Source organism: Streptomyces sp. NPDC002537 (assembly GCF_053594975.1).
Map to the genome: position 1 here is coordinate 1 of NZ_JBSFWT010000057.1, position 47,221 is coordinate 47,221.

The following is a 47,221-nucleotide window of genomic DNA, read 5'->3' on the forward strand; positions in this document are numbered from 1 at the left end:
GGCTGATTTTGCTGGCGTAGTCCGCAACCTGCGGTCCGCAAGCCTGCGGGCCGCAGGACAAAGAACCACGGTCCGCACATCCAGCCCGTCCGGCGTTTGAGGACAACGCGGCGAAGCCGTGTTGCGGGGCCCGGGGCGCAGCCCCGCAGCCAGGGGATCGGGGAAACACGGGTCCGGGGCGAGAGTCACCGGACCCGCTCGTACGCGGTGACCCGCCGCCCGTTCCGCACGCTGTCCGACACCACCGCGAAGTGGTTCCGCAACACCCGCCGCTTCGTCACCTCCCGCACCGGCCCCTCCCGTGCGGTCAGCGCTCCCGAGTCGCCGACCACCACGATCCGTGCCATGGCGAGCATCGCCGCGCGGATCTCGTCCGGCGTGCCCTCGTATCCCTTCAACGTGCCCGACGGGGCCGGGAGTTCGACGAGGGCGATGTCCTTCAGGCCGGTGAACGCGGCCGGTGAGACCAGGGCCGTGTCGCGCCGTGCCGCCGGTATGAACAGCACCGCGTCGCCCGGCCGGGCGACCGCCGCGACGCGGTCGGCCGCAGAGAGGACGTCGTCGATCCGGCTGTGCGGGCCGCGCAGGTGGAGCTCGGCGGGGAGGAGCGCGGCGAAGGCGGCCGCCGTGGCGGCGGCGAGCAGGACCGAGGGCCGTACGGGCCACCGGGCGGCGGCCGTCCGGACGGCCCACCCGGCCACCGGGCCGACGAGGAGGGCCAGCCCGGTCTGGGTGTAGAGGACGTAGCGCGCGAGATAGACGGGTTGGATCAGCGACGCCAGGACGAGGGCGAGCTGCGGGACGGCCAGCAGGGGCAGCGCCACCGAGGCGAGCGGCACGCGCCCCGTGCGCCGGTGCGGAACCTTGGCGCACAGCCAGCCCACGGCGACGACGAGGCCGATGCCCAGGACCGTCGGCCAGGTGAGCGGACGTATCCACGAGACCTGGAAGGACTGGGCCCGGCTGGCCGCGATCAGTGGCGCCGCCCCGCCGACGGCCGCCGCCGCGGCCACGGCCCACCGCCGCAGCGGCACCCGGCCGGGCCGGGCCAGCGCGACGGACACGGCGTGGGCGGGCAGGACCAGCAGCGAGAACCAGTTGAGCAGCGCGGCGACGAGCAGGGTGAGGGCGTACGCGGCCCACCGCCACCCGGGGCCGGGGCGCTCCAGCGCGGTGACCAGGAGCCAGGTGGCGGCCGCGATCCCGGCCGTGACCAGTGCGTACGCCCGGCCCTCCTGCGCGTACTGCTGCACCAGGGGGGAGAGCGCGAAGGCGAGGCCCGCGCCCAGGCCGGCCCAGGGGCCGGCGAGCCGCGCGCCGAGCGCGGCCGTGAACGCGGCGGCCGCGGCCATCGCCAGTACGGACGGCAGCCGCAGCGTGTACAGGCTGTCCCCGAAGACGGCGAAGAGGCCGTGCACGATCACGTAGTAGAGGCCGTGGACGACATCGACCTCGTCCAGCAGGTGCCCTATGTCGGCGAGCGAACGGTGGGCGACCTGCCAGGTCGCGGCCTCGTCGCGCCACATGCTGCGCTGCCGGGTGATCCCCCACAGCCCGAGTGCGGTCAGTACGGCCGCCGGAATGCCGGGTACGAGCCATCGCCGCAGGTCATGGGCGGTCCGCCGGGGGACGGGCGGGGCCGCGGGCCGGGCGTGGCGGGTGGCGGGCAGCCGGGGTGGAGCCAGGGTGTCCAAGGCGTCCGGGCCTCCCTCCATCATGCTTTCACTAAGTGATTAGTGAAAGCATGATGGAGGAGGGGTGCCGCCGCGGTCAACTGAAGATCCACATGCGGAAGCCCCGGCACGGACGGATCCGTGCCGGGGCTCGTGGGCCCTCGTGGAGGGTGGTGCGGAGGACGGTGAGACGGTGAGGGGTCAGCCGGGCTTGCGGTCGACGTATTCGAAGACCAGCCCGTCGGGGTGCCGGGCCACCAGATTGCGTCCGATCGGCGTGGGCACCGGCCCCGCGATGATCTCCGCGCCCACCGCCCGGAGGTCTTCGAGCGACTCGTCGACGTCCGAGACGGCGATGGTGGCCGTGATCTTCCGCAGGATCGACAGCTCCCGCTCCGGGCCGCTCATCAGGAAGAAGCAGCCGACCGCCGCGACCGTGACCCCACCGCGCTGGAAGCGCAGCGCCTCCGCGCCGGTCAGCCGTTCGTAGACGGCGACGGCGGATTCCAGATCGTTGACGCACACCCTTAGCGAAGTCCCCAGAATGTTCATGGGAACAAGGCTAGTTGGCCCCGCAACCGCACGCCGTGCCCTCGCAGGGAAGCCCTCCGCTTCGTCCCCGGGTGTCAGCCCGCGAAGTCCTGGGCCCACCAGTAGTTGCCGTTGACGACGGTGAGACCCACACCGGTGTACTTGAAGTCGCCGAGGATGTTCTGGCGGTGACCCGGCTCGTCGATCCAGGCCTGGACGACCGAACGGGCGTCCTTCCAGAAGCCGGGCGCGCCCGCGGCGTTCTCGGCGACGCCGCCGGCGGGGTGGGTGTAGCCGTACGCCTTCAGCGAGTCGTAGATCTTGCCGAAGGTCCAGTGGCCCTGCTGGCCGCGGCGGGCCTGCTCGTCGGCCTCGTCCTGGGCGGTGTGCGCGAGGGCGGCGTCGTACTGGAGCGCGGGCTTGCCGTTCTGCACGCGGTAGTTGTTGACCAGGTCGAACACCTCGCGCTGGAACTTGCCGGCCTCCTCGACCGGGGGCTGCGTGGAGCCGCCGCCCGAGGGGCGCGTCCACTTCTGGGAGTCGGTGTAGTTACAGGTGTAGATCTGCACCTGGGTGCCGTTGGACGCGTTGCCGCCCGGCACGTCGAGGCACTTGCCCGACTGCGGGTTCACCAGGACGTCGCCCTGGTAGTAGACCCACTTCTGGGCGCCGGAGTCGTTGCAGTCCCACAGCTGGACGGGGGTCCGGTCGGCGGTCCCGCTGGAGGCCACGTCCAGGCACTTGCCGAGCGCCTTCATCGTGCCGCCGACGGTGCCCGGGTTGTCGTTGAACGTCCACTGCTGCGCGCCGGAGCCGTTGCAGTCGTAGATCTGCACGGCGCTGCCGTTGGCCGAGTTCGACGCGCGGACGTCGAGGCACTTGCCGCCGAGGCCGCGGACCGCGCCGGGGCCGCTCTCGGCGGCGCTCGCCGAGGTCGCGGGGAGCACGGCGAGGGCGGCGGCGGCCAGGGCGGCGGCGCCGGATATGCGCAGGGCGTTCTTCATGGTTCTCGTCCTCATCGGTTCAGGGGGCGGTTCAGGGGTGTCCGGTTGGGGGACCGGCTGAAGCCCTCGACGAGGCTAGGAGCGTCCGATCGACAAATCATGAGTGGCCGATGGACGATCCATCACCGGCCATTGACGGCCGTCACCGACCGGCGAGGCCCGATGCGACCGCCCGCCCGCGCGGTCACACCCGGCAGCGGAGCTCCCCGTTCAGGACCGCGAACCACCCGTCCTCGTGGGCGCCCCACTCCCGCCAGGCGGCCGCGATCCGCCGCAGGTCCGCCTCGTCCGCGTGGCCGCCCGCCACCGCGAGCCGCGCGTACGACGACGCGACCGTGCGGTCCGCCCACAGCCCGCTCCACCACGCGCGCTCCTCGGGGGTGGCGTAGCACCAGGCGGACGCGGAGGCGGTGAGCCCGGTCAGTCCCGCCCGGCGCGCCCAGGACAGCAGCCGGCGGCCCGCGTCGGGCTCGCCGCCGCCCGCGCGGGCGACCCGCTGGTAGAGGTCCTGCCAGTCGTCCAGGCCCGGCACCCGCGGGAACCAGGTCATGGCCGCGTAGTCCGCGTCGCGCACCGCGACGACCCCGCCGGGCCTGCAGACGCGGCGCATCTCGCGCAGCGCGCCCACCGGGTCGCCGAGGTGCTGGAGCACCTGATGCGCGTGGACGACGTCGAACGAATCGTCGGGGAAGTCCAGGGCCCGCACGTCGCCGACCGTGAAGTGGACGTTCTCCAGGCCGCGTTCACGGGTGACGGCGCGCGCCCGGCCCAGCACCTCCGCCGCGGTGTCGAGACCCGTGACCCGGCCCCACGGCACGAGCGCGGCGAGGTCCGCGGTGATGGTGCCGGGCCCGCAGCCGATGTCGAGGATCTCCAGATCCGGCGTCAGCTCCGGGAGCAGATAGGCGGCGGAGTTGGCGGCGGTGCGCCAGGCGTGTGAGCGCAGCACGGACTCGTGGTGACCGTGGGTGTAGACGGCGGCGGACCGGTCCGGCATGGGGACTCCCTCGGCGGGCGCCCGCTTCGGGCACGGGCGAGTCCCTCCACCGTACGCAGCTCTCTCGTATGGTGAGAACCCCGTCTCACCATCCGGTCGCCTCGTGTGAAGTGGGCGACCGGGCGGGCCGGTTGACCGGCCCGCCCGGCGCGCGTCAGCGGACCGTCACCGGGACCTCGGGGAGGTCCGGCCGGTGGTGGCGGCTGATGTTCTTCTCCAGCAGGGCCAGGCACTCCGCGACGCCGACGCTGTCCGCCGTGAACTCCGGCAGCCTGCCCTCGGCCTCCTTCAGGCCGGTCAGCGCCCGGTCCATCGCCGTCTGCGCGGCGAACAGGCACGGGGTGCTGTAGATCGCCACGTCCACACCGAGCCCGCCGAGTTCCGGCAGCGACAGCCGAGGCGACTTGCCGCCCGCGATCTGGTTGAACAGCAGCGGTTTGTCCCCGATGACCTCGCGGACCTTGCGTATCCAGTCGACGCTGCGCACGCCGTCGACGAGGACGACGTCCGCGTCCGTCGCCGCGAGGGCCTTCGCGCGGCGCAGGATCTCCGCCTCCTCCGTGGCATCGGTGCGGGCGACGACGACGAGGTCGCGGCGGGATGCGAGGACCATGTCGAGCTTGTCCAGGTACTCCTCCAGAGGCAGCACCTGTTTGCCGTCCACGTGTCCGCAGCGGCGCGGCCGTTTCTGGTCCTCCAGGATCACCCCGGAGGCGCCGATGGCCTCCAGGTGCTGGACGACGTGGCAGGCCGTCTCCGGGTCGACGTAGCCGTCGTCGATGTCCACGAGCAGGTGCTGGGCGGGGAAGGCCAGCCGCAGCCGCTGGACGAAGCCGACGAGGTCCGGCCAGGCGATGAAGCCGATGTCCGGCAGGCCGTAGTGGGACGCGGCGAAACCGAAGCCGGAGACGAACATGCCGTCGTAGTGCTGGGCCGCCGCCGAGGCGGAGAACATGTCGAAGACACCGATCAGCGGCGTCGTTCCGTCTTCCGCGATGGCCGCACGTAGCCGATTGGGGTGGTTCACGGTACCCTCCGAACGTTGGGTTGCGTCGACGCGTCGCCCCGGCGAATGCCTGCTGAAGCCGTAGCCGGGACCAACGCGTCACGGGACACATCTGGGATGCACAGCAAGGACAGGGCCGGGACTCACGCTGGCGGGCGTGGTGTCCCGGCCTTTGTCCGTGCGCGATTCGTGTGCGATTCGTGTGCGGGGCTGGGGTGTTCGGGCGGTGCGTCTGTCTTCCGGCGCCTTCTGGACGTTAGTCAAGGAATGGTCATGCGGCAATGTTGGCAAAGTAAAAAAGAGTTTGCCGCGATGCTTTTGAGACGCCCACCGCAACTCCCTGGATTCTCCCTCGCGTTCACCGGCGAACGGCCGTGCCGCCCGCCAGCTCGCGGCATTCCGCACCACGGGTAAGGCTGCCCTCAGTGGTCACCTGCGGAGGCGCCGTCCACAATGGCGCGTTCCCCCCACCTCGCCGCCACCCGGGTCCGCGCCGACAATGGGTTGCATGACCCCCCGTACGCTGCTCACCCGGCACGGCGAGGCCCTCGACCTGTTCAGCGACCGCGTGCACGCCGTCCGACCCCGCCAGTGGGACGCGCCCACGCCCTGCACCGAGTGGACCGTCCGGGACCTCGTGAACCACCTCACCGCCGAACAGCTGTGGGTGCCCGCGCTGCTGGACGGGGCGACCGTCAAGGACGTCGGCGACTCCTTCGACGGGGACGTCCTCGGCGACGACCCGGCCGCCGCCTGGGACGCCGCCGCCACCGCGGCCCGCGAGGCGTTCGCCGCGCCCGGCGCCCTGAAACGGACCGTGCACCTCTCCTACGGCCCCACCTCCGCCGACGCCTATGCCGCGCAGATGACGGCGGACGCCGTCGTGCACGCCTGGGACCTGTCCCGCGCGATCGGCGCCGACGAACACCTCCCCAAAGCACTCGTGGACTTCACCCGCCGCGAGGTGGAGCCCTACGCCGGATCCCTCTCCGGAACCGGCCTGTTCGCCGCCCCCGTCGAGCCGCCCCCCGGAGCCGACGCCTGCACCAGGCTGCTGTCCCTGCTCGGACGTCAGGTCTGAGACGGCAGGTCTGAGGCACCAGATCTGACGCTCGATCAACTCTCGTCCTCGCGCGCCGACTTGCCGTGCTGCCGCTTCGGTCCGCCCGGCAGGAAGTCCTGCACCTTCGCCTTGAGGCCCTGCCGCACCATCCCCGCCCGGTCCGCGTCGCCCTTGAGCACCGCCGCCGCCGTGCCCTCCAGCTGGGCCCAGTCCGCGTGCGGTGGGATCGGCGGCACCGCCGGGTCGGTCAGGAACTCCACCACCGCCGGCCCCTCCGCCGCCAGCGCCTGCCGCCACGCCCCCTCGACGTGCTCGGGCTTCTCCACCCGGATGCCGGTCAGTCCGATCGAGCGCCCGAACCCCGCGTACGACACATCGGGCAACTGCTGCGACGGCAGGAACTGCGGGGAACCGCTCATCGCCCGCATCTCCCAGGTCACCTGATTGAGGTCGTGGTTGTTCCACACCCCGATGACCAGCCGCGGATCGTCCCACTGCGCGTGGTACTTGGCGGCCGTGATCAGCTCGGCCATGCCGTTCATCTGCATCGCGCCGTCCCCGACCAGCGCCACCACCGGCCGGTTGGGGTGCGCGAACTTCGCGCCGATCGCGTACGGCACCCCGCAGCCCATCGTGGCGAGCGTCCCCGACAGCGACCCCCGCATCGTGCCCCGCATCCTGATGTGCCGCGCGTACCAGTTGGCGACCGAACCGGAGTCGGAGGTGAGGATCGCGTTGTCCGGCAGCAGCGGCGACAGTGCCCGCGCCACGTACTCCGGGTTCACCGGCTCCGCCGGGACCCCGGCGCGCCGCGCCATCACCTCGTCCCAGCGCCGCACCCCGGCGGCCACCTCCTCCTGCCAGTCGCGCGCCTCCTTGCGGCGCAGCAGCGGCAGCAGCCGCTGGAGGGTCAGGCGCGCGTCGCCGATCAGATTGACCTCGTACGGATAACGCATGCCGATCATGTGCGGGTCGATGTCGATCTGCACCGCGCGGGCCTGCCCGTACTCCGGCAGGAACTGCGCGTACGGGAAGCTGGAGCCGATCGTCAGCAGGGTGTCGCAGTCCCGCATCAACTCGTACGAGGGCCGGGTGCCCAGCAGCCCCACCGCCCCCGTCACATACGGGAGTTCATCGCTCAGCGCGTCCTTGCCCAGCAGCGCCTTGGCCACCCCGGCGCCGAGCACGTCGGCGACTTCCTCCGTCTCGGACCGGGCGCCCGCCGCGCCCTGCCCGACCAGGATCGCCACCTTCTCGCCGGAGTTGAGCACCTCCGCCGCCCGGTGCAGCGACTCCTCCGACGGCACCGCCTGCCAGCCGCTGCGGTCCAGGCTGGACGGCACCATCTTGAAGGCGTGCGTCGGCGGCGCGTAGTCGAGGTCCTGGACGTCGCCGGGGATGATGACGGCCGTCGGCGCGCGGCGCGCGTAGGCGATGCGGATGGCCCGGTCGAGGACGTTCGGCAGCTGCTCGGGGACGTTCACCGTCTCCAGGTAGTCGGACGCCACGTCCTTGAACAGCGAGTGCAGGTCCACCTCCTGCTGGTACGAGCCGCCCATCGCCGACCGGTGGGTCTGCCCGACGATGGCCACCACCGGCACATGGTCGAGCTTCGCGTCGTAGAGCCCGTTGAGCAGATGGATCGCGCCCGGCCCGGACGTCGCCGCGCACACCCCCAGCCGGCCGCTGAACTTCGCGTAACCGACCGCCTCCAGGGCCGACATCTCCTCGTGCCGCGACTGGATGAAGCGGGGCTGGTTGTCCGCCCGCTCCCAGGCGGCCAGCAGCCCGTTGATCCCGTCGCCCGGATAGCCGAAGACCTGCTCCACGTCCCACGCGCGCAACCTCGTCAGAATGAAGTCGGCCACTTTCTGACTCATGGGGTTCCCACCTGGATTCTCGGGTGCGGGGCGTCCGCCGGTGCCGGACGGGTAACCGGCCCGCGCCCCGCCGAAACCCCGGCCGCCCCGCCGTGCCCGTACGGCCCACCGCCCGCCCGGAAGGCCCCCCTCACCCCGTCGCAGCACGTGTCGGCCCGCCGTAGCCCCCGCGATCTGCCAAGGTAAGCGGCAAAGCACCGGACGACGCGGAGGTCACGGATGCAGGCGAGCCTTCCGGCGCTCCCGGCCGTCACCGCACCGGAGCGCGGACTGCCCGTACTGCCGGAGCTCGCCGCCCACCTCGCGGCGGCCGCCGCGCGCAGCGCCCCGGAACCCGTCGGCGGCAGCCCCGAGCTGCGCGCCGCCGCCTGCGGCTACTGGGCGCGGCGCGGCCTGCCGACCGGGCCGGAGCAGGTCGTCGCCGCCCCCGGCGGCCCCCCGCTGCTGCTCGCCCTGCTCGCCGCGGCGGGCGGCGACGTCCTGCTCACCCGCCCCTGCGCCGCCTGGTATGCGCCGCTCGCCCGGCTCGCCGGGCGCCCCGCCTTCCATGTGCCCGTGCCCGCCGAGTGCGGCGGCGTCCCCGACCCGTTCGCCCTGCTGGAGACCGTGCGCCGGATCCGCGCCGAGGGCGGCAGGCCGCGGGTGCTGGTGCTGTCCGCGGCCGACGACCCGACCGGCACCCTCGCGCCGCCCGAGCTGCTGCACGAGGTCTGCGAGGCCGCGGTCGCCGAACGGATGACGGTCATCAGCGACGAGACCTGGCGCGACACCCGCCACCACTCCGGCGGCACCGTGTTCCTCGGGCCCGCCGAGATGTGGCCCGAGCACGTCGTCGTCCTCACCGACCTGGCCGGGGCGCTCACCCCCGCCGCGTGGCCCGCCGCCGTCGCCCGCTTTCCCGTCGGCGGCCGCGGCCCCGTCCTGCGGGCCCGGGTCGCCTCCGCGCTCGCCGCCGTCCGCGCCGAACTCCCGCCCCCCGTCGCCGCGGCCGCCGTCCACGCCCTCGCCGAGCCCGAGCCGGTACGCGCCAGAATCGCCGCCGCCGCACGGCTCTACGGCACCCTCGCCGCCGCCGCCCGGGAACGGCTCGCCGCCGCCGGGGTGCTCAGCAGGCCCCCGCAGACCGGCCCCTATCTCTACGCCGACCTCGGCGAGCTCCGCACCGCCCTCGCCGCCCGCGCCATCACCGACTCCGTCGAACTGGAGGCCCACCTCAGTACCGCGCTGGGCCGCCCCGTCCCCGGCGGGCACCGCTTCGGCGACGCCCCCGACGAGCTCCGCGTCCGGCTGTCCACCCCGCCGCTGCTCGGCGCCACCGACGCCGAGCGGCAGCGCGCCCTCGACGCGGCCGACCCCCTCGCCGTGCCCGGTGTCCGCGCCGCACTGACCGAATTCGGCTCGGTCTTCGGCGCGCTCGCCGACGGCTGACCTACCGTCGATGCCGACCGTGCGCACCGTGGCCGCGCCGGGCTCCGCGTCCGGGCCCCGGCCGTACGCCCCCGGCGGCCCCGGCACCCGGGCCGTCGCCGCCCACCCGCAGCCCGATCTCCCCGCAGGCCCCGGCAAGGCCACGCGCACCACCCAGGTTCCCCACCGAATGGAGCCCTCTCGATGACCGAACAGACCGAGCGCTCCCTCGCAGAGCCCGTCGCCCCCCTCGACCGGACCCGCGCGCTCCCGCGGCCCCGCCCGCTCGGCGAGCACCGCCTGTGGCCCCGGTCGTTCGCCGACCGCCTCACCGCGCCGCTGCCCGGCGTCCGCGCCCTCGCCCGGCTTGCCCGCGAGGGCAGCCTCCGGCCGGCCGCCGCCGCGCTCCGGGAGGTCCCCGCCCTGCCCGTCGAGCTCGGTCCGCTGCCCGCCGTCGCCGCCACGGCCACCGCCGTCACCTGGGCCGGGCACGCCAGCTGGGTGCTGAACATCGGCGGCCTCACGGTGCTCACCGACCCCGTCTGGTCCCGGAAGATCCTCGGCACGCCCGCCCGGCTCACCCCGGTCGGCGTCCGCTGGGAGGACCTCCCGCCCGTCGACGCGGTCCTCATCAGCCACAACCACTACGACCACCTCGACGCGCCCACCCTCAAGCGGCTGCCCCGCGGCACCCCGCTGCTCCTCCCCGCGGGGCTGGCCCGCTGGGCGCGCCGCCGCCGCTTCACCGCGGTCACCGAGCTCGACTGGTGGGAGGCGGTGGAACTGCCCGGCCCGGCGGGCCCCGTCCGCTGCGACTTCGTCCCCGCCCACCACTGGAGCAAGCGCGGCGTCACCGACACCTGCCGCTCCCTGTGGGGCGGCTGGGTGCTCACCGCGCCCGGCGGGCAGCGCGTCTACTTCGCCGGGGACACGGGCTACGGCCACTGGTTCGAGGCCATCGGCCGCCGCTACGACGGCATCGACCTCGCGCTGCTGCCCATCGGCGCGTACGACCCGCGCTGGATGCTGGGCCCGGTCCACACGGACCCGGAGGAGGCGGTGCGCGCCTGCGGCGACCTCGGCGCGCGGGTGATGGCCCCGATGCACTGGTCGACGTTCGTCCTCTCCGCGGAGCCGCCCCTCGAACCGCTGCACCGCGTCCGCGCGGCCTGGGAGGCGACGGGCAGACGCCGCGAGGACCTGTGGGACCTGCCGATCGGCGGCAGCAGAGTGCTGTCGTCCGGCACCGGCTGACGGAGGACGGGCCCCGCGCCCCGTAAGAAGGGGCGCGGGAAGCGCCGATCCGCGGCTCCGCCGCGTGGGCGCGACCAGCCGCCGACGGCCCGCAGCCGGAGGACCGCACTTCCGGCGGAGCGCTCAGGGCCGGGCCTCCAGGACGTGGACGCACAGGGGCAGCCCGTGCGCCGGATCGACCGTCTCGCGCTCCCGTCGCATCCCCAGCTTCCGCATGATCTGTTCGGGGGCGTCGTGGCCGACCCGGTGCACGCCCACCACCCGGGCCAGCCCCCGGTCGCGCAGCGCGAAGTGCAGCACGGACCGCGCCGCCTCGGTCGCGAGGCCCCGGTCCCAGAAGGGCCGCCCCAGCCGCCAGCAGAGCTCCACGGCGGGCAGCACCTCGGGCAGCTGGCGCGCCATGGTCAGCCCCGCGAAGCCGGCGAGCCGTCCCGTCTCCCGCACCTCGACCGCGAACAGCCCCAGTCCCCGTTCCTCCCACTCCCGCTCCCACGTGGCGATCTCCGCCGCCGTCTGCTCCCGGTCCCGCACGGAGCCGTCCGCGACCCAGCGCATCACCTCCGGATCGGCGTGGAAGGCCGCCATCGGCTCCAGGTCGTCCTCGCGCCAGCGGCGCAGCGTCAGTCGGGGCGTACGAAGGGAGGTCATGGCGGCATCCTGCCCAGCGGCCGGGGCCCGGATGCCGGATGCGGCGGTGGGTGGACGAATCACGGTGCGGGGGGCCCGCCGCAGCACCTTTTGCGGTCCGCGGGGCCGCCCTGCGGGACAAAAATCGCGGATTTTGCGGAGGTCGGCGGTGCGGTCACCATGTGCTGTCGCACAGATCCGCGACCTGCCCGCAGGACGAGAGGCGCACCACCTCATGCACGACACCGACGGCACGAACAACCGCCGTTTCGGCCTACCAACCGCTGTCGCCCTGGTGATGGGAAACATCATCGGCGGCGGTATCTTCCTGCTGCCCGCGTCGGTCGCACCGTTCGGCACGGTCAGCCTGCTCGCGTTCGGCGTCCTCACGATCGGCGCGATCGCCCTGGCCCTGGTCTTCGGGCGGCTCGCCGAGCGCCATCCGCGCACCGGCGGACCGTATGTCTACGCGCGTGCGGCCTTCGGTGACTTCGCCGGGTTCCTGTCCGCGTGGTCGTACTGGACGATGACCTGGGTCAGCAACGCCGCCCTGGCCGTCGCCGGTGTCGGCTACTTCCACGTGCTCACCGGAGGCACCTCCTCCAAGGGCACGGACCTGGCCGTGGCCCTGGCCGCGCTCTGGCTCCCGGCGCTGGCGAACCTCGCCGGCACGCGCTGGGTGGGCGCGATCCAGCTGGTCTCCACCGTGCTGAAGTTCGTCCCGATGCTGTTCGTCGCGGTCGTGGGCCTCTTCTACTTCGACCCTGCGAACCTCGGTGCCTTCACCGAGGGCGGCGGCGACTGGGTGGGCGGCCTGACCGCGTCGGCCGCGATCCTGCTCTACAGCTACGTGGGCGTGGAGTCCGCCGCCATGAGCGCGGGCGAGGTCCGCGACCCGGAGCGCAACGTCGGCCGCGCGAGCGTGCTCGGCACCATCGGCGCGGCCGTGGTCTACCTCCTGGGCACGCTGTCCGTGTTCGGCACAGTCCCGCACGACAAGCTCGTGAAGTCCACCGCGCCCTTCTCGGACGCCGTGAACGCGATGTTCGGCGGCACCTGGGGCGGCACGCTGATCGCGGCCGCCGCGGTGATCTCGATCATGGGTGCGCTCAACGGCTGGACGCTGATGAGCGCGCAGGCCCCGTACGCGGCGGCGAAGGACGGCCTCTTCCCGGCGGCCTTCGGCAGGAAGCGGCGCGGGGTGCCCACGGTGGGCGTGCTGGCCGCCGCCGTGCTGGCCTCGCTGCTGACCCTCGTCAACTACACCCTCGGCGAGGGCGGAGTCTTCGAGATCCTGGTCCTGATCACCACCTTCTCCGCGACCGTGCCGTATCTGCTGGCCGCGGCCGCGCAGGTGTACTTCCTGCTGACGGGGCAGCGGGACAAGGTCCGCACGGGCCGGCTGGCGCGCGACATGGTGCTCGCCCTCGGCGCGTTCGCCTTCTCCTTCTGGCTGGTGGCCGGCGCCGGTTACGCGGCGATCTACCAGGGCGTGCTGTTCCTGTTCGCGGGCATCCTCGCCTACGTGTGGATCGCGGCCCGCCGCCCCGCCTCCGGTGCCGCGCCGGAAGCCGCCGAGCCGGTCCCCGCGCCGGTCGCGGAGGCCGTCAGGCCGTGACACCGCCGTCGAGGACGAGGCCGGCACCCACGGTGAAGCCGGCCTCGTCCGAGGCGAGATGGAGAACCGCGGCCGCGATCCCCTCCGGGTGGCCCGCGCGGCCCGCCGGGACCTCGCGCCGCATTCGCTCCGCCTCCCGTCGGCGGTGACCGCGAGGGCCCGGCCCGGCCGTCGCAGGCGGCCCCCTCGGCGAAGCGCCGCACCACCGCCCGCCCGCCCGGCGGGCAACCCGCGGCAGTTCCTCCGCGATGCGCGACCGCTCCGCTCCCCGTAGCGCTCCAGGGCCGACTGCACGGTCGGTCAAGGACGGCCGAGCGGTACGCTGGTGCTCCCCGGTCGGCATGGAGGCTTCGGCACGGAGGATCGAACAGTGGGCGACCCCAGGTACCGCACCCCGATCGCCGCTCCGGAGCGGCTCCGTGACCGGGTGGCCCACGCCCTGCGCGCCGCGCTGATCTCGGGCGAACTCCGGCCCGGAACCGTCCACTCCGCGCCTTCCCTCGCCGCGGACTTCGGCACCTCCGCCACCCCCGTCCGCGAGGCGATGCTCGACCTCGCACGGGAGGGCCTGGTGGAGCCCGTACGGAACAAGGGCTTCCGGATAACCGGGGTGAGCGAGCGCGACCTCGACCAGTACGCCGGGATACGCGCCCTGATCGAGGTGCCCACGGTCGGCCTGGTCGCCCGCACGGCCACCCGCGAACAGCTCGAAGCGCTGCGGCCGGTGGCGGAGGAGATCGTCGCGGCCGCCGTCGCGCACGACCTGACCGGCTACCTGGACGCGGACCGGCGCTTCCACCTCGGGCTCCTCGGCCTCTCCGGCAACGAGCGCCTCGTCGAGGTCGTCGGCGACCTGCGCAAGAGGTCCCGGCTGTACGGGCTGACGCGGCTGGACGAGCGCGGGGAACTGCTGCCGTCGGCGCGGGAACACCTCGAACTGCTCGACCTCGCGGTGGCGGGCGACGCCGCGGGCGCGGAGGCGTGCACGGCCCGCCACCTCGCCAAGGTCCGCTCCCTGTGGGCGCGCCGGGAGGGCCCCGCCACGGGCTAGCCGCTCCCCGCGGCCGCCGCCGTACGGGGGGCGGTCAGCCCAGGTCCAGCGCGTTGGGCAGACCCAGGGCCAGCCGCAGTTCGTCCTTCGCCCGGAAGGGCGCCAGCTCCGGCGCCCGGTACAGGGAGAGCACCGTGCACCGCTCCGCCCCCGAACCCGCCTCGTCCAGCAGGGCGTTCACCGCCAGCCGGGCCGAGGTGTTCGCGCCCTCCATGGTCGCCAGGTCGATGTCGTTGGCCACGTAGTCCCCGCACAGGAAGAGGTTGGGGATCGCGGTACGGGCCTGCGGCCGGTCGAACCAGGTGCCGACGGGGTGGACGAGGAGCTGCTCGTCGTTCTCCGGGCCGGGGCCCCCGATCCGTACGGCCGGGTCGAGGAACCAGGAGTGCAGCGCGGCGTCGCGCAGCACCGTACGCCCGGTGTCGTTGAGCCCCGCCTTCATCTGCGCCCACACCTCGCGCGCGACCTCCTCCGGGGTGCACTGCTTGGCGGTCCTGCCGTAGAGGATGCCGGGTTTGTCCCACTCGGAGACGTCCGCCGAGAAGCAGTCCGCGACCAGCCCGTCGCCGTAGTCGGCGCGGAAGTCCCGCCCGGACCAGAACTGCGCCTGTCCCACGGAGGTGATCGACCAGGGGGAGTCGATGTGGTTGATGTGGCCGTGCACGACGGGGGTCGGCTCCGTCAGATAGAACTGAATGCCCGTCATCCAGTCGGTGCGCAGCCGGTCGCAGCGCGCGAGCCGCGGATCGGCGGCCCGCACCCGCGCGTTCCAGGTGGTGCGGGCGTGCTCGACCGGCATGGCCGACACGAAGTGGTCGGCGGTCACCGGCCGCGGGGCCCCGTCCGGGTCCTGGACGACCGCCTCGGCGATCCGCCCGCCGTCGAGCCGCAGGTCCCGTACGGCCCAGCCGGTGCGGAACGTGACGCCCAGGGAGCGCAGGTGCGTCACCCACGGGTCGATCCACGCCTCGTTCGTGGGTGCGTTCAGCACCCGGTCGGGCTCGCCCTCGGAGCCGCGTCCCAGCATGTTGAGGAGGAACGCCTCCAGGCAGGTGCAGACGGTCCTGGTGCTGGCCACCTCCGCCTTCGTCGCCACGATGTTGCGGGTGATGCCGATGGCCAGCAGCCGCTGGTAGTTCGGCGACATCCGCGCGCCCTTGATGAAGTCCCACCACGGCGTCCGCTCCCACTCGTCGAGCCGCCGCCTCTCGCAGCTCGTGAACCAGACGAGCATGCGGCCCACGAAGTACGCGAGTTCGCCGGCCGGGATGTTCCCGAAGGCGTCGAAGAAGCCGGTGAGCGCACGGCGCAGCTCGTCCGGGGTGAGGACGGCCGGTGGCGTGCCGACGGAGCGCATGGGGATGCGGAGGTCCTCGTGCCCGATCCGGGCGAACAGCTCCTCGGACGATGCCACGAGGTTGTCGTGGCAGCCGTCGGCGTTGCCGGGGAACGGTATCCGGCGCAGCGTGTCGGGGAGGTTGCGGTACCAGCCGGGGATGAAACGGAAACCGTGCTCGCCGGGCAGTGGCCTGCGGCCGCCGCGCGCGCTGCCCGGCACGTCCATGCTGCGGGCCTTGCCGCCGAGTCCGAGTGGCTTCTTCTCGTACACCGTCACCCGGAAGCCCCGCTCGGCGAGTTCGTGCGCCGCCGTCAGGCCGGCGACGCCGCCGCCGAGGACGGCGACGGTGCGGTCGCCGGATCTCCGCCGGGGTGCCGCGGCCGCCCGGCCCCCGCCGAGCGCGGTCGTCCCGGCCGCCATCGCGGCGACCGCCGCCGCGCCACCGACGAAGCTCCTGCGCGTGCTGCCCGTACCACCCATGCCCCTACCCCTTACCGCCGGTAACTCATCACGTCCGGCGCAGGAGCATAGGAGCGCCACCCTCTTCCCGGAAGGCCACGGGGGACGCACCGTGCGCCGTCCCGCACATTGACGCGAAACCGCCCCTGTCACGTGGGACGCTTGAGCAACCGGCACCCGTGACGAAGGGGATTCCTCATGGCCGTTGAACCGCTCTCGCAGAAGGACGTCGAGGAGCGCCTCCAGGAACTGCCCGGCTGGGCGGCGGACGGCGACCGGATCAGCCGTACGTACGCGTTCGACGGGCATTTCGCGGCGGCGGCGATGGTGGTGCATGTCGCGCAGATCCAGGAGGAGTTGAACCACCACTCGGATCTGACGCTCGGTTACAACACGGTCTCCGTGACCGTGAACACGCACAGTGTGGGCGGGAAGGTGACGGGGCTGGACATCGAGCTGGCGCGCCGGATCGAGGCCGTCGCCCCCGGTCACGGCGCGCGCGGGGTGACCGCTTGACGCCTCCTCGGCGCGCTGGGGCGCGGCCCCGGACCTCGCCGGGGGCCGCGCCTCTCCGCCTCTCCCGCCTCTCCGCGGACCGGCGTCTCAGGAGCAGCAGGCGGCGACCAGCTCGGTGGCTTCCTCCGTGATCGACCGGGCGAGCAGGTCCAGGTCGGGCACGGCGACGGCGTCGGCGAGCAGGCCGTAGAAGACGTGGTTCCCGTACGGGGTGATGCCCACGGCGAGGGACTGTCCGGGCGCGAGCGGGGCGAGCGGGTAGGCCTCGCGGACGGGGCTGTCCGCGAGCGTGAGGCGCCGGACGCCGCGCAGCGGGACGCTGGAGACGAGCAGGTCGTAGAAGAGCCGGCCCGAGCGGGCGATCAGGCCGCCGCCGAAGCGGTGGCCTAGGGGTGGTACGGCGTCGGCGAGCAGCGCGACGGCGCCGGGGCCGTCGGCGGGCCCCGCCTGCTTGTTGCGCTCCATGGCCTCGCGCACCGCCCGCAGGCGGGCGAGGGGCGCGGCCTCGTCGACGGGGAGCCGGGCCAGGTAGCCGGAGAGCCGGTTGCCCGAGGCGCCCGGGTCGCCCGGGTCGCGCAGCGACACGGGGACGAGGGCGCGGGGGCGTACGCCGTCGCTGCCGTCGCCGCGCTTGTCGAGCCAGCGCCGCATGCCGCCCGCGACCACCGTGAGGAGGACGTCGTTGAGGGTGCCGCCCGTGGCCTCGCGGACGCGGTTCACGTCGCGCAGGTCGACGATCGCGCCCTCGGCACGGCGGGCGCCGGTGGCGCGGGAGGTGAGGGCGGGCGAGGAGTGCACGTCGAGGGCGGCGCGGACCATGGCGGAACCGATGGACAGGGCCCGCCCGGCGTCGGCGGCGGCGCCGCGCAGCAGACCGGGCAGCGTGCGCGGATCGGGCAGGCGCGGGCCGGAGCCGCTCCCGCGCGGCCGTGGCGCGCCGGCCGGAGCCGACGCCCCGTCGGCGCTGGGGTCCAGGAGCGACAGGGCGTACGACGCGGCGCGCAGGCCGTCCGCGTGGGCGTGGTGGAACGTGAACAGGACGGCGAAGGAGGTGCCGTCGGCGCCGGGCAGCACATGCGCGGCCCACGGCGGCCGCTCCCGCTCCAGGGGCTGCTGCATCAGCGTCCCGGCCGCCGCGTGGAAGTCCCGCACGGGCGCGGTGAGGTGCACATGGTCCAACGGGTCGTAGTCCGGGGCGACATGGCGGGCGGCGGCGCCGACGGGGAGCAGCACGGGGCGTATGCGGGTGTCCAGGCCCGGTGTGCGGGCGGCGCGGGCGGCGAGCAGCCCGGCGGCGCGCCGGGCGGCGTCCGGGGCGGCGGCGTCGAAGACGAAGAGCCCGCCCATGTGCAGGGGGTGGCCGGCGGACTCGATGTTCCAGAAGGCGAGATCGAGCGGGGAGAGCAGCTCGGGGGCCGCTCCGGAGGTCACTTCAGAGGTCACGGGGTCTCCGAGATCACGGGGCATGGGTGTGCTCGCACGCCGGGTCGGTCCGGGGGGACGACGCTGCCGGACGTGAACGAGCAGAAGTCAGCAGGAGTCGTCGGAAGTCAAACGCCGTCGGCCGACTACGGTCAAGTGCGCCCATGCCACGCTGAGTTAACAACGCGTGAAGACCCGCTGGTTTCGGCCCCTTCCCACTCCCCGTTCCCCGGCGGCCCCGCGCCCTTCCCGGGGCGCGGGAGCCGTACTGTCAGCGGACGCGGATGTCCGGCTCCGCCGGATCGTCGTCGTCCGGCAGCCGCACGTCGATCACCGCGATGTTGACCTCGACCACTTCCAGGCCGGTCATCCGCTCGACGGCGGCGATCACGTTCTCCCGGACCTCGCCCGCGACCTCGGTGATCGGCACGCCGTACTCGACCACGATGTCCAGGTCGACCGCCGTCTGCCGCTCGCCGACCTCGACCTTCACCCCGCGGGTGACGCTGGACCGCGCGCCGGGCACCCGCTCCCGCACCGCGCCCAGTGTGCGCGCGAGGCCGCCGCCGAGCGTGTGCACGCCCGGGACCTCGCGCGCCGCCAGCCCGGCGATCTTCTCCACGACGCCGTCGGCGATCGTGGTCCTGCCCCGGGCGGCGGCCGGGGGCGGCTGCTCCGCGTCCGGCTCGCCGGGCGCGGCTATGGACGGGCTCGTCGTCATGACCGTCTCTCCTCGGCTTCGGTGGTACGGCCGTGCTTCCGAGCCCATCCTTCCCGTGCGTCAGAGGTCGAACTCGTCCGGATCCGGCCCCAGTCGGGTGCCGTTGTCGAGGCCGGCGATCGCCGCCATGTCCTTCTCGTCCAGCTCGAAGCCGAAGACGTCGATGTTCTCCCGGATGCGGGAGGGGGTCACGGACTTGGGGATGGCCACGTTGCCGAGCTGGAGGTGCCAGCGCAGCACGACCTGCGCGGGCGTCCGGCCGAGCCGCCCGGCGATCCCGCCGATCACCGGGTCGGACAGCAGGCCCTTGCCCTGGCCGAGCGGCGACCACGCCTCGGTGGCGATGCCGTGACGGGCGTGCAGGGCGCGCAGCTCGGACTGCGCCAGGTTCGGGTGCAGCTCGATCTGGTTGACCGCGGGGACCACGGAGGTCTCGGCGAGCAGCCGTTCCAGATGGGCGGGGTGGAAGTTGCAGACGCCGATGGCCTTGGCGCGGCCGTCCGCCAGGATCTCCTCCAGGGCCCGGTAGGTCTCCACGAAGGTGTTCCGGGAGGGCACGGGCCAGTGGACGAGATAGAGGTCCACGTAGTCCAGGCCGAGCCGGTCCAGCGAGGCGTCGAAGGCGCGGAGGGCGGCGTCGTGGCCGTGGTCCGCGTTCCAGACCTTCGTCGTCACGAACAGCTCGGCGCGCGGGACGTCCGAGGCGGCGAGCGCCTTGCCCACGCCCCGTTCGTTCCCGTAGACCGCCGCCGTGTCGACGCTGCGGTACCCGGCCTCCAGGGCCGTGGTCACGGCCTCGGCGGCCTGGTCGTCCGGTACCTGCCAGACCCCGTAGCCCAGCCGGGGCATCTCGACGCCGTTGTTGAGGGTGAGGGAAGGGACCTTGTTCCGGGGGCTCTCGGGGCTCACGGGCACGAATCCTTACGTCGGCGGCGCGGTGTTCTCCATCGTCGTTCCCCATCGTCAACCGGAACCTGATCAATCGCATTCCCGGAGGTCCGGGGGCATGCGCCGGCCGGGGTCACCCGCGGTACAGCGCCTCGATCTCGCGCGCGTACGCTTTCTCGACGGCGCGCCGCCTGAGCTTCAGGGACGGCGTCAGCAGACCCTGCTCCTCGGTGAACTGCGCGGCCAGTATCCGGAACGCGCGGATCGACTCGGCCTGCGAGACCTGGGTGTTGGCCGCCACCACGGCCCGCCGGATCTCCACCTCCAGGTCGGGGTCGCGCACCAGCTCGCCCGGCTCCCGCGCGGGCTTCCCGCGCAGCCGCAGCCAGTGCGCCACCGCCTCCGCGTCCAGGGTGACCAGCGCGGCCACGTACGGGCGGTCGTTGCCGACGACGACGCAGTGCGCGACCAGCGGATGGGCCCGCACGCGCTCCTCCAGCGGCAGCGGGGACACGCTCTTGCCGCCCGAGGTCACCAGGATCTCCTTCTTCCGCCCGGTGATGGTCAGATAGCCGTCGCCGTCCAGCCCGCCCAGGTCCCCGGTGGCGAACCAGCCGTCGCGCAGCACCGCGTCCGTCTCCTTGGGGGCGCCGAGGTAGCCGGTGAAGACCTGGCCGCCGCGCAGCCAGATCTCGCCGTCGTCGGCGATGTGCACGGTGGTGCCCGGCACGGGCTGCCCCACGGTCCCGAAGCGGGTCCGCTCGGGCGGGTTGGCGGTGGCCGCGCCGGTGGTCTCCGTCAGCCCGTAGCCCTCGATGACGGTGACGCCCGCGCCCGCGAAGAACAGCCCGAGCTCCCGGTCCATCGCCGAGCCGCCCGACATCGCGTACCGCACCCGCCCGCCCAGCGCCTCCCGCAGCCGCGCGTAGACGAGCCGGTCGAAGACCTGGTGCCGGAGGCGCAGCGCGGCGCCCGGCCCCGGCCCGGTGCCGAAGGCCCGCCGCTCCAGCGCCTCCGCGTACCGCACCGCGACGTCGACGGCCTTGTCGAAGGCGGCGCCCCGGCCCTCGGCCTCCGCGGCGCGCCGGGCCGTCGCGAAGATCTTCTCGAAGACGTAGGGCACCGCCAGCACGAACGTCGGCCGGAAGCTCCGCAGGTCGGGCAGGAGCGCGGCGGTGGTCAGCTCGGGCTGGTGCCCCAGCGTGACCCGGCCCCGTACGGCGGCGACCTGCACCATCCGCCCGAAGACATGGGCCAGCGGCAGGAACAGCAGGGTGGCCGCGGCCTCGCCCGGCCGGGAGCCGAAGACGCTTCCGTACCGCTCGACGACGTTGTCGGCCTCCGCCATGAAGTTGGCGTGGGTGAGCACACAGCCCTTGGGGCGGCCGGTGGTGCCCGAGGTGTAGATGACGGTCGCCGGGGTCGAGGCGGTCAGTGCCATCCGGTGCCGGTGCACGACCTCGTCCGCGATCCGCCGGCCCGCCTCGGTCAGCGTCTCGACGGCCCCGGCGTCCAACTGCCACAGCCGGGCCAGCCGTGGCAGCCGGTCGACGACGGAGCCGACGGTCATCGCGTGGTCCTCGTGCTCGACGACGCAGGCGGTGACGCCCGCGTCGTGCAGGATCCAGCGGACCTGCTCGGGCGAGGAGGTCGGGTACAGCGGTACGGACTGCGCGCCGACCGACCACAGGGCGAAGTCGAAGAGCGTCCACTCGTAGCGCGTGCGCGACATGACGGCGACCCGGTCGCCGAACCGGACACCCTCCGCGAGGAGGCCCTTGGCCAGCGCGAGCACCTCGTCCCGGAAGGCGGCGGCGGTCACGTCGCGCCACCGCCCGTCCGGTCCCTTACGGGCGAGCGCGACCCGGTCCGGGTCGTCGGCCGCATGCTCGAACACGACGTCCGCCAGCCCTCCGGCGTGGGGCGACGTCACCAGCGATGGGACGGTGAACTCGCGCAACTGGCCAGCTCCTGCTTGCTCCTTGTGACGCTCCGCACAGCGCGGTGACCGTACCCGGTCCGGGAGCTCCGCGAACCCCTTGTACCCCGCGTTGTGCCCACCCGGCACGGAATCCCCGCAGGGCCCGGCGGTTTCGTCCGCAAGAAGGTCCACAAAACAGGCGGACGGTTCAGCCCGCCCCCGGCCCGTGCAGCCGGTCGCCCGCCGCCAGGACCGCCTCGGCGAGGGCCTCCGCGGGGCCGTGCGGCGCGGCGCCGTACATCAGCACCACGTCGATGCCCCCCAGCTCCGGCAGTCCGGCGCGGGCGGGCACCCGCACCAGGCCCGGCGGGATCATGCCGCGGGTGTGGGCCATCACCCCGAGCCCGGCGCGGGCCGCCGCCACCAGGCCGTTGAGGCTGCCGCTGGTGCACGTGACCCGCCACGCGCGGCCGTGCCGCTCCAGCACCTCCAGGGCGCGGGCCCGGGTCACCGCGGGCGGCGGGAAGACGACCAGCGGCAGCGGCCGGTCGGGCTCCAGGCGCAGCCGCTCGCTGCCGATCCACACCAGCCGGTCGCGCCAGACGAGCCGCCCGTGCGGCTCGTCCGGGTTCCGCTTGACCAGCACCAGGTCGAAGCGCCCGGCCGCGAGCTGCTGGTGCAGCGTCCCGGACAGGTCGACGGTGAGCTCCAGATCCACCTCGGGGTGGTCGCGCCGGAACCCCTCCAGGATCTCCGGCAGCCGGGTCAGGACGAAGTCCTCCGACGCCCCGAAGCGCAGCCTGCCGCGCAGCCGGGTGCCCGCGAACCAGCTCGCGGCCCGCTCGTTCGCGTCCAGGATCGTCCGCGCGAAGCCGAGCATCGCCGCGCCGTCCTCGGTCAGCTCCACGCCGTGGGTGTCCCGGCTGAACAACTGCCGCCCGGCCGCCGCCTCCAGCCTGCGCACCTGCTGGCTCACGGTCGACTGCCGCAGCCCCAGCCGGTGGGCGGCCTGCGTGAAGCTCAGCGTCTGCGCGACGGCGAGGAAGGTGCGCAGTTGCACGGGATCGAACACAGGACCAGGTTATCGCTGATCGTGATAACAGTCAGTACGGTGAACGGGGTTCCCGATGGCCAGAGGTGACGGCAGGGTGAGGACATGCAACGCCCCGCCTTCCTCTCCCGGCTCCCGGTCGACCCCTACATAGCCGCCCTTCTCGGCACCGTCCTCGCCGCCGCCCTGCTGCCCGCCCGCGGAGCCGCCGCGCCGGTCGCGGACGGCGCCGCCACGGGCGCGGTCACCCTGCTGTTCTTCCTCTACGGGGCGCGGCTCTCCACCCGCGAGGCGATGGACGGCCTGCGCCACTGGCGGCTGCACCTGACGGTCCTCGGCTGCACGTTCGTCCTCTTCCCGCTGCTGGGGCTGGCCGCGCGCGGGCTCGTCCCGTACGTCCTGACGCCGCGGCTGTACGACGGGCTGCTGTTCCTGTGCCTGGTGCCGTCGACGATCCAGTCGTCCATCGCCTTCACCTCCATCGCGCGCGGCAACGTGGCGGCGGCGGTCTGCGCGGGCTCCTTCTCCAGCATCGTGGGCATCGTCCTCACCCCGCTGCTGGCGGCCCTGCTGCTGGGCGGCAGCGGCGGCTTCTCCGCGCACTCCCTCGTCGGGATCGTCACCCAGCTCCTGCTCCCCTTCGTCGCGGGCCAGCTGCTGCGCCGCTGGGTGAGCGGCTTCCTCACCCGCCACAAGAGGGTGCTCGGCTATGTCGACCGGGGCTCGATCCTCCTCGTCGTCTACGCGGCGTTCAGCGAGGGCGTGATCCGCGGCATCTGGCACCAGGTGACGCCGCTGCGGCTGCTGGCGCTGCTCGGGGTGGAGGCGGTGCTGCTGGCGGTGATGCTCGCGCTCACGACGTACGGCTCGCGGCGGCTCGGCTTCAGCCGGGAGGACCGGATCGCGATCGTCTTCTGCGGCTCGAAGAAGAGCCTGGCCAGCGGGCTGCCGATGGCGGGCGTGCTGTTCGGCGCGCAGGCGAGCCTGGCGGTGCTGCCGTTGATGCTCTTCCATCAGATGCAGCTGATGGTGTGCGCGGTGCTGGCGAAGCGGTACGCGCGTGCCGCGCCCGCCGGGACGCCGGCCCCGCTCGGGAACCGGACGTTAACGGCGAAGAAGGCCTGACCCCCGGTCGCGCTCGGACCTGTCCGGTTCCAGGGGTGTACGGAGCCGAGTGCGGCGGCCACCCTTGAGCGACGCCCGAGGGGCGGCCATGGGGAGGGACTCCAGATGAACGTTCGCTTGAACCGCCGTCGACTGGGACTCATGAGCGCGCTGGTCGCGAGCGCCGCACTCGCCCTGACCGGGACAACGGCCACGGCCGCGCCGTCGACGGCGAGACAGGCCGGCCCCCTCTTCAACCTGCGGAACGCGGCCGACCCGAACGGGAACAAGTGCGTGGGCCTGGCGAACAACGGCAGCACCGCAAACGGGACGATCCTTGTCCTGTGGGACTGCCACCTCAACTTCGATCAGTGGTGGTACAAAGGCGGCGACGGCGTCTCCCTCCGCAGCAACGCCTCCGGCTATCCGTACGGCAAATGCATAGGGCTGGCGGACAACGGCAGCGACAGGAACGGAACGCGCCTCGTTCTGTGGGACTGCCACCTCCACCCCGATCAGTGGTGGCGGATGCAGGATCTGGGCGACGGCACCTTCGCCCTCGCGTCCGCGGCGGGCCAGAACAAGTGCGTCGGGCTGGCGGACAACGGCAGCACCGCCAACGGCACCCCGCTGGTCCTGTGGGACTGCCATTACCACCCCGACCAGCGGTGGTTCACACGCTCGTAGGCCCGGTCACCGTGGGAGCTCCTACCAGCCCATGTCCCGGGCGACTTCCTTCTGCGCGGCGGCGATCTCCTCGCTCGTCGAGCTGGTCAGGTCGGTGTCGGTGCCCCACTCCAACCGGGACAGCAGGTCGGCCAGCGCTTGCTTCTGCGCGGGGTGGGTGACCGGCACCGAATCGAGATCCGTGCTCATGAGCCAGTCGAACAACACGACGGCATCGGCGTGCCACAGACGTACGGTCACGGTCGGCGAATCAGCTTCCATGGGTCCATGGTGCCTGGTCGGAGAGCCCGCGCTCTGCTGACCGAACTTCGATGGCACAGGCTCAAGGCTCGTTTGGAAGGCAACCATGAACACGCGCACCATCCGCCGCACCAGCGTCACGCTCCCGGTCCTGGACGAGCCCGGCCTGTACCTGTCCACCGTCACCTCGTTGGAGAGCGGGCGCGGCCGGGTGGCGGAGTTCACCTACGCCGACGCCGATCTGCGTGAGCTGGACATCGCCGACGGCCGGCTGATGGACGGCCGTGTCCTGCGCCTGCGGTCACAGCGCACCCGGCTTGAAGACCTGCGCGTGGACTCCGTGGAGTTCTCCGGGTGCGAGCTGACCTCACTCCGCTGGAGCGGGGGCAAGCTGTCCCGCGTCGTCTTCTCGGACTGCAAGCTCATGGGCGGTGTCTTCGAAGACGTCACGTTCGACAATGTGTTGTTCGACAAGTGCAGGCTCGACTGCACGACGTTGACCGGGGTCCGCGCCGCCGGTCCGGTGATCTTCTCGGAGTGCTCGCTGCGCGAGACCGCATTCGCCGCATCCGACCTCGGCACCGCGGCTTTCGACGCGTGCGGGATGGAAGGGACCGAGTTCGAGGGCGGCCGGTACGCGGGATGCGATCTGCGCGGCAACGACCTCTCGGCCGTGCGCGGGGTGAGCAGCCTCCGTCGTGTCGTCATCGACCCGCCGCAGATCCTCCAGCTCGCCCAGGCCCTGGCGGCGGACCTGGAGTTCACCTACGGCGAGGACCTTCAGGACTGACCCATGGCTCCGCCCGCCCACCCGCCCGCTGGCTGTTCTCGTCAGCGGATGTCATGGTCGGGGTGCGTCCGGTCGTATGCGTGCCGGGCTTCGGTGATGACGCCTCGGTGCATGAGTGACCAGTCGGCGAGTGCCTTGACCAGGTGGGTCAGGCCGGTTCCGGTCTCGGTGAGGCGGTAGTCGACCTGGGCCGGGACGGTCGGGTACACGGTGCGCAGTACGAGGCCGTCGCGTTCGAGTCTGCGGACGGTGAGGGTGAGCATGCGCTGGGAGATGCCGTCGATGGCGCGCTGCAGTTCGCGGAACCGGCGGGGACCGCCCGCGAGCTCGACGATCACGAGCACCGACCATTTGTCGCCGATGCGGTCCAGGACGTCGCGGATTCCGCAGTCGGGGTGGTCTTCGCGGCCGCAGGGGTCGAGGTCGGCGGGGGTGGTTACCCCGGTGTGCGTGGCTGACATCAAAGTGCCTTCTTGTGGCCGGTGGGCGTGCGGTCGAGGATCAAGCGTAGTTACTGATGAGAACCACGACGGAAGACTGCGATTGACATGATCTTGGTGACGGGAGCAAACGGGAACCTCGGCGCGGCCACCCTCGCGGCGCTACGTGCCGGCGGCGCCACCGCCACGGGCGGCAGCCGCACGCCGGGCGAGGGGATGCGGTACCTCGACTTCGACGATCACGCGAGCCTCGATCTCACCGGGGTGTCGACCTTGGTGCTGGTTTCCGCCGGTTACGCCGAGGACGACCAGGTCGTCGGCCGGCACAAGGCGGTCCTGGACGCCGCCGTCCGTGACGGCGTGCGCCACGTCGTGTACACGAGCCTGACCACGGCCGGCGACCATCTCGGCTTCGCGCTCGCGCACCGTGCCACCGAGCGCCTTGTGCGGGCGAGCGGCCTGCCGTGGACGATCCTGCGCAACGGCCTGTACGCCGAGCTCTTCGGCGGCCTGCTGATATGGGCCGGCGATGGTGTGGAGTCCACCTTCGGGGACGGTGCCCTGGCGGCGGTCGCGCGGGAGGATCTCGCCGACGCCGCGGCGATCATCGCGGCGGATCCGGCGCGGCACGGCGGGCGCGTCTATGACTTCGTCGGCACGCCGATCACGGCAGGGCAGGTGGCTGACGGACTCGGCGTCCCGCACCGCACCATCGGCCTGGGCGAGTACCGGCGCAGGCTCCTCGACGAGACGCCGGGGCTCCTGCCGTTCCAGCCGCCCATGCTCGCTTCGATCGCCACGGGCATCCGGCATGGCTTCCTGGACGGCACCACTCCCGACCTCGCGGATCTTCTTGGCCGCCCGGCCCGCGACCCGCTGGCTTCGGCCGTTGCGGCCGCGTCCGCCACACGGCCGGAGACAAGTCTCTAGCGCCGCTTCAGCCGCCCTCGTACCGCCTTCAGCAGATCCACGCGCCCGACCCGCAGGGTGAGCGCGTCCTGGCTCGGTAGCGGCTTCGCGTACCACGGCATGCCGAGCCGCTGCCAGCGGACGGGTTTCAGTGACGGCTGGGGCGGTACGGGGACGGACCACTCCTTGCCGTCCTGGGCGAGGCGGAGGGAGAGTTTCCACTCCCCGGGTGTCGTGCACGGCATCTGTACGGTGAAGGCGCCGTCCGTGGACCGGGGTTCGACCGGGACCGTCCGTTCCGCGCCCTCGGGCCCCTCGGCCCGTACCGTCAGCGAGCCCTGGGGCCAACTCGCCAGTGTGCAGCGGCCCTTCACCACAAGAGTGGCGGGCACGTCGGGCGACCATGCCGCGCCGGTGACGCGCAGGTGCGGCAGTACGCGGTGCCGGGTCTCGCCCACGTCCAGTGTGAGATTGCCGTAGGGCTTCGTGGTGAAGAGGGCCACCGCCGTCCCCGTGGCCGTGACGAGCGTGGTCGTCGCCGTCGTCACGGATTCCGCGCGGCTGCTGCCGAGACGGATCTCCTTCGCGATGCCCTCGGCGTCCACGGCGAGCGAGATGTCCCAGAAGCCGGCCGTCAGCGGCGCGAGGTCGACCGTCACGTCGTACCCCGCCGTGCCGCTGTCCTCGCCGTGGCCCTGGACGGGGAGACGGCGCTCCGTGTCCGTGCCGCGCTTGCGGAGGATCAGCTCGCTGCTGACACCGCGCGTGGATATGCGGTCGATGTGGGCGTGGCCCGTGAGCCGCAGGCCGGTGGCATTGATCTCGGCGGAATCGACGCGGTGACGGGCGCGCAGCTCGGCCGTGATGTCGTAGCAGTCGTCGGGGATGCCCAGCGTGGAGTCGCGGAAGTACGGGTACAGGGCGTAGGCGCGACCGCCCTCGACCTGGACGTCCGGGTCCTTGGCGGCCGTGGGGGCGAGAGTGGTGATGCCGTAGCTGGCGGAGCCCCGGTCGAGCTCCCAGTGCGCGAGAGTGAGGAGTTCGTCGAGGTGGCGGTGCCGGACGAGGTGGCACCGCAGGCGGACCACGGCGGGCAGCCGGGCGGCCAGGCCCTCGCTCCAGTGCAGCGCGACCAGGTCGGCCAGCTCGTGCAGCAGTTTTTCCTGGACGTCGCGCTGCGGTTCACGGCTCAATTCGAGTACGGCATCGCGCAGTTCGACGGCGAAGTGCCGGTGCATCAGCGTGTCGCGGTCGGGGCCCGCCTCCACACGCTCGGCGACGAGCCCGGCCATGGTCCGGAAGAGGTCTATTCGCATCCGCGCGCCGTGCTCCCGCGCGGTGATGTTGTTGCCGTCCTCCCGCGCGACCCAGTAGAGGCAGTCGTAGTCGGCGACGACGGATATCGCGGCGGCTTCGAGGTAGGCGGTCGCGACGAAAGGCTGGTCCTCACCTATCGACAGCCCGGTGTCGAAACGGAGCCGGAGCCGGTCGATCAGCTCGCGGCGGAACAGCTTCATGGGGTTGAGCGTCCAGTAGACCCTCGACGCGAAGACATCCGTTTTGGGCTGGTTCCGCCGGAACATCGACTGGGGCGCGCGGCGCCCGCCCTCGCCCACGATCCGCCCGAGGACGACGTCGGAGCCGTTCGCGTCCGCCGCCGCGATCATGCGCTCCAGCGCCTCGGGGCCGATGTGATCGTCCGCGTCGAGGAAGTAGACGTAGCGCCCGGTGGCACGGTCGAGCCCGAGATTGCGCGGCCCCGCGGGCCCGCCGGAATTCGGCTGGCGGATCACGCGCATCCGCGGAGCGTTCTCCGCGAGGCGGTCCAGTTCGTCCGCCGTACCGTCCGTCGAGCCGTCGTCGACCACGATCAGTTCGATCCGGTCCGCACCCAGCGACTGGCCGAGGACGGAAGTGACGCTGCGGGTCACGTACGGCATGGCGTTGTACGCGGCGATGATCACCGTGACATCCGGCCCAGGCATTCGAGGCGCTCCGTTCCCGCAATTCATGACGTCTTTGCGTCTTTTTAGGATAGATGAGACGCGCATAATCTTGGAACCATGAGCGATCTCCTGCCGATTCTGGGGATCTTCGGCGGCTTCGCCGCGGTCCTCGCCGGTTTCGTGTGGCTGGCGTTCCGCGTTCGTCGCCGGGGCACAGCGGGCGCGGCCGTCACTGCGGCGTTGGCCTCGTGGGAGGAGGCATATCGCGTGACCTCCCACGAGTCCTACTGGGAGATCAAGGCGCAGGCGCAGGCGCAGCGCCAGTTGCCCCTTCAGTCGCCGGACGGCCACTGGCGACCGAGCGGCGACAACCACACGCAGGCCCTCGGGTGATCCCCGGGGTTTCAGCCAACAGCGCGCGCCACTATGGTGGGCCGATGGCATCGATCAAACAGTTCCAAGTCACCTTCGACTGCGCAGAACCCGAGCGCGTCGCCCGCTTTTGGTGCGAGGTGTTGGGGTACGTCGTACCGCCGCCGCCGGAGGGGTTTGCTACGTGGGGCGATTTCGATCGCTCGCTGCTGCCTGAGCGTCAGGGCTCGGCGTTCGCATGCATTGATCCCTCGGGCGTGGGCCCGCGACTGTTCTTCCAGCGCGTTCCCGAAGGCAAGGTCGTCAAGAATCGGGTGCATCTTGATGTACGGGCCGGTACCGGGCTCGTGGGTGAAGAGCGCCTCGCCGCGCTTGAGGCCGAGTGCGCACGACTGATCGCACTCGGCGCGGTACGCGAGCAACTACTGCGTGCCGATGGCTTCAATGAGTCCTGCATCGTGATGCAGGACGTCGAGGGCAACGAGTTCTGTCTCGACTGAGGGGATCAGGGTTGACCCCCTTCCTTGACGCTCGTGACGAAGGCGGACCAGGACGGGGTGGAGAACGTCAGCTTGGGGCCGTGTGGGGCTTTGCTGTCGCGGACGGGGACGGTGCCGGGTATGTCGTCGGATATCTCGACGCACTCGACAGTTGATCCGCTGTAGGTGGACTTGCGCCAGGTCACGGCGACCAGGTCAGGGCTGTGGGTCGTCACGGTAGTGCTCCTCGATGAAGGCGCGGATGAATTCGATCGAGTCGTCGGGGGACAACGCCCTGGACTGCGCATGATCGTAGAAGGTGGCGTAGAGAGCGACCTCTTCGCGATCCTTGGCGAAGGAGCTGTTCAAGCCACTTTCCTGATAGGAGAGTTGGCGCCCATCAGGCAGATTCAGGAGAGAGAGGATGGTTGAAGTGAGCCCTCCTGGGATGGGCTGCCGGGCTGGAAGCACCTGGAACGTGATGCGGGGGCGTGTACCCAGGTCCAGCAGGTGCAGCAACTGAGCCCTCATGACTGCGTGGCCGCCGATGACACGGTGCAGGGCGATCTCATCCAGAATGCTCCACAACCATGGCGGGTTCGGCCCGTCGAGTACTGACTGTCGAGCGATTCGTTGCTTCACTCGCTGTTCGACATCGATCCCGCCGAAGAGGTTGTTCCCCTCTGTGAAGATGGCGCGTGCGTAGTTCTCGGTCTGTGCGATGCCCGGGATGACATTGGCGAAGTGGTAAATGCGGGTGGCCTTCTCCTCCGCCTCTCGGTAGGTCTCGGCCAGAGCCGGATACAGCAGCTTTCCTGCCAGGCCCCAGATATCGGCGAGTTCTCCGTCGGCTTCGAGTGCCTCGTCCAGGCGCCGGACCACGTCCCCGGTGGGCAGCTCCTTGCCGTTCTCGAACTGGGCGATCCGTCCTTGCGAGATCGGGACCTTCAGCCCAAGCGCCTGCTGTGTCAGCCCGTGCCGCTCGCGCAGCCGCCTGAGTCGACGCCCGAGCAGTTCATTCGCCGATCCGGCAGGTTCAACCCTGCTGGACACACTCATAGTTGACGATCGCCTCCACATCGGTCGGGCCTTGAATGCCAGCGCCCAGACCTGAATAGCACATGGCTGGCCATCGGGCTTGAGCTGCCGAAATACTGGAATCCCTCGACAACGCCCTTCCTCAGGGGCCGTCGGCAGCCGTTTCCCCTGTGCCGATGCCCTGAAGCGGGCGTGTCCATGTATCGCGGCGGACCGCCGATTTCACCTCGCACGGTGAGTCGTCGCACCCCTGTTCCCACGGAGCTGACTCATGCCCTTTTATCCAGGTACGGCCGTGTCCCCGCTGTCGCCGCTGGAGCGTCCGTCCCTCCAACACCGGCTCGCCCGCGCGCACTCGCTCGTCCCCGCTGCCGACGCGCTCGACCGCGCCGCGGTCGACGCCGTGATCCGCGGCGCCCTGGACCGCCTGCCGTTGGCCGATGTCGTGGACGACCTCATTGCCGCTCTGACCGCGCACCTCGAACGGCTCGTGCCCGTCGTGGAGGCGAAGGACTGGGCGAGCCACGGGCAGGACAAGCTCGTGGGCCTGATCCTCGGCGCGGTGCGGACGAAGCTCGCCACCGCGCCGGCGCCCGACGCCGACGCCGCCGTCCGGGCCGTGTACGCCCAGGAACTCGCCCGTACCTGCCGGGGGATCCTCGGGCTGGCGCTCGTCGAGCCGGGGGACGGTGCGTGATCCCGCTGCCGCACACGGGCGGTCCGCCCGCCATGCCGTCCGACGAGAGCGGTGATCCGTGCGGCGTGTGCGGCCTCCTTCGCCGGGTGAAGGAAGCCGCGGCGCGTCGGGGCGACGCCGTGGCGCTCGCCGCGCACGTCACCACGGAGAGGAGGCACTACGCGCGTGCGCACCCCGGTTACGGGGTGACCGGCGTCTGAGTGCCCGTCGCCGCGGAAGCGCCCGGCTTACTCGGTCGTCAAGCCTTCTTCGACGACCTCGACCTCCGCGACCTCGACGACACTGCCTTCGGGCGACAGGACGGACGGGTCCGAGATCGCCGACCGGGTGACGTCCATGACGGCGTACCGCAAGTCGGTTGTATGTACGGCTTCCTGATGCTCAGTCATCTCATGTGTGGTCACTTGCTCTTCCTCCTCGTGGCCATGCTCAAGCCGTGGTGTCCTTCATGGCTCTGCGGATCGCTCCGCCGTTCCGGCTGAGGAGGGCGGAGCGTTCGTCGTCGCTCAACGCGGTCTGCTGGGCGGCGGCGGTCTCGGGGTCGCGCATGTGCTCCGCGAGGCGGACCGGGTCGGCCGCCAGGCCGGTCAGGTAGTCGGCGAGCGGGCTGGGGCAGCGGGTCGGTACGTACCGGTCGATCGCTCCCCGCCCGCTCGGGCCCGGGGGACGTCCGTCACCGGCCGCGGGCTCCGGGGAGGCGGCGCCCGGGAGCCGGCCGGCCAGCCCCAGCCGTTCGGCCGTCTCCTGGTTGACCGGCCGTGGGCCGACCGGTGGGAAATAGAGGGTGGAGATGCCCGTCAGGGGCTCCGCCCCCAGCTCGCGCAACGGGAGGGTGTGGATGAAGGGCGCACAGACCGGGTACTGAGATGCCTGATAGTGCGTCACCTGATGATCCGGCGGATAGAACCGGTCGAGGTACTCGACCAGCACCCCCAGATGCTTGTTGGTGAAACCGGCGAAGTTGAACCCGAGATCGCCGACACAGCCTGCCTGCCACAGCACGACATGGGAGTCCGTCAGGAGCGGGCGGTCGCGCAGCAGCATGTCGGTGGCTTCCAGCTCCTGGCAGCCCGGCCTGGACGGGTCCACGCCGAGGTCGGCGAAGAGACAGTCCAGGGAGGAGATGCCGGGCAGCATCATCGCCGGATACCCCTCTTTCCGAAGGGTGCGGATCGCGGCGTGCCCGGGGTTCACGAACACGCCCGGGTGCCCGTAGAAGACACCGCACACGTCCATGCCGCGCCGCACCGGCTCGGCCATCGCGTCGGCCATCTCGCGGTAGGTCCGGATGCGCGGTTTGTCGTTCCCGTAGAGCCTGTACAGGTCGTCGGACGACTTGCCGTGTTCACGGATCCAGACGTCCGTCACGGGATCGGACACGCAGTAGACGACATGGTCGGCCCGCTCGATCCAACCGGCGGCCTCCTGCGTCAGATGCGCGATGCCCTTGATGCCGGAGCCCGCCACCACCAGTGATCCACCCACTACGGGTAACCTCTCTCGTCGGCCGAGCCCCAGCGTGGCACCTGCAGTCGGGTCTTCCTAGGCAAACTCCGGCCATGCCGCGCAGCGGCCCTTCGCATGTGAAGGGCGAGAAGGACGAGAAGAGGGGGCCCGGGGCTACGTCCCAGGCCCCCTCGGACTGAAGGCCGCAAGGTCACCCGGTCACGACGTGGACGGGTGTGGAAGGCGACGTGCGCTGACCCACGTCGAACGTCAGGCTCGTGGCCCCGACGGGGGAGCCCGGGGAGGCCTTCGCCGCGACCCATACGGCGGAGGCCGAGCCTTTGCGGGGCAGGAAGAGGTCGACGTTCTCGAAGGTGAGGTTCTGCCCGTCCGGCGAGAGGGCCCCGTCACTGCGGGAGTGGAAGCCTCCCTGCTCGTCCATCACGGTCAGCTGGTATCCGGGATTGCCCTCGGCGACGAACTGCAGGCCCTTCTGCGCGGGGAGGGTCACAGTCACCTTCTGCGGCGGAACCCGGCCCTCCGTCTGGGAGAGCAGGCGCACACCTGGGTAACCGACATTGCCGGAGCGCCTCAGCGTCACATCCGGCGGTCCTCCGGGCGACACCGAGAACTGGGACACGGCGCTGCCGACCGTCTCGTCGAACGTGATGTGCTTGGCGACCGAGGGCGTGGAGGCGTCGACCCGGAACGTGCCTTGTGCCGGGCCCGCGTGGAGCGGGGGCGACGTGGCGATGCCACTGGCGTTGCTGTTGACCGTCGCCGAGCCCTGGCCGTTGAAGTGGCCGGTGGCGCTTCCGGGCTGGACGGTGAAGGTCACCGCCGCGCCCTCCACGGGTCGCCATTCGCTGTCCAGGAGTTCGACCGAGAGCGGTGTGGCGAACGGGCTGTCCGCGGGCGCCGATTGGTTGTTGCCTCCGACGAGGGTGATGTGCGCGGGCGCCGCCCTGACGGTGAGGGTGAAGCGTGCGGGTTCCGCCACCCCGAAGGCGGTCGCGGTGATCTCGACCGGGCCGGGCGTCGCGCGGGCGCTGACGGCGGCGGTGGCGTAGCCGCCCCCGGACGTGGTGACCTGGAGGAACTGGTTCCCGGTGGCGGCGAAGAAGGCGGACCCGCGCTTGATCTCGAAGCTGATCGACACGCCGTCCTCGCCCTCATGAGGGCCACTGAGAGCACGGACCCTCAGGGGCTGGGCGAAGGCGGTTCCCGCCATGGTGCTCTGGCCGTCGCCGGAGACGACCTCCAGCCGCTTGGTCTCGGCGGGGGCCACGGTCAGGCGGGCCACGGAGTCGGTGGCCGGGGTCGTGAACCACACGGCGTTCCCCGGCCCCTTGGTGATGTGGTACGGGGCTCCCCAGGACACGGCGTAGGTCTCGGCCTGGAGCGAGCGCACGTTGACGCAGGCGATCTGGTTGACCCCCTGCACGGTGACCCAGACGTTGTTGTCCGGGCCGATGGCCACGTCCTGGGCCCGTGTGCCGGGTTGCAGGGGGACGGAGCCCGTCGAGAGGTTTCCGGTGTTGACGTACCGGACGAAGGCGGTGTTGTCGGCCGCCCATACCCGTCCGTCGGCGGAGGCCGTGCAGTAGGAGAGCGTTCCTCCTACCGGGAACCGGACGCTGTTGACGAAGTTCCCCTTTTCGGGGTCGAAGCTTCGGACGGTGCCGTTCTGACGGTCCGTGAACCAGAGCATTCCGTCGGGCGCCTCGGTGATTCCCCAGGGCTGGCCGTTGTCGGGGACCCGCCACTCGCCCACCTCGCCGGGATCGGCGGGGTTGATCATGCCGATCCACCGGTTGACGGGCTCGGTGAAGTACAGGCGGCCGTTCCTGGCCACCACCATCGACTCCGGCTGCCCGCGGTCGTACAGGATGTGGTTGGTGTAGGTGCCGAGGCGGATGTCGAGCGAGCCGATGGGGTCCTGATGGACCTGCGGGACCCACCACGAGTACCACATGGCCTGGTTGGGCCCCGGGGCGGCGACGACGGCGTTGGTCAGCGGCGGATTGCCCCGGTTGTACTTCGTCTCGGCTCCGGACCCGGCGTTCAAGGCCGTCAGGTATCCGACCCGCTGACTGGTCACCCACACCCGCCCGTCGGGACCGGCCGCGACGCCGTGAGGAGCGCGGCCGGCGCCGAGGTTGAACCGGGTGATCTCGCCGGTCCGCGAGGGCGCGGAGAAACTCGCCCCGAACGTGGCGACAGCACCGGGTGCCAGCTCGCTCCTGACGCGCTGCCGCTCCGGGACGATGACGCTTGTCTCGCCCTCGAACGGGGCCGGGGCCGGGGCCGGTGTCGGTTCGGGGCGGTCTGGACTTTCCGGGCTCTGGGCGGCGTCTGTGGTCATCTGTTTGTCCCTTCGTGCGGTGTCGGGTGGGAAGGAGAGGACCTGCACTCGGGTCGGTGCCAAGCGCTTCGCTGGAAGTCCGGTAGGTCATCTGCGGGTGTGTCGTGGCTGGTCGCGCAGTTCCCCGCGCCCCTTCGGGGCGCTGCCGAAGCGCACCGGACTTCGCCGAACTCGCTCAGCGCGCACGCAAGGTGAAGGAGGCGGTGGCTTCGGTGCCCCACGCGGTGACGGTCACGGTGGCGGTGCCGGGGATGCCCGCGCGCGGCTGCGGTGACGTGGCGGTGCCGTCGCCGGCCGTGGTGACCTGGGCGGTCCTGGACCCGTCCGGGAACGTGACATCCCCGGACGTCACGCTGAAGGTGACCGGAACGCCCTCGGGGGCCGGGCCGTTGGCCACGAGCCGTACCACCAGCGGGTCGAATACGGCGCCGGGCGGCCGGACCTGCCCGTCCCCGGACCGGATCTCGGCGGTGGCCGTCACAGGCCCGACCGCGAGCAGGAAGTCCGCCGGTACGGCGAGGTCCGCCGACCGGGTGCGCACATGGAACCAGCCGCCGCGCGCCCCTGCCGTGATCCTGGGTGCGGTGGCGACGCCGTCGGCGCCCGTGGTGACGACGGCGATGTGCGAGCCACCGGGGAACGCGGCCGACGCGGCGGTGTCGATGTCGAACACCACCTCGCGGCCGGCGAGGGGTGTCTCCCCGCTGTCCAGCACCGCGACGGTCAGCGCTGTCCCGAACGTCCCGCCAGGTCCGGACAGTTGGCCGCCTCCGGCCTGCGCCCGGTGCACGGCCGGTTCTCCCGGGGCCGGCAGGCGGGCCAGCAGGCCCTTGCCGACGGTGGCGAACCAGGCGGCGCCGTCCTTGGTGACGGCCACGTCGGTGGCGTGCGAGCCCGGTGTCGGCATGGGCCACACGTGGCTCTGTCCGGTGGCGAGCACCAGGACCCCGGCACTGCCGTCGGCCGTACTGAACCACACGAGGCCGTCCGTCACCGCGAGACGGGAGGCGGCCGGACCCGTCCTGTACATTTTCTCCAACTCGCCTACAGGAGACCGTCGTTCGATCCTGCGCGATCCTGCCAGCGCTACCCAGATCGTCCCTTGCGGGCCGATGGCCAGCCCGTCCGGCTGCTCTCCCGGTGGATAGTCCCAGACGACGGGTCCGAAGTCACCGGCACCCAGGCGGCACAACGCGGGGCGGGTGCCCGCGGTGGTGAACCAGAGAGTGCCGCCGGGGGTGGTGACGAGATGCTTGGCAGGGGCACCGGCCGGCAAGGGCAGCGGGTGGGTCTTCCCGGACGCCGTGTCCAGCCGGAGCAGTTGTGCACCGGCCCTGTCGATCATCCAGATGATGCCGCCCGACTCGTCGACCGCGACATGCCCCGGGACGAACCGGCGGTCCAGGGACCACGTCGTTTCCGTCCCGCTGGTGAGGCTCATGCTGGTCACGTGCGGTTCGGGCGGGCATGTGACGCAGGCGTGACCGTCACGCGTCACGGCCAGGCCGCCGCTTTCCTGTTCTCCGTAGGGCAGGGGGAGGTCGGTCCAGGTGGCGGCTGTCGGACTCACGCCGACCAGGAATCGGCCGTGCTTCTCCAGGCACCACAGTTTTCCGTCGGCGGCCACACCCAGTCCGGCGATGTCGACCGGCCGGGGCAGAGGGAATTCACGCACGGGTTGAATCACGTTCAACTCCTTGGCTTCGTCCCCGCGAACGCTTCTTTCCTATGGTTTCTGCGGGGAATTCCTGCTGGGGGTGTTGCCGGTGGCCAGGCGCACAATGGACTTGGAATTGGCGGCACTGCACCACACTTCGCCGTCGGAGCGGGTGGCGATGTCGTAGGGGCTGCTGCCGGCGGTCGGGAGAGTCCATTCCGAGGGCTGCCGGGACCCGGCGTCGATCCGGCCGACGCGGTTGGTGCCGGACGCGCAGTACCACAGCGCGCCGTCGTCGCCGACGGTGATTCCGACGGGCGCGCTGCCGGAAGCCAGGCTGATCCGGATGACGCCCGCGCTGCCGGGGTCGACGTCACCGATCCAGTTGCCCGCGGACACCCACAGTCCGGAAGGGCCGGACGCGATCCGGGCGGCGTTGCCCGCGAAGGGCAGGTCCCAGGACTGGAATCCGCCCGCGCCCGGAGCCAGCCGGCCGATGCGGTTGGCCGACGACAGCGTGTACCACAAGGCGCCGTCGGAGCCGATCGCCAGGGCTTGCGGCTTGCCCCCGCCCGGCACGAGCCACGAGCGCACGGCGAGACCGGTCCGGTCGATCCGGTGCAGCAGTCCGGTCCCGTTGGCCGCGCACCACACGGAGCCGTCCGGGCCGAGGGCCAGTCCGGTGAGAGCCCCTCCGTCCGGCATGGGGATCGGCAGGAAGCTCGCGCTGCGGGGATCGAACCGGTACACGACGCCGGACAGTCCCGCTACCCAGACCTGCCCGTCCTCCGTCTGCAACAGGCTCTGCGTCCCTTTGGGATCGGGGTAGGCGAAGGTGGAGATTCCATTGGTGCGGGGGTTGAGTCTGGCGATGCTGCACTGGGTGGGCGCCGGGGTGGCCGACAGATTCTCCAGCCCGAACCAGACATTGCCGTCGGTGCCGACGATGATCCCCGTGGGTTTGGCCCCTGGGACGGGAAGCGGGATTTCCTGTGTCTGGTTGCCCGTTGCCGTTGCCGTTGCCGTTGCCGTTGTCGTGGCCGCTTGGCCGGCTCGTTCCGCGGCATCGCTCACGAAGTCGATCCATTCACCATCAAGCCGCCCATTCCCGTGGATAGCGCGCGGTGACGTTTCATGGGGATGAAACCACCTCGGCGGGCCCTGGGAAAGGGTGCTTCCTTGCCGTTGGCATGCCGACGTCGATTATGCGGCGTTGTCCGACCGCTGCGGCTCGGGAACGGAGTGACCCCTGCGACGGGAAAGCGGGGATGGTGTCGGCCAGGAACCCGGGAGGGGAAGGGCGTTGCTCGTGAGGGGAACGCGCCGTGCCGCATGGTTGACTTGAACTGAGTTTCTGTCAGGTTCTGTCAGGCGTGACGGCGAAACCGGGGTCTGCCCCGGTGGGCGCAACCGGACCACCGGGGCAGGGCCCGAACCACGGGACGGTCAGCCGCGCAGCGGCCCTTCACAGGTGAAGGGTGCCGTGCCGGCCCGGCCGTCGGACCAGACGTCCACCGCGCCGAAGTAGCAGTTCATGTCGGCGAGGTTGTTCGCCGCGCCCCCGGCCCTGCTGAGGACGAAGTAGTCGACCGTGCCGGACATGTCGCGGAAGACCTTGTCCGGGTCACCGGACGCCGACAGGTTGGCCGTGACCCGCCCCGTGCACACGAAGCGCGGCAGTCCCGCCGTGTCGCCGTTGCCCGCGCACTCGGGGGTGATCCATGTGGCGCGGGCGAAGGCCGACTTCACCTCGGCGGGCCGGGTGAACGCCAGCGACCCCACGGGAGTGAAGTGCGTGTCCGGCACGTACAACGTGTCGACCTGGGCGATCTGTTCGTCGAGGAAGGCGTCGTACTCCCGCTGCTGGGCGGCGTCCGCGCCCATCCGGGTGCGCCAGGCGTCGAAGCCCTTGGGGTCGTCGGCGCGCTGGTAGCCGTACATCTCGCGGAGCAGCGACGGGTGCCGCTGCCAGAGGTACTCGAAGTACGTGCCGGCGTAGGCGTAGAAGCGGAAGCCGTCGCCGTCGTACGTGGAGTGCAGCAGCCGGTCGACGGACATCCGCGGGCCGCCGCCCGCCGTGTCCGCGATCACGCTCTTGACCAGGGACTTGCGGACCTTGATGCCCTCGTCGCGGGTGGAGCCCGCGAAGAACTCGGCGGTGCCCTCGTCCATGGCGGTGGTCAGGTCGCCCGTGTACCAGCGCGGCTCGCCGAACATGCCGGGGACGGCCCAGCGGCCGTTGAGGTAGTGGGTGTACTCGTGCCGGAAGAGCTCCTCAAGGGTGAGCGAGGAGTCCTGCGGGACGCGCCGCTGGTAGGTGTAGAAGGTCGCGCCCTGCTCGATGTAGACGCCGCCGTTGTTGGTGCCCATGCCGGTGAGCAGCGGGTGGAAGACCTCGTAGTCGGCGCGCGAGGCGTAGAGGTGGATGTGGAGCGTGGCGTTGGGGTCGCCGGGCAGCGGGGCGTCGGTGCCGAGCACCCGGAAGAACTGGTCCTTGACCTGCTTGCTCGCGTAGTAGAGCTGGTCGACGGTGGCGCGGTCGAGCGCGGTGCGGACCTGGATGGCGCCGTTGTCGTAGGTGTACGTCTGCGGGAACAGGTCGTTCTCGATCTGCTGCTTGCAGACGTGGAGGCGCTCGCAGTCGCCGTAGGTGTTGAGCCAGGAGACGACGCTCGCCCAAGGGGCGCTGAATTTACCGAAGTTGCTCTCCGTCAGGGGGAGCAGCGTGCCGAGATCGGAGACGATCTCCTTGTTCAGATTGGAGATCTGGCCGAAGCGGCCGTACTCGCCGAGTGCGTCGCGGACCACCCACGCGTTGGCCGTGCCCTTGAGGTGGGTGTGGCCGGAGAAGGCGCGGAAGGCGGCGCGGTATCCGGGGTCGGCGGCCGCCGCCTGCTGGAAGGCGGTGTCCTTGTTGCCGGGGTAGACGCCGAGGTAGTTGACGGTGAGCGCGGCGAGGGCGGCGCCGCCCCAGCCCGGGTCGGTCGCGGTGGCGGTGCCGGGTCCCATGGTGGCCAGCACCCGCTGGACCAGGGGGAGTTGGTACTGGCGGAGGCCGCTCGCGCTCGCGGCGGTGAGCGCCTCGCGCAGGGTGTCGGCGTTCTGCCGGGTGGGGTCGAAGGCGTGGGCGCTGCCGCCGAACGCGTCGACGGCGCGGCGCACGGCGTCGAGGGTGGGGGCATCCCCGAGATCGACCTCCGGGTGCGAGAAGGCCTGGTAGGACACGGCGTGCAGGTAGGTGAACAGCTCGTACAGGTGGGCCCCGTCGGTGCCGTCGTGCCGCGGGGCGAGGGCCGTGACGCGGCGGGCGACGGCCTGGATGTGGGCGTGGGACATCACCGGGGCGAGGCGGGCGTCCCAGGTCCAGATCAGCCCGCGCAGACAGCCGTCCGCCGTGACGGCGGGGTCGGTGAGGAAGTCCGTGAACCGTTCCGGGTCGAGGCCGGTGATCCCGTCGAGGGTGCAGGGAGTGGAGTCCTTGAGTGCCCGGCCGGTGGGTCTGCGGACGGGCTTGCCGCCGGGGTCGGCGGCGCCGGGTATCCGGCCCGGCCGGACGAGACCGCCGCCGGGCACGGGCTCCTGCCGCCCCTTCGCGGGCGGCGCGGCCAGCCGGTCGACCTCGTCGTGCGGATTGCCCCGGGCCGGGCCGCCCGCGGCCGTCGGCGGCCGGTCGGGAGTCGTGGGGGCGGCCGTCGCCTGTGCGACGGGTAACGCGAGACAGGCGGCGAGGGCGGCGGCGAGCAGCCCTCTGCGCACATGACGTATGGCGTACATCGCTTCTCCTGACGGAAGTTGATGATGCGTCAGTTGAGCCGAGTGAGCGCCCGTACACTAGTAATGTGACATTGCACTGACAAGCCGATGGCCCCGCCTTTGCCAGGGCTTGCCGCGGCGGTGGCGGAAGAATCGCCTCCGCTCGTACGGCAGGGGTCGTACGGCAGGGGCACCGGACGCGGCCCGCTCGCCGCATCCGGTGCCCCTGCCGTACGAGGGCCGGGCCCCGCCCCTACCCGCCCGGCGGGACGACCCGGTCCAGCGGCAGCCACACCCGCAGCCCGCGGGCGGCCACCCCCGCGCCGCCGGAATCGCGCAGCCGCGCCAGCTCGCGGTTCGACAGCCCCCGCCCGTACACCCGCACCTCTTCCAGATCCCCCGTCAGAAAGCCGCGACTGTCGGGCCGTTGGGCCAGGTGCACACCGAAGGTGGAGGTCCGGCTCACCGACCCCCGTACATTCGCCACCACCGTGGACGTTCCGTCCACGGTGAGCGTGAGCCGCCCGCCGGCCCGCCGCAGCGCCGCGAAGTGCCACGCGCCGTCCCGGTACGCGCCCGCGACCCGCGCCGTCGCCGACCGGGCGGGACCCGGCCCCGCGACCGCCGTGAGGGAACCGGCCACACCGTCCGGCTCGCCCCGCAGCGACACCTGCGGGGCGCCGCCGACGCCGCCCATCCACAGCAACGGCTGCTCCGAGGGAGGGGCGGACGACGGCATACGGAACCACAGCGCCGCCGTGAAGTCCCGCGTCCCCAAGGGCAGGGAGTCCCGGAACGGCAGCCGTACGGCGCCGCTCCTGCCGTCGAACGACAGCGCCCCGCCGAAGCGGCCCGCGACCGGCCGGGCCCCGCCGAGGACGTACGCCCCCGGCGCGCCCGGCGCCCGGTCCGGGGTCGTCGGGTCGGGCGCGCGGCGCGGGCCCAGCCAGCCTTCCGTGAAGCGGGCGAAGCGGATCTCCTCGCGCGCGTCGGACCTGCCCGCCTCGTAGAGCAGCCCGGCCGTGCCCGGCGAGACGACGGCCAGGTCGGAGTAGCCGGACCAGTCGGGCGTGACACGCCCGCCGCGCTCCACGCTCTCCCAGGTGCGCCCCTCGTCGTACGAGGAACGGACGGTCATCACACGGCGGCGGTCGGGGTCCGCGGGCACGGACAGCAGCCAGCGGCCGCCGCGCAGCGGCACGACGGAGCCCTGGACCGTGGGGGCGTAGAGGTCGGGGAGGGCCCGGAAGGGGGCGTCGAAGTGCTCGCCCCCGTCACTGCTCACCGCGACGTCGCGGTTGCCGAGGTCCGTGCCGTTCTGCTCACGGCCGTTGACGTGGATCGCGCCGTCGCTCCGCTCGGCCAGGGCGAGTTCGGACGGCTTCTGACGGTACGTCCCGTCGCGCGCGATCCGGTAACTGTCCACGGCGCCCAGCCGCCAGTGCGCCCCGCCGTCGTCGCTGAGCGCGAGCGCCGCGTGGGTGGCGGTGACCCGGGTGCCGTCGTGGCTCTCGGCGTTGACCCCGAGGACGAGCCGGCCACGGTGCGGGCCGTGGCGGAGCTGGATGCCGTGGCCCGGCCCGGTCGCGTACCAGGAGTTCCAGCCGCGCGGCCGGAGGTCCCCGGTGAGGTCGCGCGGCCGCGACCAGCTCCTGCCGTCGTCCTCGCTGTACTGCGCGTGCGGGGTGCGGTCGCAGGGCACCTCGCAGTTGGCGGCGTCGGCGCGGCCCGCGTTGTAGGTCGTCGCCAGCACGATCCGGCCGGTGCGCCGGTCCACGACGGCCGTCGGATTGCCGTGGGTGTCGCCGCCGCCCTCGTCGACGACCAGCAGCGGGCCCCAGGTGCGGCCGCCGTCGGTGGAGCGCCTGAGCACGACGTCGATGTCGGTCGCGTCACCGCAGTTGTGTCTTCGCCCCTCGGCGAAGGCCAGCAGCGTGCCCCGGGCGGTGGTCACGAGCGCCGGGATCCGGAAGCAGGAATAGGGCTGCTCCCCGCCGTCCCGCCCGGCCTTGAACAGGACACGCTCCTCGAAACCGGCGGGGCCCGGGAAACCGGTGGGGTCCGAGGCGCCCGCGGGCGCGGGCTGGAGGGCGAGCGCGGCCAGCGCGGCCGTCAGCGCGGCGGCCGCCGTCCGCGCGAGGGCGCCACGGACGGGCCGGGACGGCCGGGTGACGGTGTGTCGGGAAGCCGTGCGGGGGAGCGGCGCCATGGCCCGGCCCTTTCACGTCGAGTTCACGTCGGGTTCATGTTTTGGCTCACGTCGAGACGCAAGTGACATGTCGTGACACGTGGAAACCGGGCGGCACTTGCGCACCTGCCCGGTGGGCCGAACGTACGGGGCGGGCGGTGGTCCCACAAGGCGGATTGCGCCAATGAGCTCACACCGGGCGCAGCACCACCTTGCCGAGGTTGGCGCGCCCCTCGATGATCCGATGCGCCTCGGCGGCCCGCTCCAGCGGCAGTTCGGCATGGATGCGCGGCCGCAGCCGCCCGGCGGCGAGGAGTTCCCACAGCTCCTGGCGCCACTGCTCCATCAGCGCCGGCCGGTGCCGGGCGACGAGCGCCATCTGGAAGCCGATCGCGGACTTCGCGCCGACCAGCAGGTCGTACGCCTGGATCGTGCCGCCGCCCGAGCTGTACGCCACCAGCCGGCCGCCCGGCGCGAGGGCGGCGAGCGCGGGGGTGAGGAGCTCGCCGCCGACCGCGTCCAGCACGATGTCGACGGGGTCGACGGAGCCGACGTCCGCGAGTCCGTCGTACGTCACGACCTCGTCCGCGCCCAGCGACCGCACGAACTCGGCCTTCGCCGCCGAGCTCACCGCGCCCACCACGCGCTTCGCCCCGCGTGCCTTCGCGAGCTGCACGGCGAGGTGGCCCACGCCGCTCGCCGCCGCCGTCACCAGCACGGACTCGCCGTCGGCGGGGCGGGCGGCCGCGTACGCGCCGAGGGCGACCAGGCCGCAGCGCACCAGCGCGACGGCGTCCGTAGCGCTCGCGGAGCCGGGCACGGGGGAGGCCATGGCGGAGTGCAGGACCGAGTGGTCGGCGTAGCCGTCGGCGAAGCACAGGCCCGTGACGCGGTCGCCCACGGCGAAGCCCGTCACGTCCGGGCCGACGGCGACGATCTCGCCGGCGACCTCCCCGCCGAGGCTCGCGGGCAGCGCGAGGCCGCCCTCGCGCACCTTCCGGACGACCGGCAGGGTGACCCCGACCGCCTCGGTGCGCAGCAGGAGTTCACCGGGGCCCGGCCGGGGGACGTCCGCCGTCTCGACGCACAGGACCTCGGGGCCACCGTTCCGGTGATAGCGGACGCGGCGCATGGAAACCTCCCAGGTGTCGTTGGTGGTCCCAACGGTATCCCCGATTCGTTGGGGAGTCCAATGATTGTTTCGGTAGAGTCGTGGCATGGCAGAGAACGAGCCCGAGCTCACCCGGATCCGCGCCCTCCCCAGCTGGCTGCTCAACCGCGCCTCCGCGCGCGGCCGTCGCCTCGTGGGCGAGGCGCTCGCCCGCGAGGGCATGCGCATGACGCACCACGCGGTGCTGTCCGCCGTCGCGGACCTCGGACCGGTCGCCCAGGCCGCACTCGGGCGCACGACCGGGTTCGACCCCAAGGACATGGTCGGCATCCTCAACGACCTGCAGGCCGCCGGACTCATCACCCGGGCCCCCGACCCGGCCGACCGGCGCAAGAACGCGATCTCCCTCACGGCGGACGGGCGCAGACTCCAGACGCGGCTGGCCGTCCTCGGCGAGGAGGCGAACGAGACGCTGCTCGCCGGGCTGTCGCCCGCGGAGCGCGACCGCTTCCTGGCTCTGCTGCGGCGCGTCGCGGAGGACCCGGGGGAGTGAGGGCTCTCGGCGGGGGCGCCCGCCGACCCCGGACCGGGGCTCCGCCCCAGACCCCGAAGCACGCTTCGCGCGCTGTCCTCAATCGCCGGACGGGCTGGATTTGCGGACCGTGGCTCTTTGGCCTGCGGCCCGCAGTCCTGTGGCCCGCAGGCTGCGGACTACGCCCGCACATCCTTGAGGGCGCTCCCGCCGCAGGCGGCGAACCGGCCCGGGGCCACCGCTAGTCCAGAACCACCCGCTCCTCGCCCGCGTACACGTTCATCGACGAGCCGCGCAGGAAGCCCACCAGCGTCAGGCCGGTCTCCGCCGCGAGGTCCACCGCCAGCGACGACGGCGCCGAGACCGCGGCCAGCACCGGGATGCCCGCCATCACCGCCTTCTGCGCCAGCTCGAACGAGGCGCGCCCCGACACCAGCAGCACCGTGCCCGACAGCGGCAGCAGCCCCCGCTGGAGAGCCCGCCCGACGATCTTGTCGACCGCGTTGTGCCGGCCCACGTCCTCGCGCACGTCCAGGAGTTCACCCTCCGCGGAGAAGAGCGCCGCGCCGTGCAGCCCGCCCGTCCGGTCGAAGACCTGCTGCGCGGCCCGCAGCCGGTCGGGGAGGGCGGAGAGCAACTCCGGGGTCAGCCGCATCGGTGACGGCCCGTCCGAGAGCGGGTGACGCGCGGTCGTCCGTACGGCGTCCAGGCTGGCCTTGCCGCACAGGCCGCACGACGACGTGGTGTAGACGTTGCGCTCCAGCGCGATGTCGGGGAGCGGGACGCCGGGCGCGAGCCGTACGTCGACGACGTTGTACGTGTTCGACCCGTCCTCGGTCGCCCCGGCGCAGTAGACGATGTTGGCCAGGTCCCCGGCACCGCCCAGCACACCCTCGCTCACCAGGAACCCCGCCGCCAGCGCGAAGTCGTCACCGGGGGTGCGCATGGTGATCGCCAGCGGCTTGCCGTTCAGCCGGATCTCCATCGGCTCCTCGGCGACCAAGGTGTCGGGGCGGGCGCCGACGGCCCCGTCCCGGATGCGGATGACGCGGCGTCGCGCGGTGACCCGTCCCATGTCGATCAGTCCCGGTGCTGGTGGTGGCGGTGGACGCCCCATTCTCCTCGGCGGCACCGCCCGCCGGGGCCACGGGCCGGACGTGACGTCGGACTCATCGGACGCGGGGAGCCCCACCGGGCCCAGCCGCCTCGCTACGGTTCGGGGACAGCGCCACTTTCCCCGCCCCGACTGTGCACCGAGAGCGGAGATCCACGATGGCACCCACCCTCGATCACCTCGTGCTCAAGCCCGGTACGGAATGGGCCACCGCCTGGCAGCGCTGCCGGGCCGTCGCCCCCGAGGCCTTCCGGGACCGGCGCGTCCTCAACCTCTGGAACGGGTTCTGGCAGGCCGGCGGACGCCCGCTGCCCGCCACCACCCCCGTCGACGGCACCCCCGTCGCGGGCCCGCCACGGCTCGACGCGGCCACCGCCCACCACGCCGTACGGGCCTCCCTCGACCAGCACCGCGCCTGGCGCGAGGTCCCGCTCGCCGACCGCCGCGCCCGGGTGTCCGCCACCCTCGACGCCCTCACCGAGCACCGCGAACTCCTCGCCCTCCTCCTCGTCTGGGAGATCGGCAAGCCGTGGCGGCTCGCGCAGGCGGACGTGGACCGCGCCGTCGACGGCGTCCGCTGGTACGTCGACGGCATCGACCGCATGCTCGACGGGCGCGCCCCGCTGGCCGGCCCGGTCAGCAACATCGCCAGCTGGAACTACCCCATGTCCGTCCTCGTCCACGCCATGCTCGTCCAGGCGCTGGCCGGGAACGCCGTCATCGCCAAGACGCCGACGGACGGCGGCCTGGCCTGCCTGACCCTGGCCGCCGCGCTCGCCGCCCGTGAAGGTCTCCCGCTGACCCTGGTCAGCGGCAGCGGCGGCGAACTGTCGGAGGCCCTGGTCCGCGCCCCCGAGATCGGCTGCGTCTCCTTCGTCGGCGGCCGCGACACGGGCGCCCGGGTCGCCACCGCCGTGGCGGACCTCGGCAAGCGCCACATCCTCGAACAGGAGGGCCTCAACACCTGGGGCATCTGGAACTTCACCGACTGGGACGGCCTCGCCCCCCGCATCCGCAAGACCTTCGACTACGCCAAGCAGCGCTGCACGGCCTACCCCCGGTTCGTGGTCCAACGGGCGGCCTTCGCCGACTTCCTGGCGGTCTATCTGCCGGAAGTGCGCGCCATCCGGTTCGGTCACCCGCTGGCGGTCGCCTCGCCCGAAGACCCGTTGCCGGAGCTGGACTTCGGCCCCCTCGTCAACGCGGCCAAGGCCAAGGAGCTCACCGACCAGGTGGCGGAGGCGATCGACCGGGGCGCCGTCCCGCTGCACCGCGGCTCGCTCGCCGACGGGCACTTCCTGCCGGGCCAGGACACCACCGCGTACGTCCCTCCCGTCACCCTCCTCAACCCGCCCCCGAGTTCACCCCTCCACCACGCCGAGCCGTTCGGACCCGTCGACACCATCGTCCTGGTGGACACCGAGGCGGAGCTGCTCGCCGCCATGAACGCCAGCAACGGCGCCCTGGTGGCCACGCTCTCCTGCGACGACCCCACCACGTACCACCGACTCGCCCCGCAGATAAGGGCGTTCAAGGTCGGCCACGGGGTGCCGCGGTCCCGCGGCGACCGCGAGGAGCTCTTCGGGGGGTTCGGGGCGTCGTGGCGGGGGGCGTTCGTGGGCGGCGAGCTCCTGGTGAGAGCGGTGACGCGGGGGCCCTCGGGGGAGCGGTTGCCGGGGAACTTTCCGGACTATCACCTGATGCCGTAGCGCTGCGCTGGCTGGGGCGTTGTCGGGTGCGGGTTGGCTGCGCCGCTCGTCGTTGTCGGGTGCGGGCGGTTCGCCGCCTGCGGCGGGGGCTCCCTGCGGTCGCGTCCTCAAACGCCGGACGGGCTGGTTGTGGGCTCGTCGCCGTGGTTCTGGTGCGGGGCCGTGCCGCTCCGGGGTGGTTCGGGACTGCTTCGCTTTACGTCCCGAACCACCCCT

Annotated in this window: 45 protein-coding genes; 17 read left to right on the forward strand and 28 right to left on the reverse strand. The window is 72.3% G+C overall.

What is annotated here, in order from left to right:
• Nucleotides 1-185: 185 nt before the first annotated feature.
• From ACWD4A_RS23725 to ACWD4A_RS23745, 5 genes are all read right to left on the reverse strand, one after another.
• Nucleotides 186-1,694, reverse strand: a complete 1,509-nt coding sequence (locus ACWD4A_RS23725; RefSeq protein ID WP_451197011.1) for a glycosyltransferase family 39 protein — start codon at nucleotides 1,692-1,694, stop codon at nucleotides 186-188.
• Between the two features lie 180 nt (nucleotides 1,695-1,874).
• Complete coding sequence (locus ACWD4A_RS23730; protein WP_451197013.1) at nucleotides 1,875-2,225, reverse strand: VOC family protein; 351 nt, start codon at nucleotides 2,223-2,225, stop codon at nucleotides 1,875-1,877.
• A gap of 74 nt (nucleotides 2,226-2,299) precedes the next feature.
• A complete protein-coding gene (locus ACWD4A_RS23735) occupies nucleotides 2,300-3,223 on the reverse strand; it encodes a ricin-type beta-trefoil lectin domain protein (RefSeq protein WP_451197014.1) in 924 nt (307 codons plus the stop codon).
• A 169-nt stretch (nucleotides 3,224-3,392) separates the two neighbouring features.
• A complete protein-coding gene (locus ACWD4A_RS23740) occupies nucleotides 3,393-4,205 on the reverse strand; it encodes a class I SAM-dependent methyltransferase (protein WP_451197015.1) in 813 nt (270 codons plus the stop codon).
• 154 nt (nucleotides 4,206-4,359) lie between these two features.
• Nucleotides 4,360-5,232 carry an isocitrate lyase/PEP mutase family protein gene (locus ACWD4A_RS23745; RefSeq protein WP_451197017.1) on the reverse strand — a complete coding sequence of 291 codons (873 nt, stop codon included), beginning with the start codon at nucleotides 5,230-5,232 and terminating at the stop codon, nucleotides 4,360-4,362.
• A 487-nt stretch (nucleotides 5,233-5,719) separates the two neighbouring features.
• Between ACWD4A_RS23745 and ACWD4A_RS23750 the strand changes: the two genes are divergently transcribed.
• Entirely contained in the window at nucleotides 5,720-6,292 is a 573-nt protein-coding gene (locus ACWD4A_RS23750; RefSeq protein WP_451197018.1) for a TIGR03086 family metal-binding protein, read from the forward strand.
• A gap of 35 nt (nucleotides 6,293-6,327) precedes the next feature.
• Here the strand turns inward: ACWD4A_RS23750 and ACWD4A_RS23755 are convergent, their stop codons facing one another.
• Nucleotides 6,328-8,154 carry a thiamine pyrophosphate-requiring protein gene (locus tag ACWD4A_RS23755; protein WP_451197020.1) on the reverse strand — a complete coding sequence of 609 codons (1,827 nt, stop codon included), beginning with the start codon at nucleotides 8,152-8,154 and terminating at the stop codon, nucleotides 6,328-6,330.
• Between the two features lie 219 nt (nucleotides 8,155-8,373).
• Between ACWD4A_RS23755 and ACWD4A_RS23760 the strand changes: the two genes are divergently transcribed.
• The 3 genes from ACWD4A_RS23760 to ACWD4A_RS23770 are packed head-to-tail and all read left to right on the forward strand — an operon-like array spanning nucleotide 8,374 to nucleotide 10,815.
• Nucleotides 8,374-9,582 carry an aminotransferase class I/II-fold pyridoxal phosphate-dependent enzyme gene (locus tag ACWD4A_RS23760; RefSeq protein ID WP_451197021.1) on the forward strand — a complete coding sequence of 403 codons (1,209 nt, stop codon included), beginning with the start codon at nucleotides 8,374-8,376 and terminating at the stop codon, nucleotides 9,580-9,582.
• 10 nt (nucleotides 9,583-9,592) lie between these two features.
• Complete coding sequence (locus ACWD4A_RS23765) at nucleotides 9,593-9,769, forward strand: hypothetical protein (protein WP_451197022.1); 177 nt, start codon at nucleotides 9,593-9,595, stop codon at nucleotides 9,767-9,769.
• Nucleotides 9,766-10,815: an MBL fold metallo-hydrolase gene (locus ACWD4A_RS23770; RefSeq protein ID WP_451197023.1), complete on the forward strand. Its 1,050-nt coding sequence runs from the start codon at nucleotides 9,766-9,768 to the stop codon at nucleotides 10,813-10,815. The genes ACWD4A_RS23765 and ACWD4A_RS23770 overlap by 4 nt, the downstream gene beginning before the upstream one ends.
• Nucleotides 10,816-10,938: 123 nt before the next feature.
• Here ACWD4A_RS23770 and ACWD4A_RS23775 read toward each other — a convergent pair whose 3' ends face one another.
• Nucleotides 10,939-11,463 (reverse strand): GNAT family N-acetyltransferase, encoded by a 525-nt coding sequence (locus ACWD4A_RS23775; RefSeq protein ID WP_451197025.1) that lies wholly within the window; start codon nucleotides 11,461-11,463, stop codon nucleotides 10,939-10,941.
• Nucleotides 11,464-11,677: 214 nt separating this feature from the next.
• On the opposite strand from ACWD4A_RS23775, the gene ACWD4A_RS23780 reads away from it, so the two are divergent.
• Nucleotides 11,678-13,060, forward strand: coding sequence for an amino acid permease (locus ACWD4A_RS23780; RefSeq protein WP_451197026.1), 1,383 nt, complete (start codon nucleotides 11,678-11,680; stop codon nucleotides 13,058-13,060).
• On the opposite strand, the gene ACWD4A_RS23785 is transcribed toward ACWD4A_RS23780, so the two are convergent.
• Nucleotides 13,050-13,184 carry an SDR family oxidoreductase gene (locus tag ACWD4A_RS23785; protein ID WP_451197027.1) on the reverse strand — a complete coding sequence of 45 codons (135 nt, stop codon included), beginning with the start codon at nucleotides 13,182-13,184 and terminating at the stop codon, nucleotides 13,050-13,052. The two genes, ACWD4A_RS23780 and ACWD4A_RS23785, sit on opposite strands and share 11 nt — an antisense overlap.
• A 246-nt stretch (nucleotides 13,185-13,430) precedes the next feature.
• On the opposite strand from ACWD4A_RS23785, the gene ACWD4A_RS23790 reads away from it, so the two are divergent.
• A complete protein-coding gene (locus tag ACWD4A_RS23790) occupies nucleotides 13,431-14,111 on the forward strand; it encodes a GntR family transcriptional regulator (protein ID WP_451197029.1) in 681 nt (226 codons plus the stop codon).
• Between the two features lie 34 nt (nucleotides 14,112-14,145).
• Here the strand turns inward: ACWD4A_RS23790 and ACWD4A_RS23795 are convergent, their stop codons facing one another.
• The gene (locus ACWD4A_RS23795) at nucleotides 14,146-15,930 is read right to left on the reverse strand and encodes a hydroxysqualene dehydroxylase (protein ID WP_451197030.1); all 1,785 of its coding nucleotides are present in this window, start codon (nucleotides 15,928-15,930) and stop codon (nucleotides 14,146-14,148) included.
• A 177-nt stretch (nucleotides 15,931-16,107) separates the two neighbouring features.
• On the opposite strand from ACWD4A_RS23795, the gene ACWD4A_RS23800 reads away from it, so the two are divergent.
• Nucleotides 16,108-16,425 (forward strand): 4a-hydroxytetrahydrobiopterin dehydratase, encoded by a 318-nt coding sequence (locus ACWD4A_RS23800; RefSeq protein WP_451197032.1) that lies wholly within the window; start codon nucleotides 16,108-16,110, stop codon nucleotides 16,423-16,425.
• Between the two features lie 87 nt (nucleotides 16,426-16,512).
• Here ACWD4A_RS23800 and ACWD4A_RS23805 read toward each other — a convergent pair whose 3' ends face one another.
• The 5 genes from ACWD4A_RS23805 to ACWD4A_RS23825 form a co-directional block, all read right to left on the reverse strand.
• The gene (locus ACWD4A_RS23805; RefSeq protein WP_451197033.1) at nucleotides 16,513-17,868 is read right to left on the reverse strand and encodes a wax ester/triacylglycerol synthase family O-acyltransferase; all 1,356 of its coding nucleotides are present in this window, start codon (nucleotides 17,866-17,868) and stop codon (nucleotides 16,513-16,515) included.
• A gap of 250 nt (nucleotides 17,869-18,118) precedes the next feature.
• Entirely contained in the window at nucleotides 18,119-18,568 is a 450-nt protein-coding gene (locus tag ACWD4A_RS23810; protein ID WP_451197035.1) for an Asp23/Gls24 family envelope stress response protein, read from the reverse strand.
• Nucleotides 18,569-18,628: 60 nt separating this feature from the next.
• A complete protein-coding gene (locus tag ACWD4A_RS23815; protein ID WP_451197068.1) occupies nucleotides 18,629-19,417 on the reverse strand; it encodes an aldo/keto reductase in 789 nt (262 codons plus the stop codon).
• A gap of 172 nt (nucleotides 19,418-19,589) precedes the next feature.
• The gene (locus tag ACWD4A_RS23820; RefSeq protein WP_451197036.1) at nucleotides 19,590-21,416 is read right to left on the reverse strand and encodes an AMP-dependent synthetase/ligase; all 1,827 of its coding nucleotides are present in this window, start codon (nucleotides 21,414-21,416) and stop codon (nucleotides 19,590-19,592) included.
• 169 nt (nucleotides 21,417-21,585) lie between these two features.
• Nucleotides 21,586-22,449, reverse strand: coding sequence for a LysR family transcriptional regulator (locus tag ACWD4A_RS23825; RefSeq protein ID WP_451197038.1), 864 nt, complete (start codon nucleotides 22,447-22,449; stop codon nucleotides 21,586-21,588).
• An 84-nt stretch (nucleotides 22,450-22,533) separates the two neighbouring features.
• Between ACWD4A_RS23825 and ACWD4A_RS23830 the strand changes: the two genes are divergently transcribed.
• A complete protein-coding gene (locus tag ACWD4A_RS23830) occupies nucleotides 22,534-23,553 on the forward strand; it encodes a bile acid:sodium symporter family protein (RefSeq protein ID WP_451197039.1) in 1,020 nt (339 codons plus the stop codon).
• Nucleotides 23,554-23,694: 141 nt separating this feature from the next.
• Complete coding sequence (locus tag ACWD4A_RS23835) at nucleotides 23,695-24,219, forward strand: RICIN domain-containing protein (RefSeq protein ID WP_451197040.1); 525 nt, start codon at nucleotides 23,695-23,697, stop codon at nucleotides 24,217-24,219.
• A 21-nt stretch (nucleotides 24,220-24,240) separates the two neighbouring features.
• Here ACWD4A_RS23835 and ACWD4A_RS23840 read toward each other — a convergent pair whose 3' ends face one another.
• Complete coding sequence (locus ACWD4A_RS23840; RefSeq protein ID WP_451197041.1) at nucleotides 24,241-24,480, reverse strand: hypothetical protein; 240 nt, start codon at nucleotides 24,478-24,480, stop codon at nucleotides 24,241-24,243.
• An 85-nt stretch (nucleotides 24,481-24,565) separates the two neighbouring features.
• On the opposite strand from ACWD4A_RS23840, the gene ACWD4A_RS23845 reads away from it, so the two are divergent.
• The gene (locus ACWD4A_RS23845; RefSeq protein ID WP_451197042.1) at nucleotides 24,566-25,249 is read left to right on the forward strand and encodes a pentapeptide repeat-containing protein; all 684 of its coding nucleotides are present in this window, start codon (nucleotides 24,566-24,568) and stop codon (nucleotides 25,247-25,249) included.
• A gap of 41 nt (nucleotides 25,250-25,290) precedes the next feature.
• Here ACWD4A_RS23845 and ACWD4A_RS23850 read toward each other — a convergent pair whose 3' ends face one another.
• Nucleotides 25,291-25,710, reverse strand: a complete 420-nt coding sequence (locus ACWD4A_RS23850; RefSeq protein WP_451197044.1) for a winged helix-turn-helix transcriptional regulator — start codon at nucleotides 25,708-25,710, stop codon at nucleotides 25,291-25,293.
• An 87-nt stretch (nucleotides 25,711-25,797) separates the two neighbouring features.
• On the opposite strand from ACWD4A_RS23850, the gene ACWD4A_RS23855 reads away from it, so the two are divergent.
• Complete coding sequence (locus ACWD4A_RS23855; RefSeq protein ID WP_451197046.1) at nucleotides 25,798-26,619, forward strand: NAD(P)H-binding protein; 822 nt, start codon at nucleotides 25,798-25,800, stop codon at nucleotides 26,617-26,619.
• Here ACWD4A_RS23855 and ACWD4A_RS23860 read toward each other — a convergent pair.
• On the reverse strand, nucleotides 26,616-28,583 hold the full coding sequence (locus tag ACWD4A_RS23860) for a glycosyltransferase family 2 protein (protein ID WP_451197047.1): 1,968 nt from the start codon (nucleotides 28,581-28,583) through the stop codon (nucleotides 26,616-26,618). The genes ACWD4A_RS23855 and ACWD4A_RS23860 overlap by 4 nt on opposite strands.
• 78 nt (nucleotides 28,584-28,661) lie before the next feature.
• Here ACWD4A_RS23860 and ACWD4A_RS23865 point away from each other — a divergent pair, with 78 nt between their 5' ends.
• Both ACWD4A_RS23865 and ACWD4A_RS23870 read left to right on the forward strand, forming a co-directional pair.
• Nucleotides 28,662-28,937 carry a hypothetical protein gene (locus ACWD4A_RS23865; protein ID WP_451197049.1) on the forward strand — a complete coding sequence of 92 codons (276 nt, stop codon included), beginning with the start codon at nucleotides 28,662-28,664 and terminating at the stop codon, nucleotides 28,935-28,937.
• A gap of 44 nt (nucleotides 28,938-28,981) precedes the next feature.
• Entirely contained in the window at nucleotides 28,982-29,416 is a 435-nt protein-coding gene (locus ACWD4A_RS23870) for a VOC family protein (RefSeq protein WP_451197050.1), read from the forward strand.
• A 5-nt stretch (nucleotides 29,417-29,421) separates the two neighbouring features.
• Here ACWD4A_RS23870 and ACWD4A_RS23875 read toward each other — a convergent pair whose 3' ends face one another.
• Together ACWD4A_RS23875 and ACWD4A_RS23880 are read right to left on the reverse strand one after the other, a co-directional pair.
• Entirely contained in the window at nucleotides 29,422-29,631 is a 210-nt protein-coding gene (locus ACWD4A_RS23875) for a DUF397 domain-containing protein (RefSeq protein ID WP_451197051.1), read from the reverse strand.
• Nucleotides 29,612-30,454, reverse strand: a complete 843-nt coding sequence (locus ACWD4A_RS23880; protein WP_451197052.1) for a helix-turn-helix domain-containing protein — start codon at nucleotides 30,452-30,454, stop codon at nucleotides 29,612-29,614. Before ACWD4A_RS23880 ends, ACWD4A_RS23875 begins: the two co-directional genes overlap by 20 nt.
• Nucleotides 30,455-30,704: 250 nt before the next feature.
• Between ACWD4A_RS23880 and ACWD4A_RS23885 the strand changes: the two genes are divergently transcribed.
• Nucleotides 30,705-31,130 carry a DUF6415 family natural product biosynthesis protein gene (locus ACWD4A_RS23885; RefSeq protein ID WP_451197053.1) on the forward strand — a complete coding sequence of 142 codons (426 nt, stop codon included), beginning with the start codon at nucleotides 30,705-30,707 and terminating at the stop codon, nucleotides 31,128-31,130.
• Nucleotides 31,127-31,330 (forward strand): hypothetical protein, encoded by a 204-nt coding sequence (locus ACWD4A_RS23890; protein ID WP_451197054.1) that lies wholly within the window; start codon nucleotides 31,127-31,129, stop codon nucleotides 31,328-31,330. The genes ACWD4A_RS23885 and ACWD4A_RS23890 overlap by 4 nt, the downstream gene beginning before the upstream one ends.
• Nucleotides 31,331-31,357: 27 nt before the next feature.
• Here ACWD4A_RS23890 and ACWD4A_RS23895 read toward each other — a convergent pair whose 3' ends face one another.
• The 8 genes from ACWD4A_RS23895 to ACWD4A_RS23930 form a co-directional block, all read right to left on the reverse strand.
• Complete coding sequence (locus ACWD4A_RS23895; RefSeq protein ID WP_451197056.1) at nucleotides 31,358-31,519, reverse strand: hypothetical protein; 162 nt, start codon at nucleotides 31,517-31,519, stop codon at nucleotides 31,358-31,360.
• Between the two features lie 40 nt (nucleotides 31,520-31,559).
• Nucleotides 31,560-32,615, reverse strand: coding sequence for an SAM-dependent methyltransferase (locus ACWD4A_RS23900; protein ID WP_451197057.1), 1,056 nt, complete (start codon nucleotides 32,613-32,615; stop codon nucleotides 31,560-31,562).
• A 172-nt stretch (nucleotides 32,616-32,787) separates the two neighbouring features.
• Nucleotides 32,788-34,941 (reverse strand): virginiamycin B lyase family protein, encoded by a 2,154-nt coding sequence (locus tag ACWD4A_RS23905; protein ID WP_451197058.1) that lies wholly within the window; start codon nucleotides 34,939-34,941, stop codon nucleotides 32,788-32,790.
• Between the two features lie 175 nt (nucleotides 34,942-35,116).
• Entirely contained in the window at nucleotides 35,117-36,616 is a 1,500-nt protein-coding gene (locus ACWD4A_RS23910; RefSeq protein WP_451197059.1) for a hypothetical protein, read from the reverse strand.
• 51 nt (nucleotides 36,617-36,667) lie between these two features.
• Nucleotides 36,668-37,672: a Vgb family protein gene (locus ACWD4A_RS23915; RefSeq protein ID WP_451197061.1), complete on the reverse strand. Its 1,005-nt coding sequence runs from the start codon at nucleotides 37,670-37,672 to the stop codon at nucleotides 36,668-36,670.
• Nucleotides 37,673-38,044: 372 nt separating this feature from the next.
• Complete coding sequence (locus tag ACWD4A_RS23920) at nucleotides 38,045-40,372, reverse strand: collagenase (protein WP_451197062.1); 2,328 nt, start codon at nucleotides 40,370-40,372, stop codon at nucleotides 38,045-38,047.
• A gap of 232 nt (nucleotides 40,373-40,604) precedes the next feature.
• Entirely contained in the window at nucleotides 40,605-42,560 is a 1,956-nt protein-coding gene (locus ACWD4A_RS23925; protein WP_451197063.1) for an exo-alpha-sialidase, read from the reverse strand.
• A gap of 169 nt (nucleotides 42,561-42,729) precedes the next feature.
• A complete protein-coding gene (locus tag ACWD4A_RS23930; protein WP_451197064.1) occupies nucleotides 42,730-43,671 on the reverse strand; it encodes a quinone oxidoreductase family protein in 942 nt (313 codons plus the stop codon).
• 85 nt (nucleotides 43,672-43,756) lie between these two features.
• Here ACWD4A_RS23930 and ACWD4A_RS23935 point away from each other — a divergent pair, with 85 nt between their 5' ends.
• Entirely contained in the window at nucleotides 43,757-44,203 is a 447-nt protein-coding gene (locus ACWD4A_RS23935) for a MarR family winged helix-turn-helix transcriptional regulator (RefSeq protein ID WP_451197065.1), read from the forward strand.
• Between the two features lie 220 nt (nucleotides 44,204-44,423).
• Here the strand turns inward: ACWD4A_RS23935 and fdhD are convergent, their stop codons facing one another.
• The gene (gene fdhD, locus ACWD4A_RS23940) at nucleotides 44,424-45,257 is read right to left on the reverse strand and encodes a formate dehydrogenase accessory sulfurtransferase FdhD (RefSeq protein ID WP_451197066.1); all 834 of its coding nucleotides are present in this window, start codon (nucleotides 45,255-45,257) and stop codon (nucleotides 44,424-44,426) included.
• Between the two features lie 197 nt (nucleotides 45,258-45,454).
• Between fdhD and ACWD4A_RS23945 the strand changes: the two genes are divergently transcribed.
• Nucleotides 45,455-47,005: an aldehyde dehydrogenase family protein gene (locus ACWD4A_RS23945; RefSeq protein WP_451197067.1), complete on the forward strand. Its 1,551-nt coding sequence runs from the start codon at nucleotides 45,455-45,457 to the stop codon at nucleotides 47,003-47,005.
• Nucleotides 47,006-47,221: the final 216 nt, after the last annotated feature.

What these genes read in the sequence shown, in the direction of transcription:
- ACWD4A_RS23730 (WP_451197013.1), bottom strand. Translation starts at nt 2,225, where the DNA reads ATGAACATTCTGGGGACTTCGCTAAGGGTGTGCGTCAACGATCTGGAA.
- ACWD4A_RS23735 (WP_451197014.1), bottom strand. Translation starts at nt 3,223, where the DNA reads ATGAGGACGAGAACCATGAAGAACGCCCTGCGCATATCCGGCGCCGCC.
- ACWD4A_RS23740 (WP_451197015.1), bottom strand. Translation starts at nt 4,205, where the DNA reads ATGCCGGACCGGTCCGCCGCCGTCTACACCCACGGTCACCACGAGTCC.
- ACWD4A_RS23750 (WP_451197018.1), top strand. Translation starts at nt 5,720, where the DNA reads ATGACCCCCCGTACGCTGCTCACCCGGCACGGCGAGGCCCTCGACCTG.
- ACWD4A_RS23755 (WP_451197020.1), bottom strand. Translation starts at nt 8,154, where the DNA reads ATGAGTCAGAAAGTGGCCGACTTCATTCTGACGAGGTTGCGCGCGTGG.
- ACWD4A_RS23760 (WP_451197021.1), top strand. Translation starts at nt 8,374, where the DNA reads ATGCAGGCGAGCCTTCCGGCGCTCCCGGCCGTCACCGCACCGGAGCGC.
- ACWD4A_RS23765 (WP_451197022.1), top strand. Translation starts at nt 9,593, where the DNA reads ATGCCGACCGTGCGCACCGTGGCCGCGCCGGGCTCCGCGTCCGGGCCC.
- ACWD4A_RS23770 (WP_451197023.1), top strand. Translation starts at nt 9,766, where the DNA reads ATGACCGAACAGACCGAGCGCTCCCTCGCAGAGCCCGTCGCCCCCCTC.
- ACWD4A_RS23775 (WP_451197025.1), bottom strand. Translation starts at nt 11,463, where the DNA reads ATGACCTCCCTTCGTACGCCCCGACTGACGCTGCGCCGCTGGCGCGAG.
- ACWD4A_RS23780 (WP_451197026.1), top strand. Translation starts at nt 11,678, where the DNA reads ATGCACGACACCGACGGCACGAACAACCGCCGTTTCGGCCTACCAACC.
- ACWD4A_RS23785 (WP_451197027.1), bottom strand. Translation starts at nt 13,184, where the DNA reads ATGCGGCGCGAGGTCCCGGCGGGCCGCGCGGGCCACCCGGAGGGGATC.
- ACWD4A_RS23795 (WP_451197030.1), bottom strand. Translation starts at nt 15,930, where the DNA reads ATGGGTGGTACGGGCAGCACGCGCAGGAGCTTCGTCGGTGGCGCGGCG.
- ACWD4A_RS23800 (WP_451197032.1), top strand. Translation starts at nt 16,108, where the DNA reads ATGGCCGTTGAACCGCTCTCGCAGAAGGACGTCGAGGAGCGCCTCCAG.
- ACWD4A_RS23810 (WP_451197035.1), bottom strand. Translation starts at nt 18,568, where the DNA reads ATGACGACGAGCCCGTCCATAGCCGCGCCCGGCGAGCCGGACGCGGAG.
- ACWD4A_RS23815 (WP_451197068.1), bottom strand. Translation starts at nt 19,417, where the DNA reads ATGCCCCGGCTGGGCTACGGGGTCTGGCAGGTACCGGACGACCAGGCC.
- ACWD4A_RS23830 (WP_451197039.1), top strand. Translation starts at nt 22,534, where the DNA reads ATGCAACGCCCCGCCTTCCTCTCCCGGCTCCCGGTCGACCCCTACATA.
- ACWD4A_RS23835 (WP_451197040.1), top strand. Translation starts at nt 23,695, where the DNA reads ATGAGCGCGCTGGTCGCGAGCGCCGCACTCGCCCTGACCGGGACAACG.
- ACWD4A_RS23840 (WP_451197041.1), bottom strand. Translation starts at nt 24,480, where the DNA reads ATGGAAGCTGATTCGCCGACCGTGACCGTACGTCTGTGGCACGCCGAT.
- ACWD4A_RS23845 (WP_451197042.1), top strand. Translation starts at nt 24,566, where the DNA reads ATGAACACGCGCACCATCCGCCGCACCAGCGTCACGCTCCCGGTCCTG.
- ACWD4A_RS23850 (WP_451197044.1), bottom strand. Translation starts at nt 25,710, where the DNA reads ATGTCAGCCACGCACACCGGGGTAACCACCCCCGCCGACCTCGACCCC.
- ACWD4A_RS23855 (WP_451197046.1), top strand. Translation starts at nt 25,798, where the DNA reads ATGATCTTGGTGACGGGAGCAAACGGGAACCTCGGCGCGGCCACCCTC.
- ACWD4A_RS23860 (WP_451197047.1), bottom strand. Translation starts at nt 28,583, where the DNA reads ATGCCTGGGCCGGATGTCACGGTGATCATCGCCGCGTACAACGCCATG.
- ACWD4A_RS23865 (WP_451197049.1), top strand. Translation starts at nt 28,662, where the DNA reads ATGAGCGATCTCCTGCCGATTCTGGGGATCTTCGGCGGCTTCGCCGCG.
- ACWD4A_RS23870 (WP_451197050.1), top strand. Translation starts at nt 28,982, where the DNA reads ATGGCATCGATCAAACAGTTCCAAGTCACCTTCGACTGCGCAGAACCC.
- ACWD4A_RS23880 (WP_451197052.1), bottom strand. Translation starts at nt 30,454, where the DNA reads ATGAGTGTGTCCAGCAGGGTTGAACCTGCCGGATCGGCGAATGAACTG.
- ACWD4A_RS23885 (WP_451197053.1), top strand. Translation starts at nt 30,705, where the DNA reads ATGCCCTTTTATCCAGGTACGGCCGTGTCCCCGCTGTCGCCGCTGGAG.
- ACWD4A_RS23895 (WP_451197056.1), bottom strand. Translation starts at nt 31,519, where the DNA reads ATGACTGAGCATCAGGAAGCCGTACATACAACCGACTTGCGGTACGCC.
- ACWD4A_RS23905 (WP_451197058.1), bottom strand. Translation starts at nt 34,941, where the DNA reads ATGACCACAGACGCCGCCCAGAGCCCGGAAAGTCCAGACCGCCCCGAA.
- ACWD4A_RS23920 (WP_451197062.1), bottom strand. Translation starts at nt 40,372, where the DNA reads ATGTACGCCATACGTCATGTGCGCAGAGGGCTGCTCGCCGCCGCCCTC.
- ACWD4A_RS23925 (WP_451197063.1), bottom strand. Translation starts at nt 42,560, where the DNA reads ATGGCGCCGCTCCCCCGCACGGCTTCCCGACACACCGTCACCCGGCCG.
- ACWD4A_RS23930 (WP_451197064.1), bottom strand. Translation starts at nt 43,671, where the DNA reads ATGCGCCGCGTCCGCTATCACCGGAACGGTGGCCCCGAGGTCCTGTGC.
- ACWD4A_RS23935 (WP_451197065.1), top strand. Translation starts at nt 43,757, where the DNA reads ATGGCAGAGAACGAGCCCGAGCTCACCCGGATCCGCGCCCTCCCCAGC.
- fdhD (WP_451197066.1), bottom strand. Translation starts at nt 45,257, where the DNA reads ATGGGACGGGTCACCGCGCGACGCCGCGTCATCCGCATCCGGGACGGG.
- ACWD4A_RS23945 (WP_451197067.1), top strand. Translation starts at nt 45,455, where the DNA reads ATGGCACCCACCCTCGATCACCTCGTGCTCAAGCCCGGTACGGAATGG.